We start from the raw sequence: 45,230 nt of genomic DNA on the forward strand, positions 1-45,230 counted from the left end.
AACCTGTCAGAGGTGGGGCGGTGTGGGTGGGCAGGACCGCAGGCGCCATGGATGGCGCCTACGAGCCCCCACGGATGGGTTTACGGCGCGTCCTGACCACCCACACCGCCCCGCCATCCCATGGACAGCCAGCTTTTGACGTTGACGTTGACGTTGCCTCGGCAGGTGCAGGGCGCAGCGCTGCAGAGGGAACACCCTCAACGCTGCCGGCGGCGCTTCCGGTCCACGTACAGCGTCTTGATGATGCTCAGCAGGATGCCAACGGCGATGCCGACACCGCAGCCCAGTAGCAGATTGTCCACGCTCAGGCCCACGGCGACACCGACGATGGTCGCGATGACCATTTCAACGGTATGGGAGATCGGTTGCGGCGGGGGAACGGACATGCAGGCTCCAGCGTAAGGCGGTGACTTCAATGGGCCTTGCGGCCCGGAAACAACGAGGCCGGGTTTCCCCGGCCTCGTCTGCGATCAGCAATGGCGGCCGTCAGTGCGACTCGGCCGGGCCGGCGATCGGCGGCAGCGGGCGAGCGTCGCCGCCCTTGTCGTTGCCACCACCGTCCTTGTTGGACTTGTTCCAGCCCGCCGGCGGCGGCGGATCGCGGCCTTCCATGATGGCGTCGATCTGCGGCGCATCGATGGTCTCGTACTGCAGCAGCAACTGGGACATCGCGTGCAGCTTGTCCAGGTTGGCCGTCATCAGCTCGGTGGTGCGTGCGTAGGCCTCGTCGAGGATGTTGCGCACTTCCTCATCGATGCGGCGCGCGGTGTCGTTGGACACGCTCTTGTGCTGGGTGACCGAACGGCCCAGGAACACCTCGTCATCCTCTTCGCCATAGGCGATCGGGCCGAGCTGGTCCGACAGACCCCACTTGGTGACCATGTTGCGGGCCATCTTGGTGGCGCGCTCGATGTCGTTGGAGGCACCGGTGGTGACCTTGTCGGCGCCGAAGATCAACTCTTCGGCCACGCGACCACCGTACAGCGAGCACAGCTGCGACTTGATCGCCACTCGGTTCATCGAGTACTTGTCGCCCTCCGGCAGGTACATGGTCACGCCCAGCGCGCGACCGCGCGGAATGATCGTGACCTTGTAGACCGGGTCATGCTCGGGCACCAGGCGGCCGACGATGGCGTGGCCGGCCTCGTGGTAGGCGGTCAGGGTCTTCTCTTCCTCGCTCATGGCCATCGAGCGGCGCTCGGCGCCCATCAGGATCTTGTCGCGGGCACGGTCGAAGTGGTCCATGCGGACTTCCTTCTCGTTGCCACGTGCGGCGAACAGGGCGGCCTCGTTGCAGAGGTTGGCCAGGTCGGCGCCGGAGAAGCCCGGGGTACCGCGCGCGATCACCATCGGCTCGACGTCGTCGGCCAGCGGCAGCTTGCGCATGTGTACCTTCAGGATGTGCTCGCGGCCCTTCACGTCCGGCAGGCCGACCACGACCTGGCGGTCGAAACGGCCCGGGCGCAGCAGCGCCGGGTCCAGCACGTCCGGACGGTTGGTCGCGGCGATGACGATCACGCCCTCACCGCCCTCGAAGCCGTCCATTTCGACCAGCAGCTGGTTCAGGGTCTGCTCGCGCTCGTCATGACCGCCGCCCAGGCCGGCGCCACGGTGGCGACCGACGGCGTCGATTTCGTCGATGAAGATGATGCACGGCGCGTGCTTCTTGGCCTGCTCGAACATGTCGCGGACGCGGCTGGCGCCGACGCCGACGAACATTTCCACGAAGTCCGAACCGGAGATCGAGAAGAACGGCACCTTGGCTTCGCCGGCGATGGCCTTGGCCAGCAGCGTCTTGCCGGTACCCGGCGGGCCCACCATCAGCACGCCGCGCGGGATCTTGCCGCCCAGCTTGGTGAACTTGGACGGGTCGCGCAGGAAGTCGACCAGTTCGCCCACTTCTTCCTTGGCCTCGTCGCAGCCGGCGACGTCGGCGAAGGTGACCTTGATCTGGTCCTCGCCCTGCAGCTTGGCGCGCGACTTGCCGAAGGACATCGCGCCCTTGGCACCGCCGCCACCGCCCTGCATCTGGCGCATGATGAACAGCCAGAAGCCGATGATCAGAATGACCGGCAGGAAGTTCATCAGGATGGCCGCGAAGGAAATGCCGCTGGACGGCTCTTCCTGGACGATGTCCACGTTCTTGGTGCGCAGCACGTTGATCAGGTCGCGATCGGCCGGCGCGGCGATGGTGGCCGTCTGGCCGCCACGGGTGGTGTAGGTGAGCTGGTTGGTCAGGCCGCGCGAATCGCCACCGAAGGTGACCTTCTGTACGTTGCCGCTGTCCACCTGGTCCAGGAACTGCGAATACGTCGCGCCCTGCGCCCCGGCCCCGGAGGACTTGGGCGAGAAGCTCTGGAAGACCACCATCAGCACGACGGCGACGACCACCCATAGCAGGAGGTTCTTGGTCAAGTCGTTCATCCTCATTGGCTCCGGCGTTCCTCTTAGTGCGGGTCTTGCGTTGGGGTCGAGCGTACTCGGCGAGCTTACTTCATGTGGGCGCGTTTGCCCTGTCCCAAGGCATACACCTCGGGCGAGCGCTTGCGCGATGCTTCCGGCTTGCGGATGGAGACCTTGTCGTACCGGCGGCGCATCTCGCGCACGTAGTCGTCAAAGCCTTCACCCTGGAACAGCTTGATCAGGAACGCCCCACCGGTCTTGAGGTGATTGTCAGCGAAGTCCAGCGCAAGCTCGGCCAAGTGCATCATCCGCGGCTGGTCGACCGCGCCCACACCACTCTTATTGGGGGCCATGTCCGACAGCACAAGGTCTACCGGCTGATCCCCGAGCATGGCTTCAAACTGCGATAGGACGGTTTCTTCCCTGAAGTCACCGTGAAGGAACTCCACGCCGGCCAGCGGCGGCATGTCCAGGATGTCCAGCGCGAGCACGCGGCCGGTGTCGCCGATCTGTCTCCGGACCTGCTGAGACCAGCCGCCCGGGGCCGCACCGAGGTCGACGACCACCATGTGCGGCTTCAGCAGGCGGTCACGTTCGAGCAGCTCCTCGAGCTTGTAGGCCGCGCGCGAGCGCATGCCTTCGGCCTGCGCCTTCTTCACGAAGGGGTCGGAGAAGTGTTCCTTGAGCCAGCGCTGGCTGCTTTTGCTACGGGTGGCCATTGGAAATAGGGGCTGATGGGGTCGTCATGATACCCTGATCGTCCCATTCAACCCCCTTTTCCTGCATGTCCATCGCACTGACCGCCTCCCAGACCCGTTTCCTGCGCGGCCACGCCCACGACCTCAAGGCCTTGCTGCAGACCGGCGGCAAGGGCATCACGCCGGCCTTCATCGCCGAGCTGAACGAAGTCCTGGAGCGCCACGAACTGGTCAAGGTGAAGGTTGCCGCCGAGGACCGCGACGCCCGTGACGCGATGATCGCCGAGATCGTCGAAGCCACCGAGGCGGCGCTGGTGCAGCGCATCGGCCACGTTGCCGTGCTGTACCGCCCGAGCAAGGAACAGCGCCAGATCGTGCTGCCGCGCGGCTGATTGCCCTGCCCCCATGCAGCTGAACCACGAACCGCCCGATTACGCCTACAGCCTGCGCGCTGCCGACGGCCGCTCGGCCAAGGTCAACGACCAGGTGCTGGGGCAGAGCTTCTTCCTGACCCCCGACCAGCTGGTCGCGCAGTGGCCGGTGCGCCAGGCCGCGGACCTGCAGCTGGCCCACCTCGAAGCAATTCTTGCGCTGAATCCAGCGCTGATCGTACTGGGCACCGGCGACCGGCAGGTGTTTCCGCCTGCCGCGGTGATGGCCGCCTGCCTGTCGCGTGGCATCGGCCTGGAAGTGATGAACAACCCGGCCGCCGCGCGCACGTTCAACATTCTTGCCGGCGAAGGCCGCAAGGTCGCCGCCGCCTTCATTCTGGAAGGTTGAGGCAAGAGCTGCCGGGCCTGGCCCGGCGCTACCCTGGTTTGCAGGTTGTCTGTAGCGCCCGAGCCGATGCCCGGGCGCCGCCGGATCGCGGCGTCAGATCAACGTGCTGGCAGATATTGCTGCGGGTCGACCGGCTTGCCGTTGTAGCGAATCTCGAAGTGCAGCATGTCGCGGTTGGCGCCGGTACGGCCCATCTCGGCGATCTGCTCGCCCGCCTTGACGTTCTGCCCTTCGTTGACCAGGCGCTTGCGGTTGTGGCCATAGGCCGACAGCCACTGGTCGCTGTGCTTGATGATGATCAGCTCGCCGTAGCCGACCAGGCCGGCACCGGAATACACCACCACGCCGTTGGCGGTGGCGCGTACGGCAGCGCCGCTGGTGCCAGCGATGTCCACGCCCTGCTTGGTCGCGTCACCGGCCACGTAGCGGCCGACGATCGCGCCATCGGCCGGCCAGCGCCAGTCGATGTTGCTCTTCACCGGGCCGACCGGGGCCGTCGCCACCGGCGCAGGTGCCGGAGTGGTCCTGCCTGCACTGCTGCGCGGCGGAGTCACCACCGTGGTCGGCGCGCGGCCGCCGGTGGCACCGGCCGGGTACAGGCGGATCACCTGACCCGGATAGATCTGCGACGGGTTGTCCAAGCGGTTCCAGGCGATCAGGTCGGCCGGAGTGATGTCATGGATGCGGGCCAGCGCATAGATCGTGTCGCCCTTGCGCACGACAACGGTCTGCCCGGGCTTGGGCACCGAGGCCTTGGGCGTGCTGACAGTGCTGCCACCGCTGCTGCCGCCGGGGCGGACGACGGTGGCGGTGCCACAGGCGGCCAGCGTGGATACCAGCAACGCCAGCGCGCCGATGCGCACTCCCTTGCTCAGACGATCTGCACTCATGCGAACTTCGACCTCCATACAAGCCAGGCAACCAGCCCCACCACCAGCACGGTGGCGATCCAGCCCAGCGGTTCAATCCAGCGACGCAGCGCCGCTTCGGCACGCGCACCGCCGATGCGGATGACCGCAGCCAGCACGTACACGCGCTTGCCGCGACCGATCAACATGCTCAGCAGGTACTGTGGCATCGGCACGCCGACGATACCCGAAGCCCACGTGAAGACCTTCATCGGGATGGGCATGAAGCCGCCCAGCACCAGGAAGGTGAACACCGCCCACGGCGACTCGGCCATCTTGGCCTGCACCGTGGCGATGCCCTGCTCGATGGCCGGCAGCATGCCCAGCGTCTCGAACAGCGGCTTGATCGCCTCGAAGGCGAAGTGACCCAGCGCGTAGCCGACCACCGCACCGACCATGGAGCCGGCCAGGCTGAGCGTGGCGAACCACCAGCCGCGCTTGGGCTGGGCCACGCACATCGGCGCCAGCATCACTTCCGGCATGACCGGGAAGATGATCGCCTCAAAGAAACTCAATACCGTCAGGTAGGTCGGGGCGCGTTCGTGCGCTGCCAACTTCATCGCCCGCTCGTACAGCGGTCCGAAAATCTTCATGCAACCCTGCTCCGTGGATTCAATCGAGCATGCCAGACAGCAGCGGCACGAACGTGACCGGTGCCAGCACGCGTTGTTCGATGCTGCCGTCTTCCCTGCGGTCCAGCTGCACCAGCGACTGCCCGCCCGGGCCACCCACCGGCGCAACCAGGCGCCCACCGACCGCCAGCTGCTCGACCAGGGCATCGACCAGGGCCGGTGCCGCGGCAGTCACCACCACCGCATCGAAGGGACCGTGTTCGGCCCAGCCGACCCGGCCGTCGTCATGCTTGGTGCGGATGTTCATGCCCAGCGCGCGGAAGCGCTTGCGCGCCTGGCGCAGCAGATCGCCGATGCGCTCGACGGTGTAGACCTCCAGGCCCACCGCGCCGAGCACGGCGGCCTGGTAACCCGAGCCGGTGCCCACTTCCAGCACCTTCTTCGGAGCGACCTGCAGCACCGCTTCGGTCATCCGCGCCACCACCCAGGGCTGGGAGATGGTCTGGCCATGGCCGATAGGCAGCGCGGTGTCTTCGTAGGCGCGCGAGGCCAGGGCCTCGTCGATGAACAGATGGCGCGGCACCACCCGGATCGCGTTCAGCGTGGACTCGTCGACGATGCCAGCTTCGCGCAGGCGGTCGACCAGGCGGTCGCGCACGCGCTGCGAAGTCATGCCGATGCCGACCGCTTCCGGTTGCAGGCGCAAGCGCGGGCTCATGCCGGCTGGTCCAGCGCGGCGCTGAGGCCGCCGACCCAGCTGGCCACCTTCTCCAGTGCCTGGTAACGGGTCAGGTCGACCTGGATGGGGGTGATCGAAATATGGCCGGTGCGCACCGCATGGAAATCGGTGCCGGGGCCGGAATCCTGCTCGCGCCCGGCCGGGCCGATCCAGTACACCTCGTTGCCGCGCGGGTCCTTCTGCGCGATGCAGCCTTCGGCGCGATGGCGGTTGCCCAGGCGGGTCACTTCGAAGCCCTTGACCTCATTCCACGGCAGGTCGGGCACGTTGACGTTGAGGATGGTGTCGGCCGGCAGCGGATCGGCCTTCAGCCGGGCGACGATCTCCACCGCGGCGCGCGCGGCGGTCTCGAAGTGCTTCGGGTCGTGGTTGCGGGTGACCAGCGACACGGCCACCGCCGGCAGGCCGAGGAAGCGACCTTCCATCGCCGCCGAGACGGTGCCCGAATAGATGACGTCGTCACCGAGGTTGGCAGCGTTGTTGATGCCGGAAACGACAATGTCGGGCTCGAATTCAAGCAGGCCGGTCAGCGCCAGGTGCACGCAGTCGGTCGGGGTGCCGGCCACCGAGACGGTGTAGTGGTCGATGCGCTTGAGCCGGATCGGCAGGTCCAGCGTCAACGAATTGCTGGCACCGGAACGATCGCGGTCGGGTGCGACCACCGTCACTTCATGGCCGGCCTCGCGCAGCACGGCGGCAAGCATCCGGATGCCTGCGGCGTCGACGCCATCATCGTTACTGACCAGGATGCGCATCTTCGATTTAACCGCTTGATTTTCCAAGAATTCGATTCCGTCACCTTGTCGCGTGGGCGGGACCGGCCGTGCCCCTGTCGGGAACCGGCGATCGCGCAAGTGCGTCGGGTATTGTGCCGCAAGCGGGCCGCCGGTCCTACCCTGCCAGTGGTGATGCGCGTCATCGAATCGACATAGGCAGACCCGCGCGGGCGGTTTACCCTGTGCGCATGTCGCACCCTGAAGATGAAGATCCGGCCGCCCTGTTCCGTTCGGCCATCGGCGAAGTGAAGCCGCTGCGCAAGGAGGTCGAGCCGGCACCGTCCGCGCCGAAACCGAAGCCGCGCGCACGCATGGCCGAACGCGACGAAGCCGAGGCCGCGGGCGAGTTCGCCCGCCTGCTGCGCGACAGCAGCCCACTGGAAGCCGGCGACACCGCCAGCTACCGCCGCGACAACCTGCCGCCGCGGATGTTCCAGCGCCTGAAGCGCGGCCAGTATTCGGTACAGGACGAACTGGACCTGCACGGCGCCACCGCCGCGCAGGCCGAAACGCTGCTGCGCCAGTTCCTGCTGGAAGCGCACGCGCACGAGTACGGGTGCGTGCGCATCATCCACGGCAAGGGCCTGCAGTCCGATGGCGGCGCACCGGTGCTGAAGAACCTGGTCGACCGCCTGCTGCGGCTGCGCAACGACGTGCTCGCGTTCCACTCGGCACCGACCGGCCAGGGCGGCACCGGTGCGGTGCTGGTGTTGCTGGCGCGGCGTTGATCCCCTCATCCACGCATGGCGTGGATCTACGACCAGGCGCGGCGGCTCATGCGATGCCGGTAGATCCACGCCATGCGTGGATATCCCGACCCCGCCCGGCGATCAGCCCTGCGAGGCGTCTTCCACCGGGCCCAGTTCGTGCAGCACCGCGGTGGCATAGCAGCCCGGCGGCAGGGCGAACGAGAGCTCCAGCACGTCCGCGCCCAGCCACTGGTGCTGCAGCAGCGCCGGACGGAGGCGCAGCGCGCGGCGTTCCTGCTTCAGGCGCGCGCCTTCCAGTCCGGCACGCAGCGCCTGCGATTCCTCATCGTCCAGCGCGGCAAGTTCCAGCGCGCGGACGACATCGGTACTGCGCAGCTCACCCTCGCCCCACAGCGGCGCGCTGGGGTGGATGTCGAAGCGGGCCAGGCGCTCGGCCAGCACATCGGTGTACGGTTCGGGGCCGAACACGCTGCGGCTGCCATCGAGCATCCACACCTCGCCGTCCAGCGGCTGGTCCCAGCTGCCCTGCTCCACCCGCGCGGCCAGCACGCGGTTGAACAGCGCCGAGCGCGCGGCCGACAGCAGCAGCGAACGTTGGTCCTGGCGCATGCGGCGGCCACCGAACATCGCCAGCGCCGCCGGCACGTTGCCACCGTCGCGACCGAAACGCTGTTCACCGAACCAGTTCGGCAGGCCGCGCGTGGCGATCTGCTGCAGGCGCTCATCGATGGGCGCAGCATCGCCCTGCACGTCGCGCAGCACCAGCTTGAAGCGGTTGCCGGCCAGCGCACCGCGCTGCAGCTTGCGGTTGTGCCAGGTGGCCTCGAGCACTTCGATCTCGTCGCTGGCCAGCGTGGCCAGGTCCGGGGCGATGCGCTTGGGCAGGTGCACGCTGAAACGCTGGGTGGTGACCGCATTGCGGTCCTTCATGCCGGCGTAGCTGACGCCCATTTCCGGCAGGCCGGCCCACTTCGCCAGCAGCTTGGCCACGTGCACCGTGTTGGCGCCGCGCTTGCGGATGTGCAGCAGCAGATGCTCGCCCTCACCGGTGGCTTCGAAGGCCGGCAGTTCGTCGACCTGGAAATCCTCCGGCCTGGTGCGGATGCGCGCGCTCAGCAGCGGCGCGCCGAAGGCCAGCGGCAACGGAATCATGCCGCCACCAGCAGGACCACGGCCTGCGCGGCGATGCCCTCGCCACGGCCGGTGAAGCCGAGCTTCTCCGAGGTGGTGGCCTTGACGCTGACCGCATCCAGCGGCAGCTGCAGCAGGCCACCGATGCGTTCGCGCATGGCCAGCGCATGCGGGCCGACCTTGGGCCGCTCGCAGATGACGGTGATGTCGGTGTTGCCGACGCGCCAGCCGCGTTCGCGCAGCAGGCTGTCGCAATGGCGGACGAAATCACTGCTGTCCGCGCCCTTCCAGCGGTCGTCGCTGGGCGGGAAGTGCTGGCCGATGTCGCCCAGCGCGATGGCGCCGAGCATGGCATCGCACAGCGCGTGCAGGATGACGTCGCCATCGCTGTGGGCCAGCACGCCGCAGCTGTGCGCCACGCGGATGCCGCCGAGCATGATGTGGTCGCCTTCACCGAAGGCATGGACGTCGTAGCCCTGGCCGATGCGGACGGGCGGGAACGGAGCGGTGCTCATGGATGCAACCCTTGCAGCAGGGCCGCGCGGGCGATCAGCCGGCGCGGCGGGAAAGTACGAATTCGAAACGGTCAAGGTCGGCCGGCGTGGTGACCTTGAAATTGTCCTCGCTGCCTTCCACCAGCAGCGGACGCTGGCCCTGGCGCTCCATGGCCATGGCATCGTCGGTGACATCGACACCACTGGCGGCCGCAGCGGCCAGCGCGCGGACGAGCTGGTGGCGGCGGAACAGCTGCGGCGTCAGCGCGCGCCACAGGCGCTCGCGCGGTTCGGTTCCATCGATGCCACCATCGTCGCCGGCACGCTTGAGGGTGTCGCGCACGGGCGCGGCAAGGATCGCGCCGACCGGGTCGGCACGCCCCACTTCCAGCAGGCGGCCGAGGTCAGCCAACGACAGGTTGGGCCGCGCGGCATCGTGCACCAGCACGAACTCGTCGGCACGCACGCTGTCCGGCAAGGCCTGCAGACCGGCCAGCACCGAGGCGGCACGGGTCGCGCCACCGATGCAGGTCAGCACCGGCTTGCCGGACCACCCGGTCCAGCCCGGCCAATCCGCATCGTCCTCGCCGATGACCACCATCGCCCCGGCCACCGCCGGGTGCGCCAGCAGCGCATCCAGGGTGTGGGCGAGCAGGATCTGCCCGCCCACCTGCAGGTACTGCTTGGGCAGCGGCGCGCCGAAACGGGTGCCGCGCCCGGCAGCCGGGACGACCGCCCAGATGGCCGCGCTCACGGCACGTCCGCCGGGTGGTCGCCGACCTGCGCCGCGACCGGTGCAGCCTGCGCCGGACGGACCGGCGCATCCTCCACCACGCGGTAGAACTTCTCGCCGGGCTTGATCATGCCCAGCTCGCTGCGCGCGCGTTCTTCGATGGCGGCCTGGCCTTCCTTGAGGTCCTTCACTTCAGCAGCCAGCGCATCGTTGCGCTGCTGCAGACCTTCATTGTCCCGTTCCTGGTTGGCGACCTGGGCTTCGAGCATCATCACTTCACCCGAATTACCCGGGCCGAACCAGAAACGGTACTGCAGCCATGCCAGCAGCAGGGCCAGCAGCAACAGCAGCCAGCGCCAGTCGCGCATGGGCTCAGCGCTTCAACGAAACGAACGCGTCACGCCCGGCGTAACGCGCGCTGGCGCCGAGGGCTTCCTCGATGCGCAGCAGCTGGTTGTACTTGGCCACGCGATCGCTGCGGCACAGCGAGCCGGTCTTGATCTGGGTGGCGGTGGTGGCCACCGAGATGTCGGCGATGGTGGTGTCTTCGGTTTCGCCCGAGCGGTGCGAGACCACGGCGGCGTAGCCGGCACGGTCGGCCATGGCGATCGCTTCCAGGGTTTCGCTCAGGGTGCCGATCTGGTTGACCTTGATCAGGATCGCGTTGGCGGTGCCCGAATCGATGCCTTCCTGGAAGATCTTCGGGTTGGTGACGAACAGATCGTCGCCCACCAGCTGCACCTTCTTGCCGATGCGGTCGGTCAGCAGCTTCCAGCCGGCCCAGTCGTTCTCGGCCAGACCGTCTTCGATCGTGATGATCGGGTACTGCGCGGCCCAGTCGGCCAGGAAGTCGACGAACTGCTCGGAGGTCAGGCGCTTGTTCTCGCCCACCAGGTTGTACTTGCCGTTCTCGAAGAACTCGCTGGAGGCCACGTCCAGGCCCAGCAGCACGTCTTCACCGGCGGTGTAGCCGGCCTTGCCGATGGCCTCAAGGATGGTATCCAGCGCTTCGACATTGCTGCGGAAGTCCGGCGCGAAGCCGCCTTCGTCGCCCACGGCGGTGCTCAGGCCGTGGCTCTTCAGCACGGACTTCAGCGAATGGAAGATTTCGGTGCCGGCGCGCAGGGCTTCGGAGAACGAGGTGAAGCCCACGGGCAGCACCATGAATTCCTGGAAATCGACGTTGTTGTCGGCGTGGGCGCCGCCGTTGATGATGTTCATCATCGGCACCGGCAGCGACGGGGTCGCACCGGTCTTGGCGGCCAGGTACTGCCACAGGGCCTGCTTGCTGGAAGCGGCGGCGGCATGTGCGGCGGCCATCGATACGGCCAGCAGCGCGTTGGCGCCCAGGCGGCCCTTGTTCTCGGTGCCGTCCAGATCGATCAGGCGACGATCCAGGCCAGCCTGGTCGACGGCCTCGAAGCCCTTCAGTGCGTTGGCAATGGCGCCGTTGACGTTCTCGACGGCCTTGTGCACGCCCTTGCCCAGATAACGGGTCTTGTCGCCGTCACGCAGCTCGACCGCTTCCTTGGTGCCGGTCGAGGCGCCGGAGGGAACCGCGGCGCGACCGAACGAACCGTCCTCCAGGATGACTTCGGCTTCCAGCGTGGGGTTGCCACGGCTGTCGAGGATTTCACGGGCGTGGATGCTGCGGATCGTACTCATGAGCGGACCGGTTACCTGTCTGGAGGAGGGAATGCGACAAATGTGAAATGCCGCGTGATTATCCCCGGCTGCCCGCCGCTTGCCAAATGGTGTGTTCGGCAGCGACCAGTGCTGGCCCTTGGGTGGCCCCCGCCACGATCAGCAGCAGCGAGACCAGCAGTGTCAGCAGCACCATTGCGACGGTCGCGCAGACCGGTCCGCGCCGGCGACGCCAGGCCAGCACGGCGGCAGCCACTGAACTGATCAGGGAACCGCCGAGCACAAGAAGAGCGGCCAGAATCCAGTACTTCATGGCCTGCATGCCATGGTTGCCATCACCGGGCGAGCCCATGCTGGCGGCGAATGCCAGCCCGGCACCGAACAGTCCGGCCCAGGCGAGCAGCGCCAGCAACAGCGCGATCAGCCCCCAGGGCCAGCCACCGGGGCGCGCTTCGCCCGTATTCATCAGAACAGATCGTGCAACAGCGTGCCGAGCCACAGCGACAGCAGCACCAGTGCCAGCGCAGCGGTGACCTTGCCGCGGTTCAAACGCCAGGCCAGCACCGATGCGATGACACCCGCGCTGACCGTAATCAGTTCGGCGAGCACCAGCGCGATCACATAGGGCTTCAGATCGACGTGCGCACCATCGCCGGGCGGACGCATGGCTGCGCCCACCAGCATGAAGATGAAGAAAGCACCGGACAGCGACAGCAACGCCATGCCGAGCGCGATGAGCCCCCACGGCCACTGCCGCCAGGAGCGCCGGCGACGCTGGGCTTCCAGCGCCGCCCACGGATCAAGACTCACGCGAAGCGCGAGAAACCGTGCTTCTTGGTCACCGCGTCGAGCTCCATCAGGGTCTCCAGCAGGGCTTCCATCTGGTCCAGCGGCCACGCGTTGGGGCCGTCGGACAGCGCCTTCGACGGATCCGGATGGGTCTCGGCGAACAGGCCGGAGATGCCAACCGCCACCGCCGCACGTGCCAGCACCGGCACGTGTTCGCGCTGGCCACCGGAACTGGTGCCCTGCCCGCCCGGCAGCTGCACCGAATGGGTGGCATCGAACACCACCGGGCAGCCGGTGTCACGCATCACCGCCAGCGAACGCATGTCGCTGACCAGGTTGTTGTAGCCGAAGCTGGCGCCACGCTCGCAGACCATGATCTGCTCGTTGCCGGTGGATTTGGCCTTCTCGACGACCGGCTTCATGTCCCACGGTGCCAGGAACTGGCCCTTCTTGATGTTGACCGGCTTGCCGGCCGCACACACCTTGCGGATGAAATCGGTCTGGCGGACCAGGAACGCCGGGGTCTGCAGCACGTCCACCACCGAGGCGACTTCGTCCATCGGGGTGTATTCGTGCACGTCGGTCAGCACCGGCACGCCGATCTGCTTCTTCACTTCGGCCAGCACCTTGAGGCCTTCTTCCATGCCCGGGCCGCGGAAGGCGGTGCCCGAGGTACGGTTGGCCTTGTCGAAGCTCGACTTGAAGATGAAGTTGACCCCGAGGCGATCGGTGATCTCCTTCAGCTTGCCGGCGGTATCGAGCTGCAGCTGCATCGACTCGATCACGCAGGGGCCGGCGATCAGGAACAGGGGCTGGTCCAGCCCGACCTCGAATCCACACAGTTTCATGGCGTTTCCTTGTTGTCCGCTACGCCGGCAGGACCGGCGTGCTGGGGTTGAAGCATGCAGGATGGGGGCCGAAGCCCCCCTTCACAAGTCAGGCGCGGGCTTGCGCCAGCAGTGCGCCGCCAGCCTTGCGCTCGCGCGCGGCACGGATGAAACCGATGAACAGCGGGTGGCCATCGCGCGGCGTGGACAGGAACTCCGGATGCGCCTGGCAGGCCAGGAACCACGGGTGCGCATCACGCGGCAGCTCGACCACTTCGACCAGGGTGTCGTCCATCGACTTGCCCGAGATCACCAGGCCGGCATCCTCCAGCTGGGTGCGGTAGCGGTTGTTGAACTCGTAGCGGTGGCGGTGACGCTCGGACACCACGTCCTTGCCGTACAGCTCGCGGGCCAGCGTGCCCGGCTTCAGGCGCTGCTCCTGCAGGCCCAGGCGCATGGTGCCGCCGAGGTCGCTCTTGTCATCACGCTTCTCGACATCGCCGGTGGCGGTGCGCCATTCGGTGATCAGGCCGATCACCGGGTCCGGCGACTGGCGGTCGTTCTCGGTGCTGTTGGCGTTTTCCAGGCCAAGCACGTGGCGCGCGTAGTCGACCACGGCCGCCTGCATGCCGTAGCAGATACCGAAGTACGGCACGCTGTTCTGGCGGGCGAACTGCGAGGTCAGCACCTTGCCTTCGAAACCACGGTCACCGAAGCCACCGGGCACCAGGATGCCGTCGACATCAGCCAGCGCCGCCATGTCGGTGCCTTCCAGGTCCTGCGCTTCCAGCCACTTCAGGTTGACCTTGGTGCGCTGGCGCAGGCCGCCGTGCTTGAGGGCTTCGCCGACCGACTTGTAGGCGTCCTGGTGGTCGACGTACTTGCCGACCACGGCGATGGTCACTTCATCCAGCGGGTGCAGGGTCGCGTCGACCGCGTCCTCCCACATCGACAGGTCGACCGGGCCGACCTTGTCGGCCAGCTTCAGCTGGTTGACCACGATCTCGTCCAGGCCCTGTGAGTGCAGGCCCGACGGAATGCGGTACAGCACGTCCACGTCCGGCACGCTGATGACGGCGCGCTCGGAAACATTGGTGAACTGGGCGATCTTGCGGCGCTCCGAATCCGGCACGGCCTGCTCGGAACGGCACAGCAGCACGTCCGGCTGGATGCCAATCGAGCGCAGCTCCTTCACCGAGTGCTGGGTCGGCTTGGTCTTCAGCTCACCGGCGGCGCCGATGTACGGCACCAGGGTGAGGTGCATGAACAGCGCCTTCTCCGGGCCGCGCTCGGTGCGCACCTGGCGGATCGCTTCCAGGAACGGCAGCGACTCGATGTCACCGACGGTGCCGCCGATCTCGACCAGGGCCACGTCGTAGCCTTCGGTGGCCTCGTCGATGCAGCGGCGGATTTCATCGGTGATGTGCGGGATGACCTGCACGGTCGCGCCCAGGTAGTCGCCGCGGCGCTCCTTGCGGATGACGTTCTCGTAGATGCGGCCGGTGGTAACCGAGTTCTTGCGGCTCAGGCGGGTACGCACGAAGCGCTCGTAGTGGCCCAGGTCGAGGTCGGTCTCGGCGCCGTCGTCGGTGACGTAGACCTCACCGTGCTGGAACGGGCTCATGGTGCCCGGGTCGACGTTGATGTACGGGTCGAGCTTCATCATCGTGACCTTCAGGCCACGCGCTTCGAGGATGGCGGCCAGTGACGCAGCGGCAATACCTTTGCCGAGCGAGGACACCACGCCGCCGGTTACGAAAATCAAGGGAGTCATGGCTGCAAGCATCCTGTCTGGAAATGGAAAACGGCAGCGCCACGCCTGCCCGAAGGGCGGGCGTGGAGCAGAAAGGGGGTTTTCCGGTTCGCTGGGGCAGCGAGGGAGACGCGGGACCGGTCGGCGGCAGGCGCCGGACGGAGACCATCGTGCGAGGTCGGGGCGGCCGTGCCGGTCAATTCGACCGTCACCTGCGACCCGCATTGCTGGAGGCCACGCATGGCCGGCCCAGCCCATTCGCAAATGGTGGACACGCACTACTCCCGGAAAGCCATAGTTTACAGATAGATGGCCGCCAACCCAAGGGGCAGATGGCGTCACCACTAAAAGAAAACGCCCCGCATTGCGGGGCGTTCAGGGGCCAGAGCCTTGCGGCAGAAGCCTCGGCGGCGGACGCCTTACTTCTTCTTCCGCGCTTCCTCTTCTTCTTCCTGCTGCGGGACCGGCTGGCCCTTGGCCTTCATTTCAGCATTGGCCTGGGCGCGGCGCTTGGCCTTGGCATCGGCCTCGGACTGCGCGGCCTTGTCCGCCTGGTCACCCTGCTGCGGGGCCGACGGGCCTGCGTTCTGCGCCATCACCAGCGGCACTGCAACGGCGGCAGCGGCCAGGATCGCAATGGTCAGCAACTTCTTCATGGAGTCCTCCTCGCGTATGGCTTGGACATGGGGGCGCCGGCGTTCAGATTCCAGCGACTGTCATTTTACCCCCTCCCCGGCGCCGAGGCTGAACCGCAGGCGTGCAAAATTCCCGTCCACGCCGCACACTTGCGCGTCGCTCCGCGCTTTGAAGATAGATGAACGCACGCTATAACGCCGCCGATATTGAAGTCCTGTCCGGCCTTGACCCGGTCAAGCGCCGTCCTGGCATGTACACCGACACCGCGCGCCCGAACCACCTGGCGCAGGAAGTGATCGACAACTCGGTGGACGAGGCCCTCGCCGGCCACGCCCGCTCGATCGAGATCACCCTGTACAAGGACGGCAGCGTGGAGGTCAGCGATGACGGCCGCGGCATGCCGGTGGACATCCATCCGGAAGAAAAGATCCCGGGCGTCGAGCTGATCCTGACCCGCCTGCATGCGGGCGGCAAGTTCAACAACAACAACTACACCTTCTCCGGCGGCCTGCACGGCGTGGGCGTCAGCGTTGTCAACGCACTGTCCACCCTGGTGGAGATCCACATCAAGCGCGACGGTGCCGAGCATCGCATCACCTTCCGCGATGGCGACCGCGCCTCGCCGCTGGAAGTGGTCGGCACGGTCGGAAAGAAGAACACCGGCACCCGCCTGCGCTTCTGGCCGGACCCGAAGTACTTCGATACGCCCAAGTTCGCCGTGCGTGCGCTCAAGCACCTGCTGCGCGCCAAGGCCGTGCTGTGCCCGGGCCTGACCGTGAAGCTGACCGACGAAGCCACCGGCGAAGTCGACACCTGGTACTACGAAGACGGCCTGCGCGACTACCTGAAGATGGAGCTGGGCGACCGCGAATCGCTGCCGGCCGATCTGTTCGTCGGCAACCTGAAGAAGGACACGGAGATCGTTGACTGGGCCGTGGCCTGGCTGCCGGAAGGCGAGCTGGTGCAGGAAAGCTACGTCAACCTGATTCCCACCGCCCAGCACGGCACCCACGCCAACGGCCTGCGCACCGGCCTGACCGAAGCGCTGCGCGAGTTCTGCGACTTCCGCAACCTGCTGCCGCGCGGCGTCAAGCTGGCCCCGGAAGACGTGTGGGACCGCGTGTCGTTCGTGCTGTCGCTGAAGATGACCGACCCGCAGTTCAGCGGCCAGACCAAGGAACGCCTGTCCTCGCGCCAGGCCGCCGGTTTCGTCGAAGGCGCTGCCCACGATGCCTTCAGCCTGCTGCTGAACCAGAACGTGGAGCTGGGCGAGAAGATCGCGCAGATCGCCATCGAGCGTGCCAGTGCGCGCCTGAAGACCGAGAAGCTGGTCGTCCGCAAGAAGGTCACCCAAGGCCCGGCCCTGCCCGGCAAGCTGGCCGACTGCATCAGCCAGGACCTGTCGCGCACCGAACTGTTCCTGGTGGAAGGTGACTCGGCAGGCGGCAGCGCCAAGCAGGCGCGCGACAAGGACTTCCAGGCGATCCTGCCGCTGCGCGGCAAGATCCTCAATACCTGGGAAGTGTCGTCCAACAGCGTGTTGGCCTCGGAAGAAGTGCACAACCTGGCCGTGGCCATCGGCTGCGACCCGGGCAAGGAAGACATCGCCGGCCTGCGTTACGGCAAGGTCGTCATCCTCGCCGACGCCGACTCGGACGGCCTGCACATCGCCACGCTGCTGACCGCGCTGTTCCTCAAGCACTTCCCGGCGCTGGTCGATGCCGGCCATGTGTTCGTGGCGATGCCGCCGCTGTTCCGCATCGACGTGGGCAAGCAGGTGTTCTACGCCCTGGACGAGGAAGAGAAGCGCTCGATCCTGGACAAGATCGAACGCGAGAAGATCAAGGGCGCGGTCAACGTCACCCGCTTCAAGGGCCTGGGCGAAATGAATCCGCCGCAGCTGCGCGAATCGACCATCCACCCCGATACGCGCCGCCTGGTGCAGCTGACAGTGGACGACGGCGAACAGACCCGTTCGCTGATGGACATGCTGCTGGCCAAGAAGCGTGCGTCTGACCGCAAGGGCTGGCTGGAGAGCAAGGGCGACCTGGCGTCGCTGGAAGCCTGACGCTCGCAGCCCTTCTGTAGAGCCGAGCCCACGCTCGGCTGCACTTCGCATCCTGCCGGGCAGCCGAGCATCGGCTCGGCCCTACAGACATCACGCCCCCATCGGCAAACCCAGCGGCGCCATAATGCCTGTCTCTCTGCGTGGACCCTCGTATTGGCCAGCCACTCGCTGCTGTTCCCGGGATTGCCGCTGCACAGCGCGCGCCTGGTCCTGAGCCCGATCCGCCGCGATGATGCGGCCGCCCTGTTCGCGCTGCAGTCCGACCCGGACGTGATGCGCTTCTGGAACCATCCGGCGTGGACGCGGCCGACCGAGGCCCGCGCACAGATCGACGACGACCTCGCCGCGCACACCACCGGCACCCAGCTCAAGCTGGCGGTGCGCGAATCACTGGACGGCCCGCTGCTGGGCATCTGCGTGGTGTTTGCCCTGGACCGCGACGCGGCCCGCGCCGAGATCGGCTACCTGCTGGCCCCCGGCAAGCAGGGCCAGGGCTACATGCACGAAGCGCTGCAACAGCTGCTGGCCTATCTGTTCGACACGCTGGGCCTGCACCGGGTGGAAGCGGAGATCGACCCGCGCAACCACCCGTCCGCGCACGTGCTCGACCGCCTCGGCTTCCACCTGGAAGGCGTGCTGCGCCAGCGCTGGCGCATCCAGGGGGAGCTGTCCGATTCGGCGGTGTACGGACTGCTGGCCGACGACGGCGACCGCAGCGCCCTGCCCGCTTGACCGAATCTGGCTGCAACCGGCGATCCGCCGCGGCCATGCCTTTGGACACATCCGGCACGCGCGGCAGCGGCCTAGCATCAGGGCCCTCTTCCGATACCGTCCTGGTGCCATGAAGTCCCTGCTGCACATCACCGCGCTCTGCGTCGGCCTGCTCTTTGCCCCCGCCTGCGCCGTCACTGCGTCGGCCGCCGAATCCAAGTCCGACGCCAAGGGCGACCCGACCGAAGCGCCCGCGCTGCCGGCCGATGCCTCCGCCCGCCAGAGCATCCGCCTGGCCGGCCGCACCCTCGACTACACCGCCACCGTCGGCACCCTGCCGGTGCGCGATGACAAGGGCAAGGTGATCGCCGATGTGGTGTTCACCGCCTACACCCTGCCCGGCAAGGACCGGCCTGTGACCTTCGCCCTAAATGGCGGCCCCGGCGCATCGTCGGTCTACCTCAACATGGGCGCGATCGGGCCCAAGGTGGTCACCTTCGGTTCGGAAGGCGACAGCGCCTCGGCACCGGCCACCCTGCACGACAATCCCGGCACGTGGCTGGACTTCACCGACCTGGTGTTCATCGATCCGGTCGGCACCGGCTTCAGCCGCGCCCGCATTGGCGATGACGAGGCGAAGAAGCAGCTGTACAACCCCAGCGCCGACATCGAGTACCTGTCGCGCTCGATCTACGACTGGCTGCTGCGCAACCAGCGCATGGGCGCGCGCAAGTACCTGACCGGTGAAAGCTACGGCGGCTACCGCGGCCCGCGCATCACCCACTACCTGCAGACGCGCCTGGGCGTGGCGATGAACGGCCTGGTGCTGGTGTCGCCGTACCTGAGCCCGACCCTGGAAGACAACGCCGACGTCTCGCCGATGGCGTGGATGCAGACGCTGCCGTCGATCGCGGCGGCGCACCTGGAGCGCCAGGGCAAGCTGACCGACGCGGCGATGCGCGAGGTGGTCGAGTACACACGTGGCGACTACGCGACCGCGCTGATGAAGGGACGCAGCGATCCGCAGGCAACCGAGGCGATGCTGCGCCGGGTGACCGAGATGACCGGGCTGGACCCGCAGTTCGTGCGCCGCGCCGGTGGCCGCCTGGAAACCCAGGCCTACCTGCGCGAGGTGTTCCGCGACAAGGGCACGCTGGGCAGCCGCTACGATTCCAACGTGACCGCGTTCGATCCGTTCCCGAACGATCCGGAACAGCGTGCCAATGATCCGCTGCTGGACAGCATCATCGCGCCGACGACCACGGCGATGGTCGACTTCGTCACCCGCGTGGTCGGCTGGAAGGTCGATGCGCGGTACCAGGCGCTGAACTACGACGTGAACCGGCTGTGGGACCGCGGTGGCGAGCTGCGCCAGGGGGCGGTGACCCAGCTGCGCCAGGCAGTGGCGATCGACCCGCACCTGCAGGTGCTGATCGTGCATGGCTGGAACGACCTGTCGTGCCCGTTCATGGGGTCGATCCTGACGGTGGACCAGATGCCGACGATGGGCAGCAACCCGGATCGGGTGCAGGTGCGCAGCTATCCGGGTGGGCACATGTTCTACAGCCGGGCGGACAGCCAGGCGGCGTTCCGGAAGGATGTGCAGGCGCTGTTCCAGCGCAATTGATGGGTGGTGGTGGCCGGGCCTGCGGCCCGGCACCCGCTGACCGCCACGGCAACGGCAACTTCAACGTCAAAAGCCAGTTTTCCGTGGGCTGGCGAGGTGAGGTGGACAGGCGGGGGACGGCAAAAACTGCTCCTGCGTGCCTCGTAGAGCGCCATCCATGGCGCTCTGCGCCCCCGCCTGTCCACACCACCCCGCCGCTGACAGGTTCCTGGCGCTGTTGGAACTTGTTGCTGTTGGTGGGTGCCGACCGTTGGTCGGCACGGTGGGTACGGAAAAATGATCTGCCCATGAAAAAAGCCCGCCGGATGCCGGCGGGCTTTTTCGTTTATCGGGCTGCTGGCCTCAGGTCCAGCCGAACAGCTCGAACAGCTTCAGGATCAGGTACGCACAGCCGCCGGCGGCGGGAATGGTCAGGATCCAGGCCCAGACGATGCGCTCGATCACGCCGAACCTCAGCGAGCGCGGGTTCTTGGCGAAGCCCACGCCCATGATGGCGGTGGAGATGCTGTGAGTGGTCGAGACCGGCATGCCGAAGTGGGCCGCCAGGGTCAGGATCGTGGCCGAGCTGGTCTCCGCGGCGAAGCCGTGGATCGGGTGCAGCTTGACCATCTTGTGGCCCAGGGTCTTGATGATCTTCCAGCCGCCCGAGGCGGTACCGGCGGCCATCACCACCGCACAGGTCAGCACGATCCACATCGCGATGCCGTCACCGGCGTGCGCGTCCGGGTGCATGAAGGCCAGCCACGACGGCAGGTCGTTCAACGCGCCGGTGGCTTCGGCACCGATCAGGGTCATCGCGATGATGCCCATGGTCTTCTGCGCGTCGTTGTGGCCGTGGGCGAAGCCCATGTAGGCCGCCGAGGCGATCTGCGCCTTGCCGAAGAAGGCATTGACGATGCGCGGGCGCGCCAGGCGGCCGATGGCGCCGCCGATCTTGGCCAGGCCGGCGATGATCGCCCACAGCAGCACCATCACCAGGATGCCGAGCAGGAAGCCGGCGATCGGCGAGGTGATCATCGGCACGAACACCTTCCACAGCAGGCCCTTGTTCTGTGCCCAGCTGCCCAGGCGCTCGGACCAGATCAGCGCGTCCCAGTTGTTGTGGGCCGCGGCCAGGCCGGCACCGCACAGGCCACCGATCAGCGCGTGCGAGGAGGAGGACGGCAGGCCCTTCCACCAGGTGATCAGGTTCCAGATGATGCCGCCCAGCAGCGCGCAGAGGATCACCTGCGGGGTGACGTCCACGACGTTGGTGTTGAGCAGGCCCGAGGCGATGGTGAGCGCGACCGCGGTGCCGGTGAGCGCACCGAGCAGGTTCATGCCCGCCGCCAGCATCACCGCCCAGCCGGGCGAGAGCACTTTGGTCGCCACCACGGTGGCAATGGAATTGGCAGTGTCGTGGAAGCCGTTGATGAACTCGAAGACGAGCGCGGCCAGGATCACCACCAGGACAAGGGTCAACATGCGGCGGCGTCCGTCAGCTGTTCTTCAACACGATCTGGTACGCCACGACGCCAGCCTCGCGGCAGCGGTCGATGGCCTTTTCCAGGATCTCGAAGAATTCCTTCAGCAGGAACATCTGCAGGTTGTCGAGGCGGCCCGAGTAGATGTCACGGTACAGCTCGAGCATCAGGCGGTCGGCCTCGTTCTCCAGCGAGCGCAGCTTCTCGTTCAGCGCGGTCATGCGGTCCAGGTTCATGTGGCGCAGGTCGGCCACCATCTCCACCACCACGCCGGCGGCCTGTTCCAACATCGCCGCGCGCGGCGCGAAGTCGATGTGCTCCAGGTGGGTCGTGGCCAGCGAATAGCGATCGGCGAACTTCTCGATCTGCTTCGGAATCTTGTACAGGGCCGAGCCCAGCGCTTCGATGTCCTCGCGCTCGATCGGGGTCATGAAGCTGTCCACCAGCGCCTGGCTGATCTTGTCCGAGGCCGCGCGCTCGCGCAGGCGGGCCAGCTTGAAGGCGTCCAGCGCCGGCTGGCGATCGGCCTCGCGCAGCATCGAATGCAGCGCCTTGGCAGCGTCATTGGCCGCGACGGCGGCCTCATCGAGCAGGGTGTAGAACTGTTTGCCGGAACCGAAAATGGTCTGCAGAGAGAACATTGAGAAACCTGTCAGCCGTCGCGGGAAGGACGGCACCAGGACGAATTATGACGGCTAGATGACCATTCCGGGTATCCCCGCCCGCCAAGAGGGGGTGACTCCCCCCAACCTGAACAGGTAGTTGCCACCCTGCCACGGGCCTTTGCTAAGATGCCAGCGCGCCCCCGGGCGCACCTTATGGACGACGACCCTAACCCCCCTGCGCCGCGCCGGACCCCGTTCCTGAGCGCCTGCCGCCACTGCAAGCACCCGCCCTCCCTGCCACCAACCGGGGACGATGCCCGTGTTTGAAATGATCCTGATTGTCTTCGCGCTTGTTCTTCTGAACGGCTTCTTTGCCATGTCCGAGATGTCGGTCATGACCTCGCGCAAGAGCCGCCTGAAGCAGATGGCGGCCACCTCCAAGCGCGCAGCCAAGGCGCTGGAGCTCTCCGAGAAGCCCGAAAGCTTCCTGTCCACCGTCCAGATCGGCATTACCGTCATCGGTGTCCTGACCGGCTATCTGGGCGGTGAGGCGCTGGGCGAAGCCTTCGGCGGCTGGATCGAGGGGCTGATGCCCGGCTTTGCCTATGCCGGCAAGATCGGCACGGTGCTGGCCGTCAGCCTGATCACCTTCATCACCCTGATCTTCGGCGAGCTGGTGCCCAAGCGCCTGGCCCTGACCCGGTCGGAGGCCATCGCCGGCCTGGTGGCCATGCCGATGAGCTGGCTGGCCAAGCTGGCCCTGCCCTTCGTCTGGTTGCTGTCCAAGACCACCCAGCTGATGCTGAAGGTGATGGGCCTGGGCCAGGACGAGGCCGCCCAGGTGACCGAAGAAGAGATCCGCATGCTGGTGGCCGAGAGCCACGAGGCCGGCGTGATCGACACCCATGAGCGCGACATGATGAACCGTGTCATGCGCCTGGGCGACCGCACCGCCGACAGCCTGATGACCCCGCGTAATCGCATCGCCTGGCTGGACACCCAGGCGGGGCTGGAGCGCAACCTGGAAATCATGGCCGAGCACGAGTTCTCGCGGTACCCGGTGCTGCGCGACAACGACATGGACGTGGTCGGCATCCTGGAGCTGAAGTCGCTGGCCACGCGCATGGCGCGTGGTGACAACGCGCTGTTCCAGACCCTGCGCGAGCCGCTGTACGTTTCCGAATCGACCCACGCGATGAAGCTGCTGGAGATCTTCCGCGAGGAACAGCAGTCGATGGCGCTGGTGGTGGACGAGTACGGCGAAATCCAGGGACTGGTGACCATCAGCGACCTGATGGGCGCGGTGGTCGGCCGCCTGCAGGCGGTGGAAAACGCCGACGAAGATGCCCTGGTGGTGACCCGCGAAGACGGCTCGCTGCTGGTGGACGGCTCGCTGCCGATCGAGGACCTGCGCGAACTGATCGGCAGCAACGAGCTGCCCGACGCCGAAGACGGCGACTACTACACGCTGGCCGGCATGTGCATCCATTACTTCGGCCGCATCCCGCACGCGGGCGAATACTTCGACTGGGCCGGCTGGCGCTTCGAGGTGGTCGACCTGGATGGCGCGCGCGTGGACAAGCTGCTGCTGCGCACCCTGTCCGACGAGCAGGCCGATGAGCTCACCGCCTGAGTCCAACCAGGCGCCGCACGCCGGATCGGGCGAGCGGCGCCCGACCTACCGCAACGAGGGCATCCGCACCCTGCTGGCGATGTTCGCTTCGGGCGACCCGGCCGAGCACATGCCGCTCGGGCAGATCCTGAAGGACCTGCAGCAGAGCGCCTTCGGCGTATTCCTGTTCGTGGCCATACTGCCCGCCTTCATTCCGATCCCGGGCATGGGCGGCGCGGTCAGCGGGCCGCTGGTGGCGCTGATCGGGCTGCAGATGCTGTTCTGCCGGCGCAAGCCGTGGCTGCCCGGTTTCATTGCCCGCCGCGGGCCGAAGCGCGGCACCATGCACAGCTTCCTGGATCGCATCGACCGTCCGCTGCGGCGGTTGGACCGGATGCTGTCGCCGCGCATGCCGCAGCTGCTGATCCCGCTGCCGGCGCATGCGTTCACCGGCCTGCTGCTGGTGCTGCTGGGCGTGCTGCTGTCGCTGCCGATCCCGTTCACCAACTTCCTGTTCGGCTTCCAGCTGCTGCTGTTCGCGCTGGCGCTGCTGGAACGCGATGGGACGTTGATGCTGTTCAACTGGGTTGCCGGGCTGGTGGCGATCGCCTTCTTCGGCTTCAGTTCCGGGCAGCTGGTGGGCTATACGGTGGAGCTGTTCCAGCGCTGGTTCTGAGTGCTGGCATCCATTTCAACGCCCTGGCAGAGCCGGCCGCTGGCCGGCACTACCCTCCGCGGATGACATGATCATCCACGCATGGCGTGGACCTACTGGATCGCGCGGGCGACATGGACCGATGCGGATATCGCGCGGGCGGCGTAGACCAATGCGTAAGCAGTAGATCCACGCCATGCCTGGATGAAGCCGCGGCAGCGCCGGGCCATGCCCGGCGGAATTGCTCACCGCAGGTCAATGAACCCGTTATCGCCCAGCTGTGCCGGCTCGTCCTGCACCGCCGACAGCACGAAGCTCAGCGCCTTGCCCAGCAGCGTGCCAGGGCCATCCCAGTACTCCGCCGAATCGGCGCGCACGTGGATCAGCCGCAGGTTCGGGTCATCCTTGCCGCCCGGGAAGAACAGCTTCATCGGCGGCGACCACAGCTCTTCGATCTTCGCCCGGTCATCGACGATGCGCGCACGTCCGGCCACCGACACGTACGTGTTCTTCGATGGCGAGGCATAGGCCACGTTGACCCGCGGATTGAGCGCGATCTCGGCCACCTTCGGGCTGTCGGCAGCGGTGGCGAACCAGAGGTCGCCATCGAAGGCGACCTGCTGGGTGCCCAGCGGGCGGCTGTACAGGCGGCCGTCGACGCCGACGGTGGTGAACATCGCCACCTCCACGTCCTTGATCAGTTCGGCCAGCTGGGCAATGTGTTCGGCGCGGGAATCGGCCATGGTGGGGGCTCCGGTTGCAGGAGCCCCATCAGACCCGGTGCGGCTGCAATGCGCCGTGATGCCGATGTTCAGCCCGCGTGGCGGGCGTGCCAGGCCTGCATGGCCAGCTCGAACGAGCGCAGGCGCGCGCGGTGGTCGTACAGGTTGGCGGTCAGCATCAATTCGTCGGGCTTGTGGCGATCGACGAAGGCAGCGATGCCCTCGGCCACCTGCTGCGGATCCCCCAGCACGGTGCAGGCCAGCGCACGCTCCACGCCCAGCTTTTCGTGCGGTTCCCAGAAGGTCTCGATGTCGTCGATCGGGGCCGGAATGCGGCCCGGGCGACCGCGGCGCAGATTGACGAAGCTCTGCTGCTGGCTGGTGAACAGCCGGCGCGACTCGGCTTCGCTGTCACTGGCCACGACATTCAGCGCCAGCATCGCGTGCGGCTGCTTGAGCATGGCCGAGGGGCGGAATTCGCGGCGATAGACGGCCAGCGCTTCATCCATCGCATCGGGCGCGAAGTGCGAGGCAAACGCATACGGCAGGCCCATGGAGGCGGCCATGCGCGCACCGAACAGGCTGGAACCAAGGATCCAGGTTGGCACCCGCAGGCCACCACCGGGCACGGCCTGCACGGCCTGGCCGGGCTGCACCGGCTCAAAGTAGTGCAGCAGCTCGCGCACGTCCTGCGGGAACTGGTCGGCGCTGTCGAAGTAGCGGCGCAGGGCGCGCGCGGTGGGCTGGTCGCTGCCGGGCGCACGGCCCAGGCCGAGGTCGATGCGGTCCGGGTACAGCGACGCCAGCGTGCCGAACTGCTCGGCCACCTGCAGCGGCGCGTGGTTGGGCAGCATGATGCCGCCGGAGCCGACGCGGATGCGCTTGGTGCCGCCGGCCACGTGGCCGATCAGCACGGCGGTGGCCGCGCTGGCGATGCCGGGCATGTTGTGGTGTTCGGCCAGCCAATAGCGGCGGTAGCCCAGCGCATCGGCGTGCTGGGCCAGTTCCAGCATGTTGGCAAAGGCGGCGGTGGTATCGCTGCCCTCGCAGACCGGGGCCAGGTCGAGGATCGACAACGGGATCATCAGGCGTACTCCGTCACAAGATGTCCCCTTGCATGGGGTCGGGACGGGGCCACGGCCAGTGACGGTGGCAGGATGCTGATTCCTGCGGGGCGGGTGTAGAGCCGAGCCGATGCTCGGCTGCTGTTGGACCACGAAAGGCAGCCGAGCATGGGCTCGGCTCTACTTTTCACCGCTCAACGGCAGCCGAGCATGGGCTCGGCTCTACAGAGTCGCGCGGTCAGAACGCGCTGGAGCGCGGCGCGGCCAGCGGTTCGTCGACCATCGGCTGCAGCGCCGCATCCAGCGCCACGCGCTCATCGAACACGAAGCAGCGGCCCTGGTAGCCCTCGCCGCCCACTTCCTCGAAGTAACCAAGGATGCCGCCGTCGAGCTGCAGCACGTTGTCCATACCGTCGTTGACCATCCACAGCGCCGCCTTCTCGCAGCGGATTCCACCGGTGCAGAAGCTGACCACGGTGCTGCCCTTCAGCGCCTCGCGGTGCGGCGCCAGTGCCTCGGGCAGGTCGGTGAACTTGTGGATGGGCAGCACCAGCGCGTCCTTGAACGTGCCGTACTCCACTTCCTGCAGATTGCGCGTATCGAGCATCACCACCGGTTTGCCGGCATCGTCGTGGCCCTGGCGCAGCCAGCGCTGCACGGTGGCCGGGTCCACGGCCGGCGCGCGCGGGTACTCCAGCGGCTGGCCGTCATCACGGCGGAAGCTGATGATCTCGCCCTTGACCTTGGCCTTCAGGCGCGCGAACGGCTGGTGCTCGCTGAAGCTGGTCTTGACCCGCACGTCGGCAAAACGCGCATCGGCATGCAGGGCGGCGTAGAAACCCTCGATCGCCTCCGGTGCACCGGCCAGGAACAGGTTCAGGCCCTCGCCCGCCACCAGGATGGTTCCGCGCAGCTCCGCGGCCTCGGCACGCGCCAGCAGCTGGTCGCACAGGACCTGGGGGGCGTCGATGACGGCGAAGTGGTAGGCAGCGGTATTGGCGATCATCCCGCCATTTTAGCGCCTCGCGCCCGCACAGGCAGATTCAGGGGTCAGAGCCCTCCGCACGGCGGAGGCATCCGACCCCTTGCCGGCCAGCGGCCGGCACCACCACGGGGGCTCAGCCCCGCAACAGCACGAACGGCAGCAGCACCAGCGCCGCCGCCACCACCATGCCCAGCAGCACCAGCGCCACGAACACCGGCCTGCGCCGCAGCAGGCTGCCGAACGTCTCGGCCGTGCCCTCGCGCAGCGCCTGCTCGCGCTCGGCACGCACCCGCACCCCGCGCGCCGCCTGGTACTCGGCCATCAGCGCCTTCGCCCGCGGCTGGTCGGCATCCTCGCTCAGCCACAGGCCGCCGTTGGAAATGCCCCACGGGCTGGGTTCGGTGCGGTACCAGGCGATGCCGTGCTGGTCCAGCAGCGTGCAGACGTCGGCGTATTCGTCGTCACCGACGTTGCGGAGATTGAGCAGGAGTTTGGCCATGCGACCATGATACCCGGCACCGATGCGCTACCCTTGCCGCCCCCGACACCACCCATCCCGGAGACGCCCGATGCGCCGCCTGCTGCTCCCCCTGCTGCTGTCCCTTGTCGCCGCCGGCTGTGCCCGCGAACCGGCCGGCCCGCCCCCGGGTGGCACCCTGACCACTTTCGAGCGCATCGACACCCAGGTCGGCACCGGCGCCGAAGCCGTCCCCGGCCAGAAAGTCTCGGTGCACTACACCGGCTGGATCTACGACCAGCGCACCGAAAGCAAGCATGGCAAGACCTTCGACAGCTCGGTCGGCCGCGGCGAGCCCTTCACCTTCACGCTCGGCGCCGGCCAGGTCATCCGCGGCTGGGATGAGGGCGTGGCCGGCATGAAGGCGGGCGGCAAGCGCACCCTGATGATTCCTCCGGCCTATGGCTATGGCGACCGCGGCATCGGCCCGATCCCGGCCGGTTCCTCGCTGGTGTTCGATGTCGAGCTGCTCGATGTCAAACCGTAATGCCGCTGCACCGCGCCGGGTCGCCGTCATCGGCGGTGGACCGGCCGGCCTGTTCGCCGCCGAACGCCTGCGCGCGGCCGGGCTGGACGTGGACCTGTACGAGGCCAAGGGTTCACCCGGCCGCAAGTTCCTGATCGCCGGCAAGGGTGGGCTCAACCTGACCCATTCCGACCCGCGTCCGTTGTTCGACAGCCGCTACCGCGAACAGTCCGCTGCCGTCGGCCAGTGGCTGGATGGCTTCGACGCCCAGGCGCTGCGTGACTGGGCCGCCGGCTTCGGTGTGGAAACCTATGTGGGCAGCTCCGGCCGCGTGTTCCCGGTCGACCGCAAGGCGGCGCCGCTGCTGCGTGGCTGGGTGCGCCGCCTGAAGGAACAGGGCATGCGCCTGCATGCCAACCATCGCTGGACCGGATGGAACGAGGACGGCGCGCTGTGCTTCAGCACCGGAGACGGCCCGCTTGAGGTGCATGCTGATGCCACCGTGCTGGCCCTGGGCGGCGGCAGCTGGCCGCAGCTGGGCAGCGATGGTGCATGGGTCGCGCCGCTGCAGGCGCGCGGCGTGGACATCGCCCCGCTGCAGTCGGCCAACTGCGGCTTCGACGTGGACTGGACCCCGTTCTTCGCACAGCGCAATGCCGGCGCACCGCTGAAGCCGGTAGTCGCGCACTGGATCGACATCCACGGCCAGCCGCACTCGCTGCAGGGCGAATGCGTGGCCAGCGAGTACGGCATCGAAGGCAGCCTGGTCTACGCGCTGGCCGCCGATCTGCGCGAGACCCTCAACCGCGATGGCTACGCCATCCTGTGGCTGGACCTGGTGCCGGGCCGCGATCAAGCGCGCCTGCTGGCCGACCTGTCGCGCCCGCGCAAGGGCCGCAGCTTCGGCGAACACCTGCGCCGCCAGGCGGGACTGGATGCGGTGAAGACCGCGCTGGTGTTCGAGATCCTGGGCAAGAACGCCGGCAACGACCTGAGTGCTGTGGTCGCGACGCTGAAGCGCCTGCCGCTGCGCCTGCTGCGCCCGCGGCCGATGGCCGAAGTGATCAGCACCGCCGGTGGCGTGCGCCTGCAGGCGCTCGATGATCGCCTGATGGTGCGCGCCCTGCCCGGCGTGTTCTGTGCTGGCGAGATGCTGGACTGGGAAGCGCCGACCGGCGGTTACCTGCTGACCGCGTGCTACGCGAGCGGGCTGCGTGCGGCCGAGGGTGCCATCGCGTGGCTGGCGGGGCGCTGACCCGGGTTTTATAGCGCCGAGCCCATGCTCGGCTGCATGTGTAGAGCCGAGCCGATGCTCGGCTCGATCAACGGCAGCCGGGCATGGGCTCGGCTCTACGCGTTCCGGTGCATGCGCACCGAGGCCAAGGCCACTCCGCTGGGATGCGGGTAGGCTTCCTCGACCCCGGCGATGAAGCCCTGCCGTTGATAGAACGGCACGGCGTTGAGCGAGGCCGACAGCACCACCTCACGCGCCGGATCGGCCAGTGCCAGCAGGCGCTGCATGAGAGCCTGGCCGATGCCCTGCCCGCCCTTGTCCGGATCGACGAACAGCGCATCGACCTCGTTGCCGGCGGCATCGAACACCCCAAAGCCCAGCAGGGTGCCCTGCCCGTCCTCGGCTACCACGCAACCGCCCTGCGCCAGCAGGCGTTCGTACTGCGCCGGAGGCGGCGAGGCTGACCACGGCGCGATCACCTCGGGCGGGTAATGACTGCTGCAGGTTTCGCGTACGCAGCGCGTACGCAGGGCCCACAACGTGGCCACGTCATCGGCGGTGCCGGTCCTGAACTGCATGGTGCCTCCTGGGATCTTCGCTCCAACTCGCAATGCCGGACCGAAGGGCAGCCGAGCATTGGCTCGGCTCTACAACAACACGTTACCGCGACTTGCTCGCGCGCAACGCCTGGATGCGCGGCGGCGGCTGGAACGAATCGCTGCGCGCTTCGGCCCAGAACGAATGGAACACCGCGTGGTCCGGCACCTTGTGCAGCAGCTCGCCCGGTTCGAGGTAGCGGTACAGCGAGGCCAGCGAACGAATTTCGACCGGCGAAACACGACGCAGGATGTGCTCCGGCCCCAGCTCGGCCGGGTCGTTCAGACCGGCCGCGCACAGCAGTTCCTTCAGCGCATGCAGGGTGTGCTCGTGGTAGCTGTGCACGCGCGTGGCCTTGTCCGGTGCGTCCAGATGCTTCCAGCGCGCCGGGTTCTGGGTGGCGATGCCGGTGGGGCACTTGTCGGTATGGCAGCTGAGCGACTGGATGCAGCCCAGCGCGAACATGAAACCACGACCGGCATTGCACCAGTCCGCGCCGAGCGCGATGGTGCGGGCGATCTCGAAGGCACTGGTGATCTTGCCGGCCGCACCGATGCGGATGCGCTCGCGCAGGTCCAGGCCGACCAGGGTGTTGTGCACCAGCAGCAGCGCTTCGTGCATCGGCACGCCCACGTGGTCGACGAATTCGGCCGGGGCCGCACCGGTGCCACCTTCCGCACCATCGACCACGATGAAATCGGGCAGCAGGCCGGTCTCCTGCATGGCCTTGGCAATGCCGAACCACTCCCACGGGTGGCCGATGGCCAGCTTGAAGCCCACAGGCTTGCCACCGGACAGCTCCCGCAGGCGGGCCACGAACTGCAGCAGTTCCACCGGCGTGGAGAACGCCGAATGGCGCGACGGTGACACGCAGTCCACGCCCATCGGCACGCCACGGGTGGCGGAGATCTCGGCAGTCACCTTCGGCGCCGGCAGCACGCCACCGTGGCCCGGCTTGGCACCCTGTGACAGCTTGATCTCGATCATCTTGACCTGATCGTGGGTTGCATTGGCAATGAAGCGCTCCTCGCTGAAACCGCCCTTCTCGTCGCGGCAGCCGAAATAGCCCGAGCCGATTTCCCAGACCAGGTCGCCGCCCATCTCGCGGTGGTACGGCGAAATCGAGCCCTCACCGGTGTCGTGGTAGAAACCGCCGCGACGCGCGCCGTCGTTCAGTGCGCGGATCGCGTTGGCGGACAGCGAGCCGAAGCTCATCGCCGAGATGTTGAACACGCTGGCCGAATAGGGTTTGGCACAGGTGGGACCGATCAGCACGCGGAAATCATGCGCGGCAATGGTGGTCGGTGCCAGCGAATGATTGATCCACTCATAGTCCACCGCGTAGGTGCTGCGCAGGGTACCGAAGGGCACCGTGTCCATCTCGTTCTTGGCGCGCTGGTAGATCAGCGCACGCTGCTGGCGCGAGAACGGCACGTCCTCCAGGTCGCTCTGCACGAAGTACTGGCGGATTTCCGGGCCGATGGACTCCAGCCCGTAGCGGAAGTGCGCCATCACCGGATAGTTGCGGCGCAGGGTGCTGCGTTTCTGCAGCAGGTCCCAGGTGCCCAGTGCCACCATCGCGGCGGTCAGGCCGACGCCCCAATACCAGGCCGGCCAGATCGTGGCCAACCACAGGCACAGGGGAAACAGCAGGATGGCGAGCAGGTAGACGATATACCGATGCATGGCGTTCCTCGGTTGCAACCGCCACAGTCTACCGTGCGGGTGTCTACAGGCGGTCGTCGACCACGCGGCGCGGCCAGGCCGACTTCACGTCGTAGACCAGCCCGCCCGGCGCCAGCAGCGCGCGGATTCCATCTTCATCCAACGCCTTGAAGCTGGCATGGGCCACCGCCAGCACCACCGCGTCGTACTGCCCGGCCTGCGGCTCGGCGATCCAGTGCACGTTGGCGTCAGCGAGGGCCGCCGGCCCCACCCACGGGTCGCTCACCTGCACCTGTGCGCCGGCCGACTGCAGGCGCTGGGCCAGTTCCAGCGCGCGGCTGTTGCGCAGGTCCGGGCAGTCCTCCTTGAAGGTCACGCCCAGCACCAGGATGCGCGACTGCGCTGCCGCACGACCGCGCTCGGCCAGCATCGCCAGCACGCGGGTGGCGACGTGTTCGCCGACACGGTTGTTGACCTGCCGCGCGGTGTGGATCAGGTCCGGGTGGAAGCCAACGCTCTCAGACTTGTGCAGCAGATAATACGGGTCCACGCCGATGCAGTGGCCGCCGACCAGACCGGGCCGGAACGGCAGGAAATTCCACTTGCTGCCCGCAGCGTCCAGCACATCCTGGGTGTCGATGCCGAGCCGGTCGAAGATCAGCGCCAGCTCGTTGACCAGGGCGATGTTGACGTCACGCTGGATGTTCTCCACCACCTTGGCCGCTTCAGCCACGCGCATCGACGGCGCTGGGAAGGTGCCGGCAGCGATGATGCGCTGATACAGGCCGTCGACCACCGACGCGACCGCCGGGGTCGACCCGGAGGTGATCTTGCGGATGTCGGCCAGGCGCCGCTGGCGATCACCCGGACTGACCCGCTCGGGGCTGTAGCCGCAGTAGAAATCCTCGTTGAAGCGCAGTCCCGACCCCTCTTCCAGCAGCGGCACACAGACTTCCTCGGTGGTGCCCGGGTAGACCGTGGATTCGTAGATGACCAGGTCGCCGGCGCGCAGATGGCTGGCCACCAGGCGCGTGGCCGAGCGCAGTGGCTCCAGGTCCGGCTGCTCGTACGCATCGATCGGCGTGGGCACGGTGACGATGTAGACGTTGCAGGCGTCGAGCTGCGCAGGGTCGCTGCTGTAGCGCAGCTGCACGGCCGCGGCCAGCTCCTCCGGCTCCATCTCCAGCGTGTGGTCCTGGCCGGTGCCCAGCTCGGCGATGCGTACCGCGTCGATGTCGTAACCCAGCGTGGGAATGTGGCGGCCGAATGCCACCGCCAGCGGCAGGCCGACATAGCCCAGCCCGACCACGGCCGGCAGCGGCTGCTGTGCGGCGCCGATGGGCGCGCTCATGGGCGATGCCCCGTGGGCAGCGACAGGGTCTGGGTCATCCGGGTGTCCGCGGTGAAGGCAAGCATGGCCGCAAGGTTAACCGCCGCGGCGGCGACAGGCTACGCCGGGCTCAGGAGCCCAGGCTGACCGCGGCCGGTTCCAGTTCGCCGTGGCCGCCGGTCCAGGCCTCCAGCAGCAACGCGAAACCGTGGTTGCTCGACGGCGGCGCGTTGTCGAAGCCCGTCCACGGCGCGGCCACGATGCTGTCCAGCGTGGCCGCATCGATCATACGGTTGGCCATGGTCCAGCGCGGGAACCAGCGCGACTGCAGCGCACCTGCAGCCAATTCGCTGACGCCGCCGTGACGGCGCGCATTGAAGATGCGCGCATGCACCAATGCAACGCCATCGCGCGGCCCTTCGATGTACTGCAGGAAGCGGGTGCCATCGAACGTCAGCACACCGGTGACGCCGGCCATGCGGTTGAAGGTGGTCGCGTCGGCCAGCAGCGCATCGATGTCAGACACCTCCAGCCCTTCCCGGGCCGTGCTGACGTAGGCAAACGCATGCAGCGCCATCTCCACCCCTCCCCTTCCCTGATAAAGGGAAATATGACAGGAAGCACGGGGACTTCAAGCGCTGGCTATTCCGGCGGCGCCTCGATCAGGTAGCCGCGCTGCGCCAGTTCTTCCAGGTAGCCTTCGCCCAGCAGCTGGCTGACCGGCACCGTTGCAAACGTGCCGGCATGTCTGGCCAGCGCGGCATCGGCCGCCTGCAACCAGCGCGCGCGCACCTGCTGCGGCAGGTTGCTCCAGCCACGGCGGCGCACGAACGCCGAGTCCTGAAGCATTTCTCGGCAACTCTGCGCCATCGTCGAGGAAGACAGGCGCTTCAACGCGGCGACATCACCCAGCGCCCAGGCATTGGCGCGCTCGCGCAGCACCGGCGCCTGGAACTCCACCGTGTCGAGCGTGCGCTCGAAGCACGCGCGGTCATCCACTTCCGAGGCCTGCAGTTCCTTCAGCGCGCCACGGATGTCGTCGATCTTCAGCTTCACCTGCACGTCTTCCGGCTGCAGATCGTGCGCCTTGTAGACGCGCTTCAGTGCGTCCTTGACCTGCTTGCTGTCGCGCAGGCCATTGCGCTTGAGGAAGGCCTGGTACAACCGGCCGGAGGCCACCAGCGGGCGCTCCTTCTCAACGCTGCGATCATTGCCGAGGTAGGTCTGTTTCAGGCCCAGCCAGCGCGCATAGGTCGGCGCCGGCAGCAGCTGGTCCAGCGTGCGCCCCTGCGGGTCACGCGCGGTCTTCTTCGCCAGCGGCAACAGGGTCAGGCCCTTGAAGAAGCCGATCTTGGCGTCTAATCCAAAACCAGGGTCGCCCAGCACATGATCGACCCCGGCGATGGTGCGTTCGACTTCATCCGACCGCCATTCCACGCGCGCCGGCAGCGGCGATACCGTACCGAGGATCCACAGCACATGCCCTTGCGGGCCGGTCACTTTCCACAGTCCCGGACCCGGCTGTTCACCGGTGACCTGCACGGTATCCAGATCGACCACCGCGTCAGGCCCTGCGGGCGGTGGTGCCGGCCGCGCCGACACGACCCCTGCGGCCAGCCACACGGCCAGCACCAGCCCACACTGCATCCACTGCCTGCCACATCCGCGCATGTCGCCATTCCCGGGAGAGTGGGCGGACTGTAACCAGCGCCGCAGCCGGCTGCGTAAAAGCCGCGTTATCCGCCGGCGCGGGCAGCGATTCCGTTACAATCGGCGCGCGCTGCAGGCCCGGATGGCGAAACTGGTAGACGCATCGGACTTAAAATCCGCCGGGGGCAACCCCATGCCGGTTCGATTCCGGCTCCGGGCACCACGCGCAACACGCCTCAGATCGCCCGCGAATACCGCGGCTGTTCCTGCGCAACGCGCAGATACGGATCGAAGCACATCGCCAGCAGCCGCAGCAGCGGCCGCCCCGGCGCACTGGCGCGCACCACCCCATCGCTGTACTCGGCCAGGCCATCACGCTGCAGCCGCTGCACGGCCTGCAGATCCTGCGCGAAGTACTCCTCGAACCGCACCCCGTGGCGCTGGCCCAGGGCATGCCCATCCACCTCGCCCTGGCACATCAGCTGCTGGATCAGCTCGGCGCGCAGCTGGTCGTCCTCGCTGAGCGCGACCCCGCGCCAGACCGGTAGCTGGCCCTGGTCCACCGCCGTTTCCCACGAGGGCAGATCGCGCGGGTTCTGGCTGTAGGTGGCGCCCACGTGGCTGATGGCACTGACCCCCAGGCCCAGCAGGTCGGTGTCGGCGTGAGTGGTGTAGCCCATGAAATTACGGTGCAGCTGACCGGCACGCTGCGCGCGCGACAGGTCCTCCTCGGGCAGCGCGAAATGGTCCATGCCGATGTACTGGTAGCCCGCTGCGGACAGGCGTTCGACCGCAAGCCCCAGCAGGGCCAGCTTGTCTTCCGGCGAGGGCAGCCGGCTCTCGTCGATCTGCCGCTGTGCGCGGAACAGGTGCGGCAGATGCGCGTAGCCATACACCGCCAGGCGGTCCGGGCGCAGCGCCAGCACCAGCTCCAGTGTGTGTCCGAAGCCTTCCAGGCTCTGCCCGGGCAGGCCGTAGATCAGGTCGACGTTGACCGAGCGCATGCCGCTGTCACGGCAGGCGCGCAGGATGTCCAGCGTCTGCCGCACGCCCTGCACGCGGTTGATCGATTCCTGCACCTGCGGGTCGAAATCCTGCACGCCGAGGCTGGCGCGGTTGAAGCCCAGGCGCGCCAGCATCGCCACGTCGCCGGCATCGACGAAACGCGGGTCCAGTTCGATGGAGAAATCGCGCTGTGACGAGTCACTGAAATCGAAACGGCGACGCAGCCCTTCCACCAGCGTGGTCATGGCCTCGGCATCGAGGAAATTGGGCGTGCCGCCACCCAGGTGCAGCTGGATCACTTCGCGTCCGTCATCGAACTGCGGCGCCAGCAGGTCCGCCTCGGCCAGTACCCGCGCCACGTAGCTGTGGCCACGGCCGCGATCGCGGGTGATCACCCGGTTGCAGCCGCAGTAGAAGCACGGGCTGGAGCAGAAAGGCACGTGCACATACAGCGACAGCGCGCGCGCCGTCTGGTTGCTGTCGGCGATCGCCTGGCGCAGGGCCGGCGCGTCGAAGCCATCGTGGAAATGCGGCGCGGTCGGATAGGAGGTGTAGCGCGGCCCCGGCCGGTCATGCCGGCGCAGCAGATCAGGGTCGAAGGTCCAGGCCAGGCCACCAGCAGCGGGAGAGAACGTGTCCATGGCGCCAGCATCGCGCCGGCGCGGTGCCCCCGCCTTGACCTGGATCAATCCTGGCCGCGGACGCCCAGCACCGGCAGGCCCACCTGCGGCCAGCGCAGCATCTGGTAGCGGCGCCAGAAGGTCTCGGCGATGCGCTTGGCCACGTCGTCGGCCAGCGCCTGCATCGGCGGGTTGCCGCACTCGGCCGTGGTCCTGTGGAACAGCACCAGCCAGCGGTCGAACAGATCCTTGTCCAGGTCGATGGCCATGTGCTTGGACATCGGCGAACCGCTGAAGCGGCGGGTCCCGCGCAGCATGGCCGACCAGAAATCGACCAGCTGGGCCAGGTGTGAGGGCCAGTCATGGACATGCCCGTTGAACACCGGCCCCAGCCGTTCCTCCTCGCGCACCCGTGCGTAGAAATCGTGGACCAGACGGGTCACTTCCTCTTCGCTGCACAGCGCCAGCGAGGCGACGGGAAGTTCGGTCGGGGAGGGTGCGTTCATCGGGTTACCCAGTACGGATCGGCAGTGTGCCGAAGGCGGCGGCTGCCGCTGTTGATCCAGATCAATGTCTGCGCGGACAGGCCCGCCTAGGCTGACGCGCTTGCAGGACGCATGCCCTGCGGATGCTGCGCCGACAACCGCGAAGTATACGCGCCGCCCTCTTCCTCAGACCTGGGACAGCATGAACACATCGTCTTCCGGCCGCCGCCAGCAGCTGATCCAGCACTGGGGCGCGGTCCTCTGGCCCAGCTTCATCGCCGCCGGCCTGGCCAGCGTGGTGTTCTTCGCCTTCGTCGATCCCTTGCGGCTGCAGGCGATCAGTTTCCCGGGCATCACGATCAGCCGTGAACTGGGCTACACCGCGGGCTTCTTCATGTTCTGGGCGGTCACCGCGCTGTCCAGTGCAGTGACCGGCTACCTGCTGCGCCCGATCGGCGATGGCGACGACGATGAGCTGCCACTGGGATGAGCTGCGCCCCCCCCTCCCTGCCGCGCCCCTGGCGCTGGCGTGGCGCCCTCAGTGCCACGCTGCTGGCGCTGTTCTACGTGCTGCCCTGGCTGCGCTGGGATGGACGCCAGGCGCTGCTGCTCGATCTCGCCGCGCGCCGCTTCGATCTGTTCGGCTGGACGCTGTGGCCGGATGACATCGGCATGCTGCTGGGCCTGCTGGCGGTGCTTGCCGTGGGCCTGGCCCTGCTGACCCACCTGGCCGGCCGGATCTGGTGCGGCCACGCCTGTCCGCAGACCCTGTGGATGCGCGCCTTCGACGGCATCGCCCGCACGCTGGCGCAAGGACTCCCCCCCCGCGCGGCCACGGTCGCGACCCGACTGTGCTGGGTGCTGCTCTCGCTGTGGACCGGCATCACCTTCGTCGGCCTGTTCAGCCCCATCCACGGCCTGTTCGGCCTGCCCTCCGCAAGCGGCTGGAGCGGATGGAAAGTGTTCTGGGTGCTGTTCTATGCGGGGGCCACCTACGGCAATGCCGGCTTCCTGCGCGAACAGGTGTGCCGTTCGCTGTGCCCGTTCGCACGACTGCAGCCGCTGCTGACCGATCCGCATACCCCGCGCATGCTGTATGACGCGCGGCGCGGCGAACCCCGTGGCGGCCGACCCACCGCACTGGGCGGCGTGCAGGCGCGCGGCCGTGGCCTGCTCGACCCGGTCACTGCACAGGACTACGTGTTCCGTGCCGCCCATCCGCTGCTGGCGGGACCGATGCCCACCTTCAGTGCGGACCGACTGGGGGATTGCACCGACTGCGCGGCCTGCGTGACGGCCTGTCCGATGCAGCTGGACATCCGCCATGGGCCCCAGGCCGATTGCCTGGCCTGCGGCTCCTGCCTGGAAGCGTGCGCGCAGCAGCAGCACCGCGCCGGCTTCGGCCCGGGACTGGTGCGCTACTGCAGCCCGCAGGCAATGGCCGGGCAGGCGCCGCGCTGGTGGCGCACACGCACCACCGTGCTGGCATCCCTGCTGGCGGCCCTGCTGGCGTGCGGCGCCTGGTGCCTGTGCTGATTCAACGCGGGCGGCTATTGCCGTCCGGCGGCACCAGCTGGGCACGGCGGACGATGCCGAGCTGCTCGATGATCAGCGCCAGATCGTTGGTCACTTCGGTACGCTCGGTTCCCTGCGGAACCAGGCGATCAAGCACCTGCTGGTAGGTATCCCAGAACGCCGGACCGCATCCGTGTTTGTGATAACTGGCTTCCAGTTCGCGGCGTACCCGTTCAGCCAAGCCATGCATGCCGTATTCCATACGACCTCCGTTGGACTTGTCCTGCATTCGTTGACGGTCAACCGATCTACGTGCGTGGTACTGAAAGAGGCCCGGCGTTCACAACCGGCTGATGCCAATTAGTCATAATTTTCACGACAGGTCAATTACAGAGTGCGACTTTTGTGATTGAAATTATTAATCGTTCATGATCTGAGTAGCAGGGTCGCCCTGCCCCGCCGCCGCGCCAAAGCCGACACCCTCGCCTGACACGCGTTCCGCAGCGCCCCTGCCGCGCCTGTTTCAATCGAATTCAACTATGGCGATAAGCGCACTTAACAAAGTGGGATAACCACGCTAACCGCGACAGTTTCAGTCGTTACTTAGATGGTTTCTACCTGATCGCTCTTTTCCGCAGGGAACAGACTGGGATAGCGCTGCTGCAGCATGTAGCGCCGCAGCGGCGGAATCGGAAAGTCGCGGGGCCATTGCGAGACAGCGGATCGGCTGATTCCAAAGAGCCTGGCCAGCTCGGCGTCGGTCTCCAGGCCCAGCCGGTTGCGCACCTGACGCTTGCACCAGATTTCGTCCATTTTCGATCTCTTTCGTCATCAGACTTATTCTGGTGGCAAGGATTCTTTTGAATCCACGCGTTAAGCTGGCTTGCATAGATGAATACTCTTGGACAACGACTCGCCGCCGCCATGAAGGATGCCGGGCACCCCCGCCCGGCCGACCTGGCCCGCGCTGCGCAAAGCACCACCGCCACCGTCAGCAACTGGCTCAACGACAACGTCAAGGCCGACCACGTAAAAGCCGAGCAGCTCTTCCGCATCGCCGATGCAGTGAAGATGGATCCGCGCGAACTGCTGTTTGGTCCGGTCGATGGCGCGGTCGGCGAACGCGGCAGCGCCTATATGTACCTGCCCAGCGAGGCCTATCTGGATGTCTGGGAAACCGCCTATGAGCTGGTAGCCAACATCCTCGACCGGCGCGGGCTTGATGTTGGTTTCCGCCGGCAGGCATCGCTGGGATTGATGGCCAACGATCTGCTGCGCGAGGGCATCAGCCGCAGCAAGGTCGCCCGCGTGGTCGCCACCGCCCTGCCCTGACAGATTTACGCCCAGCGCCGCGTCGCGCTGGTAGCATGGCGCGTGATGGGGATGGGGCTCCCCCGATAACCGCCTGAGATGGCTGATGGCTCCTGTTGTTGACGAACCCGGCGTTCGTCGATGGCAGGCCGTGCCCGCCATTGCATACGCCGTCGATCCTGCGAACAAGCACTCGAGGCAAACGATGCAAACACTGAACAACTATGTCCTGGTCTTCCTGGGAGGCGGCGCGGGCGCGTGCCTGCGCCACGCCTGCAACCTGCTCGGCGCGCGCGTCGCCGTCGGCAGCCCGTGGCCCTGGTCGACCTTCCTCATCAACATCAGCGGCGCACTTCTGATGGGCGTGGTGGTGGAGGCCTTCGCCCTGCGCAATGGCGCCTCGCCGCAGCTGCGGCTGCTGCTGACCACGGGCATCCTCGGTGGCTACACCACCTTCTCCACCTATTCGCTGGAAATCGGCCTGCTGCTACAGCGCGGCCAGCACGGGCTGGCGGCGCTGTATGCCGGCGGCTCGGTTGCACTTGGCCTGGCCGGTCTGTTCGGCGGCATGAAGCTGGCCCGACTCGCGCTGGGCTGAACGCTCAGGCGGCGCTGGCGCGATCCTGTTCGCGCCACTGCCGCGGCGACTGCCCGGTGTGTGCCTTGAACGCACGCGACAATGCGGCTTCGCTGCCGTAACCGACGTCGTCGGCAATCCGCTTCAATGGCCGCCCCTGGCGCAGCGCCTGCTGGGCCAGGCTGACGCGCCAGCCCTGCAGGTACTGGCCCGGCGTGATCCCCATCGCCTCACGGAAACTGGCGGCGAATACGCTGCGCGACATGCCGGCCGTTTCGGCCAGGTCCTCCAGCGTCCAGGCCTGCGCCGGCGCCTCGTGCACGGCCACCAGGGCCAGGCGCAGGCGCGGGTGGCCGAGCCCGGCAAACAGGCCGCCGCGCATCTGCCCGGCTTCCATCAACTGCCGCAGCACCTGGATCATCACTACTTCGAACAGGCGGTTGACCATCACCGTGCGCCCGCAGCGCTGCTCGAAAGCCTCCTCGAACAGCAGATCCAGCGCGGCGCTGCCGCCCTGCAGATCCGTCAGCGGCATGCAGATGAAATCGGGCAACGCTGCGCTGATCGGATTGAGCCGGCCGCCTTCGAAATGCAGGTTCGCGCAGGCCATGTCGGCACCGTGCCGCGGGTCGGTACTGAAGCGGTGCGGCATCGGCCGCGGGTACAGCAGCAGGCTGGGCACATCGACCTGCACGGTCTGCTGGCCATGGCTGACCTGCACCGGCCCGCGCCGCACCAGGTGCAGCTGGCCTGCCTCATCCTCGCCCGGCAGGCTGTTGATGCCGCACAGCGCGCCGGCATGGAACACCGAGGCGTTGACCGCAAAACGTTCCAGAAGGGTGGCGAGGCGGTCGACCATGGCAGGACTCCGGATCAAGCATGTGATGGCTGATGCGACCTATCGTATCGAATCTGCCTGCACCATGCCGTTGGCGGCATGGCGGACCACCCTGAGCCCCTCTCCCGGCGTTGGCGCAACGAAGTGACGGGTGATCTGCTCGAATTCCGCGTCGCCGGCCTGGCCAGTGCGTTGGACGGGAAATCGAGCACCACCGACACCTCGGCCCGCAGCAACGCCTGCAGATGCGGGGCCAGCACGCTGCGCAGCAGGGCTGCACTGAAGACTGCCGCTGTAGGTCAAGGCCTCCATGCACGTGAGTCGGCGGTCGCAGCGCTACGATGAGGCACGCCGCACTCCGCGTCGCGCACTTCATTCCACTGCCCTGTGAGCCCATGGCCTTCTTCAAACGACTGAGCGACACCCGCTACCTGCCGACCGCACACGTGGGCGGCGCCTGGAACACCAACGAGCAGCACATCGCCCCGGCGATGGGATTGCTCGCGCATCACCTGGAACGCGACGCCGTCGCGCGCGGCCACGGCTTCCTGATCGGCCGCCTGTCCTACGATATTCTCGGCACCATTCCGATCGAAGCGATGGACGCACACGTGCAGGTACTGCGCGGCGGCCGCACCATCGAACTGGTGGAAGCCACCCTCAGCCACCAGGATCGCGCCGCCCTGCGCGTGCGTGCGTGGCTGATGCGCCCGAACGATACCGCAGCGATTGCCGGTACCCCGCTGGCGCGCATTGCCGCAGCCGAGACCATGCCCGAATGGAACCCGGCGACGGTGTGGCCGGGCGGCTTCATCGAGAACGTGCAGATCCGCCGCGATGACTACGGCCCCGGTCGTGCGACCTACTGGGCACGCGCGAGGCAGGCGCTGCTGGACGGCGAGACGGTGAGTCCGCTGGCCCGCGCAGCCACCCTGTTCGACCTGTCCAACGGCATGGCCGTGCGCGCCGATCCCAAGGACATCGCGTTCCCGAACCTGGACCTGACCGTGCACCTGTTCGGCACGCCGCAGGGAGACTGGTTGGGCTTCGACACCTCGGTGTCGTTCGGCAGCGAAGGCATCGGCCTGACCAGTACGGTGCTGCACGACGAACGTGGCCCGATCGGCAGCATCGGCCAGGTGCTGACCGTGCGCCCCTGAGCGCAGCCGCGCAGTTGCAAGGGGTGGCGTCAGCCGCCCAGCGTGCCCATGGTGAAGGTGTAACCCGAGCGCATCAGGAAATCGCGCATGCGCATTTCTGCGCGGCGCGGTGATGGCAGATCGGAGGGCCCATACAGCGCGTAGACCACGCCCGAGCCTTCGATGCTCTCACGGCGCACGCCGCAATGGCGCGTTTCGGCCGCGATCACCCAGCCGTCCTTCAGTTGATCCGGCCCGATCGACTGACCGTTCTTGAGCCGGAATGTCAGCCAGCGCACATCCGCAGTGGATCTGCTCATCGCTGGCCTGCCGCGTGCTGCATGCGGTCTTGCATGTCCCTGCGTGCCATTGCTGCTCCCGAGTGCCGATGCTTGACGATACCCCCTTGCAATGTCGCCCCGGTTTGAGATTGGCCCGGTGCTGGTTCAGTACGCGTTGGACGCCGGCGCGGCGTACTGCTGCTGCACGCGCCCTTCCTGCTCGCGGCGGGCGGACGCGCAGCGCTCGCGCGCCGTGGACATCTGCGCGTCGGCGGCAACGCGTTCAGAACTCAGCGACTGCTGCAGGCTGGACATCTGCGCACGGATGCCCGACTCGAGCGTGGCATTGGACAGTGGTCTGCTGGCCTCCGCAGGTGCGCTGTGGGCAGCTGCCAGCTGTCGGTCCAGTTCGGCGATCTGTCGGTTGACAGACTGCGTACGCGCTTCAAGCGGGCCATAGATGCGCGTCTGTTCCCCCTGCAGGCAGTTGCGCTCGGCGATGCCTGCGTCGCTCATACCGGTGTTGCGATACACGGCCGCGCGATTGGACGCTTCGCCAGCGCTCTCGGAGGCGGCGCGGTTCGAGCGCAGCTTCATCGGCTCGCTGCCGGCGCCGCACGGGTCCTGCGAATAGACAGTTTCACCCGACGCGCCCTTGCACTTGTAAACCTGCGCCGACGCCACCGGTGCCAGCAACAACAGCACCAGGCCCATCCCGAATTTCGCGTTCATCCAGACCTCCTGTCCGTGGCCGAGTCGGCCCGCTTCCTCATACGCTACGACGGTTCCCTGGCAACGGCAAAGCCCCCGCCAGCCCGTGCAACCCGGTTCCGTTCACACAACGCGTCTGCCAGCACCTGGATTTCCGCACGCATGGCCAGCACCTGCAGCCAATGCGCGGGGATGCCGACCGCACCGTGGAAGGCACCGGCCAACTGGCCGAGCACCGCCGCCGTGGTATCGGCATCGTCGCCCAGGTTGGCCGCTTCCAGCACCGCAGCGGCGAAGGTGTCGTGCCGGTGGAAGCACCAGAACGCCGCCTCCAGACTGTCCACCACATAGCCACTGCCGCGGATCTGCTCACGGCTTGCCTGCTGGTACTGCCCGGCGGCGATCTGCTGCAGGCGTTCGCCCTGCACCGGGATGTCGCGCAGATCCAGCACGGCCTGCTTCGATTCGCCGTCCAGCGCGCGCTCGATCGCGGCCGCCAGCAAGCGGCATGCATCCAGGCATTCGCGCGTGGCATGGGTGGTGCGCGAACTCAGCTCGGCCATCGCCGGCAGTTCCCGCGTTCCTGCATAGCGCAGCACCACTGGGGCCAGGCGCATGATCGAACCGTTGCCCGCACTGCGCGGGTCTTCGTTTCCCGACAACGGCTCGCCACTGAGCAGGAACTGGTCGATGGCCGCGCGCGTGGCCATGCCGATGTCGAAGCACTCGCCGGTCGCGCTCCAGTAACCGTTGCGATACCAGTTGGCATAGCGGGTCATCTGGTCGCGCGGGTCAAATTCATCGCAACGCACGAGACTTTCGGCAAGGCACATCGCCATCGAGGTATCGTCGGTCCACTGCCCCAGCTTCAGATTGAACGGGCCACCGCCGACCATGTCGGTGAGCGGGGTGAAGCTGCCGCGCGGCTTGAATTCCACCGTGGTGCCGACGGCATCGCCGCAGGCCAGTCCGAGCAGTGCGCCGCGGAAGTTGTCGATCTGGTTCATGCCTTGAGTGTAACCAGACACACCATCAGCTGTTGCCGGACACCCGTCGCAGTTCCAGCGCGGCGAACGTATACCAGCCAAATGCCGGCAACAGCGCGATGCGCTGGGTCAGCCCGTGCCAGGGCGGCGGATCGAGGCCCGACAGCATCAACCACAGATAGGCCATCCCCAGCAGGGACGTGGCGCGCGCCACCCAAGCAATACGCCTGGCCGCATCAGCACCGAGTTCAACCAGGAACAACAGCGGCGTCAGGATGGAAAAGATGCCGATGGAGTACATGCCGTGCAGCGGGCTGCCAGTGGTGAACACCGCGTTGCTGAGCATGGCCACGCCGAACAGCGTGGAGGTGAGCACAGTGAGTGCGAAGCGGCCGCCCCAGCTCAGCAACGCAAGGCTGAAGATGATGATGGCCGCGGCATTGACCGCGACGCAGGCGGTCAACACGTTTGCAGGCAGGCCGGGCATCAGGCCCATCTCGCTGAGGTGCTGCGAGAGCGGGCTGTAGCCGGGAACGGTGAAGCCGAACGCGATTGCGGCCAACATCGCGCCGAGGGGAAGGTAGATTGCCTGCCGGACTGCCAACGCGCGCACTGCCTGCCCCTCTTCCTGAGTGTGACGACGGACGTTAGCAGGGGTGCTTGTTGGCGAGGAGTGCGGTTTGGCAGGGGGCCGCGCAAAGAAAAAGCCCCGACCGGAGTCAGGGCTTTTCAATTGGAGGCCTCAAGCGGAATCGAACCGCTGTAAACGGATTTGCAATCCGGTGCATAGCCACTCTGCCATGAGGCCAACGTACTGCAGCCAGGAACGATGCCCCTGACATGACAAAACCCCGCGATGGGGCCTGTCGAAACTGGAGCGGGAAACGAGACTCGAACTCGCGACCTCAACCTTGGCAAGGTTGCGCTCTACCAACTGAGCTATTCCCGCGTAAGCCGCCATGGTACCGGAAATCCGGAACGCACACCAGCGATTTCACCTTTCTGACTGCGCGCAAAGCCTTGTGGCCCAACGTGCCCCACCGTGCCGAGGCGGGAGAAAAACAAGGCCCCTACCGGGGCCCTGTAGAATCTGGAGCGGGAAACGAGACTCGAACTCGCGACCTCAACCTTGGCAAGGTTGCGCTCTACCAACTGAGCTATTCCCGCAGATTCCGTTCGACCTGCGTCGAAGGAGCGC

At 67.2% G+C, this 45,230-nt stretch carries 52 protein-coding genes, 4 tRNA genes and 1 riboswitch; of the genes, 16 read left to right on the forward strand and 40 right to left on the reverse strand.

Going from position 1 to position 45,230, the window contains the following annotated elements:
* Window positions 1–197 precede the first annotated feature (197 nt).
* The 3 genes from AC1VXD_RS13490 to rlmE all read right to left on the reverse strand — a co-directional run bounded on the left by AC1VXD_RS13490 (window position 198) and on the right by rlmE (window position 3,122).
* The gene (locus AC1VXD_RS13490) at window positions 198–386 is read right to left on the reverse strand and encodes a hypothetical protein (protein WP_108768472.1); all 189 of its coding nucleotides are present in this window, start codon (window positions 384–386) and stop codon (window positions 198–200) included.
* A gap of 100 nt (window positions 387–486) precedes the next feature.
* Entirely contained in the window at window positions 487–2,424 is a 1,938-nt protein-coding gene (gene ftsH, locus AC1VXD_RS13495) for an ATP-dependent zinc metalloprotease FtsH (RefSeq protein ID WP_174213498.1), read from the reverse strand.
* Between the two features lie 65 nt (window positions 2,425–2,489).
* Entirely contained in the window at window positions 2,490–3,122 is a 633-nt protein-coding gene (gene rlmE, locus AC1VXD_RS13500) for a 23S rRNA (uridine(2552)-2'-O)-methyltransferase RlmE (RefSeq protein WP_008265654.1), read from the reverse strand.
* 65 nt (window positions 3,123–3,187) lie between these two features.
* Here rlmE and yhbY point away from each other — a divergent pair, with 65 nt between their 5' ends.
* Window positions 3,188–3,493 carry a ribosome assembly RNA-binding protein YhbY gene (yhbY, locus tag AC1VXD_RS13505; protein WP_079221444.1) on the forward strand — a complete coding sequence of 102 codons (306 nt, stop codon included), beginning with the start codon at window positions 3,188–3,190 and terminating at the stop codon, window positions 3,491–3,493.
* Between the two features lie 13 nt (window positions 3,494–3,506).
* Window positions 3,507–3,881, forward strand: a complete 375-nt coding sequence (locus tag AC1VXD_RS13510; RefSeq protein WP_482992472.1) for an Mth938-like domain-containing protein — start codon at window positions 3,507–3,509, stop codon at window positions 3,879–3,881.
* A 98-nt stretch (window positions 3,882–3,979) separates the two neighbouring features.
* Here the strand turns inward: AC1VXD_RS13510 and AC1VXD_RS13515 are convergent, their stop codons facing one another.
* Genes AC1VXD_RS13515 through surE form a run of 4 tightly spaced genes read right to left on the reverse strand, consistent with a single transcriptional unit; the run spans window position 3,980 to window position 6,855 of the window.
* Window positions 3,980–4,771: a peptidoglycan DD-metalloendopeptidase family protein gene (locus AC1VXD_RS13515; protein WP_482992473.1), complete on the reverse strand. Its 792-nt coding sequence runs from the start codon at window positions 4,769–4,771 to the stop codon at window positions 3,980–3,982.
* Entirely contained in the window at window positions 4,768–5,382 is a 615-nt protein-coding gene (locus AC1VXD_RS13520) for a YqaA family protein (RefSeq protein ID WP_482992474.1), read from the reverse strand. The genes AC1VXD_RS13515 and AC1VXD_RS13520 overlap by 4 nt, the downstream gene beginning before the upstream one ends.
* Window positions 5,383–5,401: 19 nt before the next feature.
* Entirely contained in the window at window positions 5,402–6,079 is a 678-nt protein-coding gene (locus tag AC1VXD_RS13525) for a protein-L-isoaspartate(D-aspartate) O-methyltransferase (RefSeq protein WP_108768467.1), read from the reverse strand.
* The gene (gene surE, locus AC1VXD_RS13530; RefSeq protein WP_108768466.1) at window positions 6,076–6,855 is read right to left on the reverse strand and encodes a 5'/3'-nucleotidase SurE; all 780 of its coding nucleotides are present in this window, start codon (window positions 6,853–6,855) and stop codon (window positions 6,076–6,078) included. The genes AC1VXD_RS13525 and surE overlap by 4 nt, the downstream gene beginning before the upstream one ends.
* 209 nt (window positions 6,856–7,064) lie before the next feature.
* On the opposite strand from surE, the gene AC1VXD_RS13535 reads away from it, so the two are divergent.
* Window positions 7,065–7,604, forward strand: a complete 540-nt coding sequence (locus AC1VXD_RS13535; protein ID WP_108768465.1) for a Smr/MutS family protein — start codon at window positions 7,065–7,067, stop codon at window positions 7,602–7,604.
* A gap of 102 nt (window positions 7,605–7,706) precedes the next feature.
* Here the strand turns inward: AC1VXD_RS13535 and truD are convergent, their stop codons facing one another.
* From truD to AC1VXD_RS13585, 10 genes are all read right to left on the reverse strand, one after another.
* The gene (truD, locus tag AC1VXD_RS13540) at window positions 7,707–8,738 is read right to left on the reverse strand and encodes a tRNA pseudouridine(13) synthase TruD (RefSeq protein WP_482992475.1); all 1,032 of its coding nucleotides are present in this window, start codon (window positions 8,736–8,738) and stop codon (window positions 7,707–7,709) included.
* Window positions 8,735–9,232, reverse strand: coding sequence for a 2-C-methyl-D-erythritol 2,4-cyclodiphosphate synthase (gene ispF / locus AC1VXD_RS13545; protein WP_079221436.1), 498 nt, complete (start codon window positions 9,230–9,232; stop codon window positions 8,735–8,737). The genes truD and ispF overlap by 4 nt, the downstream gene beginning before the upstream one ends.
* Window positions 9,233–9,266: 34 nt before the next feature.
* The gene (gene ispD, locus AC1VXD_RS13550; RefSeq protein WP_482992476.1) at window positions 9,267–9,965 is read right to left on the reverse strand and encodes a 2-C-methyl-D-erythritol 4-phosphate cytidylyltransferase; all 699 of its coding nucleotides are present in this window, start codon (window positions 9,963–9,965) and stop codon (window positions 9,267–9,269) included.
* Window positions 9,962–10,312: a cell division protein FtsB gene (gene ftsB, locus AC1VXD_RS13555; protein WP_079221434.1), complete on the reverse strand. Its 351-nt coding sequence runs from the start codon at window positions 10,310–10,312 to the stop codon at window positions 9,962–9,964. The genes ispD and ftsB overlap by 4 nt, the downstream gene beginning before the upstream one ends.
* A gap of 4 nt (window positions 10,313–10,316) precedes the next feature.
* Window positions 10,317–11,609 carry a phosphopyruvate hydratase gene (gene eno / locus AC1VXD_RS13560; protein WP_482992477.1) on the reverse strand — a complete coding sequence of 431 codons (1,293 nt, stop codon included), beginning with the start codon at window positions 11,607–11,609 and terminating at the stop codon, window positions 10,317–10,319.
* A gap of 58 nt (window positions 11,610–11,667) precedes the next feature.
* On the reverse strand, window positions 11,668–12,054 hold the full coding sequence (locus tag AC1VXD_RS13565; protein ID WP_482992478.1) for a hypothetical protein: 387 nt from the start codon (window positions 12,052–12,054) through the stop codon (window positions 11,668–11,670).
* A complete protein-coding gene (locus tag AC1VXD_RS13570) occupies window positions 12,054–12,398 on the reverse strand; it encodes a hypothetical protein (protein WP_482992479.1) in 345 nt (114 codons plus the stop codon). The genes AC1VXD_RS13565 and AC1VXD_RS13570 overlap by 1 nt, the downstream gene beginning before the upstream one ends.
* The gene (gene kdsA / locus AC1VXD_RS13575; RefSeq protein WP_079221430.1) at window positions 12,395–13,225 is read right to left on the reverse strand and encodes a 3-deoxy-8-phosphooctulonate synthase; all 831 of its coding nucleotides are present in this window, start codon (window positions 13,223–13,225) and stop codon (window positions 12,395–12,397) included. Before kdsA ends, AC1VXD_RS13570 begins: the two co-directional genes overlap by 4 nt.
* Before the next feature lie 88 nt (window positions 13,226–13,313).
* On the reverse strand, window positions 13,314–14,978 hold the full coding sequence (locus AC1VXD_RS13580) for a CTP synthase (RefSeq protein WP_482992480.1): 1,665 nt from the start codon (window positions 14,976–14,978) through the stop codon (window positions 13,314–13,316).
* Between the two features lie 398 nt (window positions 14,979–15,376).
* Window positions 15,377–15,613: a hypothetical protein gene (locus AC1VXD_RS13585; protein ID WP_108768460.1), complete on the reverse strand. Its 237-nt coding sequence runs from the start codon at window positions 15,611–15,613 to the stop codon at window positions 15,377–15,379.
* A 158-nt stretch (window positions 15,614–15,771) separates the two neighbouring features.
* On the opposite strand from AC1VXD_RS13585, the gene parE reads away from it, so the two are divergent.
* The 3 genes from parE to AC1VXD_RS13600 all read left to right on the forward strand — a co-directional run bounded on the left by parE (window position 15,772) and on the right by AC1VXD_RS13600 (window position 19,999).
* Entirely contained in the window at window positions 15,772–17,661 is a 1,890-nt protein-coding gene (gene parE / locus AC1VXD_RS13590; protein WP_108759523.1) for a DNA topoisomerase IV subunit B, read from the forward strand.
* A gap of 153 nt (window positions 17,662–17,814) precedes the next feature.
* Window positions 17,815–18,393: a GNAT family N-acetyltransferase gene (locus AC1VXD_RS13595; protein ID WP_482992481.1), complete on the forward strand. Its 579-nt coding sequence runs from the start codon at window positions 17,815–17,817 to the stop codon at window positions 18,391–18,393.
* Window positions 18,394–18,502: 109 nt separating this feature from the next.
* On the forward strand, window positions 18,503–19,999 hold the full coding sequence (locus tag AC1VXD_RS13600; RefSeq protein ID WP_482992482.1) for a S10 family peptidase: 1,497 nt from the start codon (window positions 18,503–18,505) through the stop codon (window positions 19,997–19,999).
* 342 nt (window positions 20,000–20,341) lie between these two features.
* On the opposite strand, the gene AC1VXD_RS13605 is transcribed toward AC1VXD_RS13600, so the two are convergent.
* Window positions 20,342–21,463 carry an inorganic phosphate transporter gene (locus AC1VXD_RS13605; RefSeq protein ID WP_482992483.1) on the reverse strand — a complete coding sequence of 374 codons (1,122 nt, stop codon included), beginning with the start codon at window positions 21,461–21,463 and terminating at the stop codon, window positions 20,342–20,344.
* 13 nt (window positions 21,464–21,476) lie between these two features.
* A complete protein-coding gene (locus AC1VXD_RS13610; RefSeq protein WP_079221423.1) occupies window positions 21,477–22,103 on the reverse strand; it encodes a DUF47 domain-containing protein in 627 nt (208 codons plus the stop codon).
* 292 nt (window positions 22,104–22,395) lie between these two features.
* Between AC1VXD_RS13610 and AC1VXD_RS13615 the strand changes: the two genes are divergently transcribed.
* Together AC1VXD_RS13615 and AC1VXD_RS13620 are read left to right on the forward strand one after the other, a co-directional pair.
* Window positions 22,396–23,700: a hemolysin family protein gene (locus AC1VXD_RS13615; RefSeq protein ID WP_079221422.1), complete on the forward strand. Its 1,305-nt coding sequence runs from the start codon at window positions 22,396–22,398 to the stop codon at window positions 23,698–23,700.
* On the forward strand, window positions 23,684–24,355 hold the full coding sequence (locus tag AC1VXD_RS13620; RefSeq protein ID WP_482992484.1) for an exopolysaccharide biosynthesis protein: 672 nt from the start codon (window positions 23,684–23,686) through the stop codon (window positions 24,353–24,355). Before AC1VXD_RS13615 ends, AC1VXD_RS13620 begins: the two co-directional genes overlap by 17 nt.
* A gap of 224 nt (window positions 24,356–24,579) precedes the next feature.
* Here AC1VXD_RS13620 and AC1VXD_RS13625 read toward each other — a convergent pair whose 3' ends face one another.
* The 4 genes from AC1VXD_RS13625 to AC1VXD_RS13640 all read right to left on the reverse strand — a co-directional run bounded on the left by AC1VXD_RS13625 (window position 24,580) and on the right by AC1VXD_RS13640 (window position 27,604).
* Window positions 24,580–25,077, reverse strand: a complete 498-nt coding sequence (locus AC1VXD_RS13625; RefSeq protein WP_116865336.1) for a pyridoxamine 5'-phosphate oxidase family protein — start codon at window positions 25,075–25,077, stop codon at window positions 24,580–24,582.
* Window positions 25,078–25,145: 68 nt separating this feature from the next.
* Window positions 25,146–26,141 carry an LLM class flavin-dependent oxidoreductase gene (locus AC1VXD_RS13630; protein ID WP_482992485.1) on the reverse strand — a complete coding sequence of 332 codons (996 nt, stop codon included), beginning with the start codon at window positions 26,139–26,141 and terminating at the stop codon, window positions 25,146–25,148.
* A gap of 217 nt (window positions 26,142–26,358) precedes the next feature.
* Window positions 26,359–27,126: a sulfurtransferase gene (locus tag AC1VXD_RS13635; protein ID WP_482992486.1), complete on the reverse strand. Its 768-nt coding sequence runs from the start codon at window positions 27,124–27,126 to the stop codon at window positions 26,359–26,361.
* 112 nt (window positions 27,127–27,238) lie between these two features.
* Entirely contained in the window at window positions 27,239–27,604 is a 366-nt protein-coding gene (locus AC1VXD_RS13640) for a DUF6164 family protein (protein WP_482992487.1), read from the reverse strand.
* Window positions 27,605–27,674: 70 nt separating this feature from the next.
* Here AC1VXD_RS13640 and AC1VXD_RS13645 point away from each other — a divergent pair, with 70 nt between their 5' ends.
* A complete protein-coding gene (locus AC1VXD_RS13645; RefSeq protein WP_482992488.1) occupies window positions 27,675–28,109 on the forward strand; it encodes an FKBP-type peptidyl-prolyl cis-trans isomerase in 435 nt (144 codons plus the stop codon).
* On the forward strand, window positions 28,096–29,343 hold the full coding sequence (locus AC1VXD_RS13650; RefSeq protein ID WP_482992489.1) for a TIGR03862 family flavoprotein: 1,248 nt from the start codon (window positions 28,096–28,098) through the stop codon (window positions 29,341–29,343). Before AC1VXD_RS13645 ends, AC1VXD_RS13650 begins: the two co-directional genes overlap by 14 nt.
* Window positions 29,344–29,438: 95 nt before the next feature.
* Here AC1VXD_RS13650 and AC1VXD_RS13655 read toward each other — a convergent pair whose 3' ends face one another.
* The 5 genes from AC1VXD_RS13655 to AC1VXD_RS13675 form a co-directional block, all read right to left on the reverse strand.
* Complete coding sequence (locus AC1VXD_RS13655; RefSeq protein WP_482992490.1) at window positions 29,439–29,900, reverse strand: GNAT family N-acetyltransferase; 462 nt, start codon at window positions 29,898–29,900, stop codon at window positions 29,439–29,441.
* A gap of 82 nt (window positions 29,901–29,982) precedes the next feature.
* Complete coding sequence (locus tag AC1VXD_RS13660; RefSeq protein WP_108768446.1) at window positions 29,983–31,605, reverse strand: FMN-binding glutamate synthase family protein; 1,623 nt, start codon at window positions 31,603–31,605, stop codon at window positions 29,983–29,985.
* Window positions 31,606–31,648: 43 nt separating this feature from the next.
* Window positions 31,649–32,935: a nucleotide sugar dehydrogenase gene (locus AC1VXD_RS13665; RefSeq protein ID WP_482992491.1), complete on the reverse strand. Its 1,287-nt coding sequence runs from the start codon at window positions 32,933–32,935 to the stop codon at window positions 31,649–31,651.
* A 109-nt stretch (window positions 32,936–33,044) separates the two neighbouring features.
* Window positions 33,045–33,491, reverse strand: coding sequence for a BLUF domain-containing protein (locus AC1VXD_RS13670; protein WP_482992492.1), 447 nt, complete (start codon window positions 33,489–33,491; stop codon window positions 33,045–33,047).
* Window positions 33,492–33,556: 65 nt separating this feature from the next.
* Complete coding sequence (locus AC1VXD_RS13675) at window positions 33,557–34,585, reverse strand: TraB/GumN family protein (RefSeq protein ID WP_482992493.1); 1,029 nt, start codon at window positions 34,583–34,585, stop codon at window positions 33,557–33,559.
* 115 nt (window positions 34,586–34,700) lie between these two features.
* Between AC1VXD_RS13675 and AC1VXD_RS13680 the strand changes: the two genes are divergently transcribed.
* Window positions 34,701–34,787, forward strand: a tRNA-Leu gene (locus AC1VXD_RS13680).
* 13 nt (window positions 34,788–34,800) lie between these two features.
* On the opposite strand, the gene hemN is transcribed toward AC1VXD_RS13680, so the two are convergent.
* Together hemN and AC1VXD_RS13690 are read right to left on the reverse strand one after the other, a co-directional pair.
* Window positions 34,801–36,210: an oxygen-independent coproporphyrinogen III oxidase gene (gene hemN / locus AC1VXD_RS13685; RefSeq protein ID WP_482992494.1), complete on the reverse strand. Its 1,410-nt coding sequence runs from the start codon at window positions 36,208–36,210 to the stop codon at window positions 34,801–34,803.
* Between the two features lie 44 nt (window positions 36,211–36,254).
* Complete coding sequence (locus AC1VXD_RS13690) at window positions 36,255–36,695, reverse strand: group III truncated hemoglobin (RefSeq protein WP_313148328.1); 441 nt, start codon at window positions 36,693–36,695, stop codon at window positions 36,255–36,257.
* A gap of 181 nt (window positions 36,696–36,876) precedes the next feature.
* Here AC1VXD_RS13690 and AC1VXD_RS13695 point away from each other — a divergent pair, with 181 nt between their 5' ends.
* Together AC1VXD_RS13695 and AC1VXD_RS13700 are read left to right on the forward strand one after the other, a co-directional pair.
* On the forward strand, window positions 36,877–37,164 hold the full coding sequence (locus AC1VXD_RS13695; protein ID WP_482992495.1) for a hypothetical protein: 288 nt from the start codon (window positions 36,877–36,879) through the stop codon (window positions 37,162–37,164).
* Window positions 37,161–38,210 carry a 4Fe-4S dicluster domain-containing protein gene (locus AC1VXD_RS13700; RefSeq protein WP_482992496.1) on the forward strand — a complete coding sequence of 350 codons (1,050 nt, stop codon included), beginning with the start codon at window positions 37,161–37,163 and terminating at the stop codon, window positions 38,208–38,210. Before AC1VXD_RS13695 ends, AC1VXD_RS13700 begins: the two co-directional genes overlap by 4 nt.
* A 1-nt stretch (window position 38,211) precedes the next feature.
* Here the strand turns inward: AC1VXD_RS13700 and AC1VXD_RS13705 are convergent, their stop codons facing one another.
* Window positions 38,212–38,451, reverse strand: a complete 240-nt coding sequence (locus AC1VXD_RS13705; RefSeq protein ID WP_482992504.1) for a hypothetical protein — start codon at window positions 38,449–38,451, stop codon at window positions 38,212–38,214.
* A gap of 341 nt (window positions 38,452–38,792) precedes the next feature.
* The gene (locus AC1VXD_RS13710; RefSeq protein WP_481561634.1) at window positions 38,793–39,002 is read right to left on the reverse strand and encodes a helix-turn-helix domain-containing protein; all 210 of its coding nucleotides are present in this window, start codon (window positions 39,000–39,002) and stop codon (window positions 38,793–38,795) included.
* A 78-nt stretch (window positions 39,003–39,080) separates the two neighbouring features.
* Here AC1VXD_RS13710 and AC1VXD_RS13715 point away from each other — a divergent pair, with 78 nt between their 5' ends.
* Together AC1VXD_RS13715 and crcB are read left to right on the forward strand one after the other, a co-directional pair.
* Complete coding sequence (locus AC1VXD_RS13715) at window positions 39,081–39,521, forward strand: helix-turn-helix domain-containing protein (RefSeq protein WP_234456129.1); 441 nt, start codon at window positions 39,081–39,083, stop codon at window positions 39,519–39,521.
* Window positions 39,522–39,559: 38 nt separating this feature from the next.
* A riboswitch (Fluoride riboswitch) is annotated at window positions 39,560–39,623 on the forward strand.
* 82 nt (window positions 39,624–39,705) lie between these two features.
* Window positions 39,706–40,098, forward strand: a complete 393-nt coding sequence (crcB, locus tag AC1VXD_RS13720; RefSeq protein WP_482992497.1) for a fluoride efflux transporter CrcB — start codon at window positions 39,706–39,708, stop codon at window positions 40,096–40,098.
* 4 nt (window positions 40,099–40,102) lie between these two features.
* Here the strand turns inward: crcB and AC1VXD_RS13725 are convergent, their stop codons facing one another.
* On the reverse strand, window positions 40,103–40,936 hold the full coding sequence (locus AC1VXD_RS13725) for an AraC family transcriptional regulator (RefSeq protein ID WP_482992498.1): 834 nt from the start codon (window positions 40,934–40,936) through the stop codon (window positions 40,103–40,105).
* A gap of 374 nt (window positions 40,937–41,310) precedes the next feature.
* Between AC1VXD_RS13725 and AC1VXD_RS13730 the strand changes: the two genes are divergently transcribed.
* Entirely contained in the window at window positions 41,311–42,075 is a 765-nt protein-coding gene (locus AC1VXD_RS13730; protein ID WP_482992499.1) for a thioesterase family protein, read from the forward strand.
* 29 nt (window positions 42,076–42,104) lie between these two features.
* Here AC1VXD_RS13730 and AC1VXD_RS13735 read toward each other — a convergent pair whose 3' ends face one another.
* From AC1VXD_RS13735 to AC1VXD_RS13765, 7 genes are all read right to left on the reverse strand, one after another.
* Complete coding sequence (locus tag AC1VXD_RS13735; protein WP_482992500.1) at window positions 42,105–42,374, reverse strand: hypothetical protein; 270 nt, start codon at window positions 42,372–42,374, stop codon at window positions 42,105–42,107.
* A gap of 126 nt (window positions 42,375–42,500) precedes the next feature.
* The gene (locus AC1VXD_RS13740) at window positions 42,501–43,067 is read right to left on the reverse strand and encodes a DUF4124 domain-containing protein (RefSeq protein WP_482992501.1); all 567 of its coding nucleotides are present in this window, start codon (window positions 43,065–43,067) and stop codon (window positions 42,501–42,503) included.
* Window positions 43,068–43,111: 44 nt separating this feature from the next.
* Window positions 43,112–44,053 (reverse strand): ADP-ribosylglycohydrolase family protein, encoded by a 942-nt coding sequence (locus AC1VXD_RS13745; RefSeq protein WP_482992502.1) that lies wholly within the window; start codon window positions 44,051–44,053, stop codon window positions 43,112–43,114.
* 25 nt (window positions 44,054–44,078) lie between these two features.
* Window positions 44,079–44,645, reverse strand: a complete 567-nt coding sequence (locus tag AC1VXD_RS13750) for a DUF998 domain-containing protein (RefSeq protein ID WP_482992503.1) — start codon at window positions 44,643–44,645, stop codon at window positions 44,079–44,081.
* Between the two features lie 121 nt (window positions 44,646–44,766).
* A tRNA-Cys gene (locus AC1VXD_RS13755) sits at window positions 44,767–44,840 on the reverse strand.
* Between the two features lie 65 nt (window positions 44,841–44,905).
* A tRNA-Gly gene (locus tag AC1VXD_RS13760) sits at window positions 44,906–44,981 on the reverse strand.
* Window positions 44,982–45,123: 142 nt separating this feature from the next.
* Window positions 45,124–45,199 (reverse strand) — tRNA-Gly (locus AC1VXD_RS13765).
* Window positions 45,200–45,230: the final 31 nt, after the last annotated feature.

This window comes from Stenotrophomonas sp. STEN054 (assembly GCF_056854535.1).

Bases quoted from the DNA above. Each gene is read 5' to 3' on its own strand.
- AC1VXD_RS13490 (WP_108768472.1), bottom strand. From the start codon at position 386: ATGTCCGTTCCCCCGCCGCAACCGATCTCCCATACCGTTGAAATGGTC.
- ftsH (WP_174213498.1), bottom strand. From the start codon at position 2,424: ATGAACGACTTGACCAAGAACCTCCTGCTATGGGTGGTCGTCGCCGTC.
- rlmE (WP_008265654.1), bottom strand. From the start codon at position 3,122: ATGGCCACCCGTAGCAAAAGCAGCCAGCGCTGGCTCAAGGAACACTTC.
- yhbY (WP_079221444.1), top strand. From the start codon at position 3,188: ATGTCCATCGCACTGACCGCCTCCCAGACCCGTTTCCTGCGCGGCCAC.
- AC1VXD_RS13510 (WP_482992472.1), top strand. From the start codon at position 3,507: ATGCAGCTGAACCACGAACCGCCCGATTACGCCTACAGCCTGCGCGCT.
- AC1VXD_RS13515 (WP_482992473.1), bottom strand. From the start codon at position 4,771: ATGAGTGCAGATCGTCTGAGCAAGGGAGTGCGCATCGGCGCGCTGGCG.
- AC1VXD_RS13520 (WP_482992474.1), bottom strand. From the start codon at position 5,382: ATGAAGATTTTCGGACCGCTGTACGAGCGGGCGATGAAGTTGGCAGCG.
- AC1VXD_RS13525 (WP_108768467.1), bottom strand. From the start codon at position 6,079: ATGAGCCCGCGCTTGCGCCTGCAACCGGAAGCGGTCGGCATCGGCATG.
- surE (WP_108768466.1), bottom strand. From the start codon at position 6,855: ATGCGCATCCTGGTCAGTAACGATGATGGCGTCGACGCCGCAGGCATC.
- AC1VXD_RS13535 (WP_108768465.1), top strand. From the start codon at position 7,065: ATGTCGCACCCTGAAGATGAAGATCCGGCCGCCCTGTTCCGTTCGGCC.
- truD (WP_482992475.1), bottom strand. From the start codon at position 8,738: ATGATTCCGTTGCCGCTGGCCTTCGGCGCGCCGCTGCTGAGCGCGCGC.
- ispF (WP_079221436.1), bottom strand. From the start codon at position 9,232: ATGAGCACCGCTCCGTTCCCGCCCGTCCGCATCGGCCAGGGCTACGAC.
- ftsB (WP_079221434.1), bottom strand. From the start codon at position 10,312: ATGCGCGACTGGCGCTGGCTGCTGTTGCTGCTGGCCCTGCTGCTGGCA.
- eno (WP_482992477.1), bottom strand. From the start codon at position 11,609: ATGAGTACGATCCGCAGCATCCACGCCCGTGAAATCCTCGACAGCCGT.
- AC1VXD_RS13565 (WP_482992478.1), bottom strand. From the start codon at position 12,054: ATGAATACGGGCGAAGCGCGCCCCGGTGGCTGGCCCTGGGGGCTGATC.
- kdsA (WP_079221430.1), bottom strand. From the start codon at position 13,225: ATGAAACTGTGTGGATTCGAGGTCGGGCTGGACCAGCCCCTGTTCCTG.
- AC1VXD_RS13580 (WP_482992480.1), bottom strand. From the start codon at position 14,978: ATGACTCCCTTGATTTTCGTAACCGGCGGCGTGGTGTCCTCGCTCGGC.
- AC1VXD_RS13585 (WP_108768460.1), bottom strand. From the start codon at position 15,613: ATGAAGAAGTTGCTGACCATTGCGATCCTGGCCGCTGCCGCCGTTGCA.
- parE (WP_108759523.1), top strand. From the start codon at position 15,772: ATGAACGCACGCTATAACGCCGCCGATATTGAAGTCCTGTCCGGCCTT.
- AC1VXD_RS13600 (WP_482992482.1), top strand. From the start codon at position 18,503: ATGAAGTCCCTGCTGCACATCACCGCGCTCTGCGTCGGCCTGCTCTTT.
- AC1VXD_RS13605 (WP_482992483.1), bottom strand. From the start codon at position 21,463: ATGTTGACCCTTGTCCTGGTGGTGATCCTGGCCGCGCTCGTCTTCGAG.
- AC1VXD_RS13610 (WP_079221423.1), bottom strand. From the start codon at position 22,103: ATGTTCTCTCTGCAGACCATTTTCGGTTCCGGCAAACAGTTCTACACC.
- AC1VXD_RS13615 (WP_079221422.1), top strand. From the start codon at position 22,396: ATGATCCTGATTGTCTTCGCGCTTGTTCTTCTGAACGGCTTCTTTGCC.
- AC1VXD_RS13620 (WP_482992484.1), top strand. From the start codon at position 23,684: ATGAGCTCACCGCCTGAGTCCAACCAGGCGCCGCACGCCGGATCGGGC.
- AC1VXD_RS13625 (WP_116865336.1), bottom strand. From the start codon at position 25,077: ATGGCCGATTCCCGCGCCGAACACATTGCCCAGCTGGCCGAACTGATC.
- AC1VXD_RS13630 (WP_482992485.1), bottom strand. From the start codon at position 26,141: ATGATCCCGTTGTCGATCCTCGACCTGGCCCCGGTCTGCGAGGGCAGC.
- AC1VXD_RS13635 (WP_482992486.1), bottom strand. From the start codon at position 27,126: ATGATCGCCAATACCGCTGCCTACCACTTCGCCGTCATCGACGCCCCC.
- AC1VXD_RS13640 (WP_482992487.1), bottom strand. From the start codon at position 27,604: ATGGCCAAACTCCTGCTCAATCTCCGCAACGTCGGTGACGACGAATAC.
- AC1VXD_RS13645 (WP_482992488.1), top strand. From the start codon at position 27,675: ATGCGCCGCCTGCTGCTCCCCCTGCTGCTGTCCCTTGTCGCCGCCGGC.
- AC1VXD_RS13650 (WP_482992489.1), top strand. From the start codon at position 28,096: ATGTCAAACCGTAATGCCGCTGCACCGCGCCGGGTCGCCGTCATCGGC.
- AC1VXD_RS13655 (WP_482992490.1), bottom strand. From the start codon at position 29,900: ATGCAGTTCAGGACCGGCACCGCCGATGACGTGGCCACGTTGTGGGCC.
- AC1VXD_RS13660 (WP_108768446.1), bottom strand. From the start codon at position 31,605: ATGCATCGGTATATCGTCTACCTGCTCGCCATCCTGCTGTTTCCCCTG.
- AC1VXD_RS13665 (WP_482992491.1), bottom strand. From the start codon at position 32,935: ATGAGCGCGCCCATCGGCGCCGCACAGCAGCCGCTGCCGGCCGTGGTC.
- AC1VXD_RS13670 (WP_482992492.1), bottom strand. From the start codon at position 33,491: ATGGCGCTGCATGCGTTTGCCTACGTCAGCACGGCCCGGGAAGGGCTG.
- AC1VXD_RS13675 (WP_482992493.1), bottom strand. From the start codon at position 34,585: ATGCGCGGATGTGGCAGGCAGTGGATGCAGTGTGGGCTGGTGCTGGCC.
- hemN (WP_482992494.1), bottom strand. From the start codon at position 36,210: ATGGACACGTTCTCTCCCGCTGCTGGTGGCCTGGCCTGGACCTTCGAC.
- AC1VXD_RS13690 (WP_313148328.1), bottom strand. From the start codon at position 36,695: ATGAACGCACCCTCCCCGACCGAACTTCCCGTCGCCTCGCTGGCGCTG.
- AC1VXD_RS13695 (WP_482992495.1), top strand. From the start codon at position 36,877: ATGAACACATCGTCTTCCGGCCGCCGCCAGCAGCTGATCCAGCACTGG.
- AC1VXD_RS13700 (WP_482992496.1), top strand. From the start codon at position 37,161: ATGAGCTGCGCCCCCCCCTCCCTGCCGCGCCCCTGGCGCTGGCGTGGC.
- AC1VXD_RS13705 (WP_482992504.1), bottom strand. From the start codon at position 38,451: ATGGAATACGGCATGCATGGCTTGGCTGAACGGGTACGCCGCGAACTG.
- AC1VXD_RS13710 (WP_481561634.1), bottom strand. From the start codon at position 39,002: ATGGACGAAATCTGGTGCAAGCGTCAGGTGCGCAACCGGCTGGGCCTG.
- AC1VXD_RS13715 (WP_234456129.1), top strand. From the start codon at position 39,081: ATGAATACTCTTGGACAACGACTCGCCGCCGCCATGAAGGATGCCGGG.
- crcB (WP_482992497.1), top strand. From the start codon at position 39,706: ATGCAAACACTGAACAACTATGTCCTGGTCTTCCTGGGAGGCGGCGCG.
- AC1VXD_RS13725 (WP_482992498.1), bottom strand. From the start codon at position 40,936: ATGGTCGACCGCCTCGCCACCCTTCTGGAACGTTTTGCGGTCAACGCC.
- AC1VXD_RS13730 (WP_482992499.1), top strand. From the start codon at position 41,311: ATGGCCTTCTTCAAACGACTGAGCGACACCCGCTACCTGCCGACCGCA.
- AC1VXD_RS13735 (WP_482992500.1), bottom strand. From the start codon at position 42,374: ATGAGCAGATCCACTGCGGATGTGCGCTGGCTGACATTCCGGCTCAAG.
- AC1VXD_RS13740 (WP_482992501.1), bottom strand. From the start codon at position 43,067: ATGAACGCGAAATTCGGGATGGGCCTGGTGCTGTTGTTGCTGGCACCG.
- AC1VXD_RS13745 (WP_482992502.1), bottom strand. From the start codon at position 44,053: ATGAACCAGATCGACAACTTCCGCGGCGCACTGCTCGGACTGGCCTGC.